53 protein-coding genes and 2 tRNA genes (2 of these 55 only partly in view) are annotated in these 56,805 nt (G+C 70.7%); 35 read left to right on the top strand and 20 right to left on the bottom strand.

The annotated features are described in order from the left end of the window. From M2157_RS17330 to M2157_RS17305, 6 genes are all read left to right on the top strand, one after another. A protein-coding gene (locus tag M2157_RS17330; RefSeq protein WP_280862679.1) for an MGMT family protein crosses the window boundary here: on the top strand, window positions 1-259 show its 3' portion. It extends 128 nt beyond the left edge of the window; 259 of the gene's 387 nt are visible here — the last part of the coding sequence; the start codon falls outside the window, past its left edge; the stop codon is at window positions 257-259. A gap of 266 nt (window positions 260-525) precedes the next feature. Continuing rightward, the gene (locus M2157_RS17325) at window positions 526-4,140 is read left to right on the top strand and encodes an ATP-dependent DNA helicase (RefSeq protein ID WP_280865670.1); all 3,615 of its coding nucleotides are present in this window, start codon (window positions 526-528) and stop codon (window positions 4,138-4,140) included. 111 nt (window positions 4,141-4,251) lie between these two features. Beyond that, complete coding sequence (locus M2157_RS17320; protein ID WP_280865669.1) at window positions 4,252-7,902, top strand: ATP-dependent DNA helicase; 3,651 nt, start codon at window positions 4,252-4,254, stop codon at window positions 7,900-7,902. A gap of 4 nt (window positions 7,903-7,906) precedes the next feature. Continuing rightward, the gene (locus M2157_RS17315; protein ID WP_280865668.1) at window positions 7,907-9,325 is read left to right on the top strand and encodes a dipeptidase; all 1,419 of its coding nucleotides are present in this window, start codon (window positions 7,907-7,909) and stop codon (window positions 9,323-9,325) included. A gap of 154 nt (window positions 9,326-9,479) precedes the next feature. Further along, on the top strand, window positions 9,480-10,424 hold the full coding sequence (gene nudC / locus M2157_RS17310) for an NAD(+) diphosphatase (RefSeq protein ID WP_266389315.1): 945 nt from the start codon (window positions 9,480-9,482) through the stop codon (window positions 10,422-10,424). Window positions 10,425-10,434: 10 nt separating this feature from the next. Further along, the gene (locus M2157_RS17305) at window positions 10,435-11,046 is read left to right on the top strand and encodes a class I SAM-dependent methyltransferase (protein WP_280862674.1); all 612 of its coding nucleotides are present in this window, start codon (window positions 10,435-10,437) and stop codon (window positions 11,044-11,046) included. A 32-nt stretch (window positions 11,047-11,078) separates the two neighbouring features. On the opposite strand, the gene M2157_RS17300 is transcribed toward M2157_RS17305, so the two are convergent. Further along, on the bottom strand, window positions 11,079-11,321 hold the full coding sequence (locus tag M2157_RS17300) for a mycoredoxin (RefSeq protein WP_095750180.1): 243 nt from the start codon (window positions 11,319-11,321) through the stop codon (window positions 11,079-11,081). Between the two features lie 185 nt (window positions 11,322-11,506). On the opposite strand from M2157_RS17300, the gene M2157_RS17295 reads away from it, so the two are divergent. From M2157_RS17295 to M2157_RS17280, 4 genes are all read left to right on the top strand, one after another. Next, on the top strand, window positions 11,507-13,702 hold the full coding sequence (locus tag M2157_RS17295) for an ATP-dependent DNA helicase UvrD2 (protein WP_280862673.1): 2,196 nt from the start codon (window positions 11,507-11,509) through the stop codon (window positions 13,700-13,702). A gap of 169 nt (window positions 13,703-13,871) precedes the next feature. Further along, on the top strand, window positions 13,872-14,195 hold the full coding sequence (locus tag M2157_RS17290) for a hypothetical protein (RefSeq protein ID WP_266522107.1): 324 nt from the start codon (window positions 13,872-13,874) through the stop codon (window positions 14,193-14,195). Window positions 14,196-14,370: 175 nt separating this feature from the next. Further along, window positions 14,371-14,739: a WhiB family transcriptional regulator gene (locus M2157_RS17285; RefSeq protein WP_030784068.1), complete on the top strand. Its 369-nt coding sequence runs from the start codon at window positions 14,371-14,373 to the stop codon at window positions 14,737-14,739. Beyond that, window positions 14,736-15,059 (top strand): hypothetical protein, encoded by a 324-nt coding sequence (locus tag M2157_RS17280; RefSeq protein WP_280862672.1) that lies wholly within the window; start codon window positions 14,736-14,738, stop codon window positions 15,057-15,059. The genes M2157_RS17285 and M2157_RS17280 overlap by 4 nt, the downstream gene beginning before the upstream one ends. A 143-nt stretch (window positions 15,060-15,202) precedes the next feature. Here the strand turns inward: M2157_RS17280 and M2157_RS17275 are convergent, their stop codons facing one another. Both M2157_RS17275 and M2157_RS17270 read right to left on the bottom strand, forming a co-directional pair. Next, window positions 15,203-16,573, bottom strand: coding sequence for an AarF/ABC1/UbiB kinase family protein (locus tag M2157_RS17275; RefSeq protein ID WP_280862671.1), 1,371 nt, complete (start codon window positions 16,571-16,573; stop codon window positions 15,203-15,205). After that, the gene (locus M2157_RS17270) at window positions 16,566-17,783 is read right to left on the bottom strand and encodes a TOMM precursor leader peptide-binding protein (protein WP_280865667.1); all 1,218 of its coding nucleotides are present in this window, start codon (window positions 17,781-17,783) and stop codon (window positions 16,566-16,568) included. Before M2157_RS17270 ends, M2157_RS17275 begins: the two co-directional genes overlap by 8 nt. Window positions 17,784-18,044: 261 nt before the next feature. Here M2157_RS17270 and M2157_RS17265 point away from each other — a divergent pair, with 261 nt between their 5' ends. The 4 genes from M2157_RS17265 to M2157_RS17250 all read left to right on the top strand — a co-directional run bounded on the left by M2157_RS17265 (window position 18,045) and on the right by M2157_RS17250 (window position 21,785). After that, entirely contained in the window at window positions 18,045-18,641 is a 597-nt protein-coding gene (locus M2157_RS17265; protein ID WP_280862669.1) for a M48 family metallopeptidase, read from the top strand. Between the two features lie 115 nt (window positions 18,642-18,756). Continuing rightward, window positions 18,757-20,346, top strand: a complete 1,590-nt coding sequence (locus M2157_RS17260; protein ID WP_280862668.1) for a TerD family protein — start codon at window positions 18,757-18,759, stop codon at window positions 20,344-20,346. Window positions 20,347-20,350: 4 nt separating this feature from the next. Next, window positions 20,351-21,028 carry an AIM24 family protein gene (locus tag M2157_RS17255; RefSeq protein ID WP_280862667.1) on the top strand — a complete coding sequence of 226 codons (678 nt, stop codon included), beginning with the start codon at window positions 20,351-20,353 and terminating at the stop codon, window positions 21,026-21,028. A gap of 19 nt (window positions 21,029-21,047) precedes the next feature. Further along, on the top strand, window positions 21,048-21,785 hold the full coding sequence (locus M2157_RS17250; protein WP_280862666.1) for an AIM24 family protein: 738 nt from the start codon (window positions 21,048-21,050) through the stop codon (window positions 21,783-21,785). Window positions 21,786-21,834: 49 nt separating this feature from the next. Here the strand turns inward: M2157_RS17250 and M2157_RS17245 are convergent, their stop codons facing one another. Both M2157_RS17245 and M2157_RS17240 read right to left on the bottom strand, forming a co-directional pair. Then, window positions 21,835-22,356 (bottom strand): NUDIX hydrolase, encoded by a 522-nt coding sequence (locus M2157_RS17245; protein ID WP_280865666.1) that lies wholly within the window; start codon window positions 22,354-22,356, stop codon window positions 21,835-21,837. After that, window positions 22,353-23,783, bottom strand: coding sequence for a zinc-dependent metalloprotease (locus tag M2157_RS17240; RefSeq protein WP_280865665.1), 1,431 nt, complete (start codon window positions 23,781-23,783; stop codon window positions 22,353-22,355). The genes M2157_RS17245 and M2157_RS17240 overlap by 4 nt, the downstream gene beginning before the upstream one ends. Window positions 23,784-23,975: 192 nt before the next feature. Here M2157_RS17240 and M2157_RS17235 point away from each other — a divergent pair, with 192 nt between their 5' ends. The 4 genes from M2157_RS17235 (at window position 23,976) to M2157_RS17220 (ending at window position 27,202) form a co-directional block, all read left to right on the top strand. After that, window positions 23,976-25,091 carry an SDR family oxidoreductase gene (locus M2157_RS17235; protein ID WP_280862664.1) on the top strand — a complete coding sequence of 372 codons (1,116 nt, stop codon included), beginning with the start codon at window positions 23,976-23,978 and terminating at the stop codon, window positions 25,089-25,091. Window positions 25,092-25,295: 204 nt separating this feature from the next. Next, on the top strand, window positions 25,296-25,757 hold the full coding sequence (locus M2157_RS17230) for a molybdenum cofactor biosynthesis protein MoaE (RefSeq protein WP_280862663.1): 462 nt from the start codon (window positions 25,296-25,298) through the stop codon (window positions 25,755-25,757). Between the two features lie 122 nt (window positions 25,758-25,879). Next, window positions 25,880-26,068, top strand: coding sequence for a hypothetical protein (locus M2157_RS17225; protein WP_280862662.1), 189 nt, complete (start codon window positions 25,880-25,882; stop codon window positions 26,066-26,068). A 36-nt stretch (window positions 26,069-26,104) separates the two neighbouring features. Beyond that, a complete protein-coding gene (locus M2157_RS17220) occupies window positions 26,105-27,202 on the top strand; it encodes a PDZ domain-containing protein (protein ID WP_280865664.1) in 1,098 nt (365 codons plus the stop codon). Between the two features lie 108 nt (window positions 27,203-27,310). Here the strand turns inward: M2157_RS17220 and M2157_RS17215 are convergent, their stop codons facing one another. After that, complete coding sequence (locus M2157_RS17215) at window positions 27,311-27,853, bottom strand: PPA1309 family protein (RefSeq protein ID WP_280862660.1); 543 nt, start codon at window positions 27,851-27,853, stop codon at window positions 27,311-27,313. A 200-nt stretch (window positions 27,854-28,053) separates the two neighbouring features. On the opposite strand from M2157_RS17215, the gene M2157_RS17210 reads away from it, so the two are divergent. The 4 genes from M2157_RS17210 (at window position 28,054) to M2157_RS17195 (ending at window position 33,297) form a co-directional block, all read left to right on the top strand. After that, window positions 28,054-30,981 carry a UPF0182 family protein gene (locus tag M2157_RS17210; protein ID WP_280865663.1) on the top strand — a complete coding sequence of 976 codons (2,928 nt, stop codon included), beginning with the start codon at window positions 28,054-28,056 and terminating at the stop codon, window positions 30,979-30,981. Window positions 30,982-31,036: 55 nt separating this feature from the next. Beyond that, window positions 31,037-31,110 (top strand) — tRNA-Met (locus M2157_RS17205). Window positions 31,111-31,317: 207 nt separating this feature from the next. Further along, window positions 31,318-33,153 (top strand): tetratricopeptide repeat protein, encoded by a 1,836-nt coding sequence (locus M2157_RS17200; protein ID WP_280862658.1) that lies wholly within the window; start codon window positions 31,318-31,320, stop codon window positions 33,151-33,153. 70 nt (window positions 33,154-33,223) lie between these two features. Next, window positions 33,224-33,297 (top strand) — tRNA-Met (locus tag M2157_RS17195). 49 nt (window positions 33,298-33,346) lie between these two features. Here the strand turns inward: M2157_RS17195 and M2157_RS17190 are convergent. The 6 genes from M2157_RS17190 to hisN all read right to left on the bottom strand — a co-directional run bounded on the left by M2157_RS17190 (window position 33,347) and on the right by hisN (window position 38,232). Beyond that, on the bottom strand, window positions 33,347-34,492 hold the full coding sequence (locus M2157_RS17190) for an ABC transporter substrate-binding protein (protein WP_280862657.1): 1,146 nt from the start codon (window positions 34,490-34,492) through the stop codon (window positions 33,347-33,349). Further along, window positions 34,489-35,349 (bottom strand): ABC transporter permease, encoded by an 861-nt coding sequence (locus M2157_RS17185; RefSeq protein ID WP_280865662.1) that lies wholly within the window; start codon window positions 35,347-35,349, stop codon window positions 34,489-34,491. Before M2157_RS17185 ends, M2157_RS17190 begins: the two co-directional genes overlap by 4 nt. After that, window positions 35,346-36,113: an ABC transporter ATP-binding protein gene (locus M2157_RS17180; protein WP_280868217.1), complete on the bottom strand. Its 768-nt coding sequence runs from the start codon at window positions 36,111-36,113 to the stop codon at window positions 35,346-35,348. The genes M2157_RS17185 and M2157_RS17180 overlap by 4 nt, the downstream gene beginning before the upstream one ends. A gap of 223 nt (window positions 36,114-36,336) precedes the next feature. Beyond that, window positions 36,337-36,753 (bottom strand): Fur family transcriptional regulator, encoded by a 417-nt coding sequence (locus M2157_RS17175; RefSeq protein ID WP_007384586.1) that lies wholly within the window; start codon window positions 36,751-36,753, stop codon window positions 36,337-36,339. 55 nt (window positions 36,754-36,808) lie between these two features. Continuing rightward, window positions 36,809-37,234: a CBS domain-containing protein gene (locus M2157_RS17170; protein ID WP_280865661.1), complete on the bottom strand. Its 426-nt coding sequence runs from the start codon at window positions 37,232-37,234 to the stop codon at window positions 36,809-36,811. A gap of 197 nt (window positions 37,235-37,431) precedes the next feature. Then, window positions 37,432-38,232, bottom strand: a complete 801-nt coding sequence (gene hisN / locus M2157_RS17165; RefSeq protein WP_280862655.1) for a histidinol-phosphatase — start codon at window positions 38,230-38,232, stop codon at window positions 37,432-37,434. Between the two features lie 212 nt (window positions 38,233-38,444). On the opposite strand from hisN, the gene M2157_RS17160 reads away from it, so the two are divergent. Beyond that, window positions 38,445-39,050, top strand: coding sequence for a TetR/AcrR family transcriptional regulator (locus tag M2157_RS17160; RefSeq protein ID WP_280862654.1), 606 nt, complete (start codon window positions 38,445-38,447; stop codon window positions 39,048-39,050). A gap of 26 nt (window positions 39,051-39,076) precedes the next feature. Here the strand turns inward: M2157_RS17160 and M2157_RS17155 are convergent, their stop codons facing one another. The 4 genes from M2157_RS17155 to M2157_RS17140 all read right to left on the bottom strand — a co-directional run bounded on the left by M2157_RS17155 (window position 39,077) and on the right by M2157_RS17140 (window position 42,666). Beyond that, entirely contained in the window at window positions 39,077-39,400 is a 324-nt protein-coding gene (locus M2157_RS17155) for a multidrug efflux SMR transporter (RefSeq protein WP_280862653.1), read from the bottom strand. 97 nt (window positions 39,401-39,497) lie between these two features. After that, the gene (gene rsgA / locus M2157_RS17150) at window positions 39,498-40,508 is read right to left on the bottom strand and encodes a ribosome small subunit-dependent GTPase A (RefSeq protein WP_280862652.1); all 1,011 of its coding nucleotides are present in this window, start codon (window positions 40,506-40,508) and stop codon (window positions 39,498-39,500) included. Window positions 40,509-40,520: 12 nt separating this feature from the next. Continuing rightward, entirely contained in the window at window positions 40,521-41,846 is a 1,326-nt protein-coding gene (gene aroA / locus M2157_RS17145) for a 3-phosphoshikimate 1-carboxyvinyltransferase (protein ID WP_280865660.1), read from the bottom strand. Between the two features lie 97 nt (window positions 41,847-41,943). Continuing rightward, window positions 41,944-42,666, bottom strand: coding sequence for a M50 family metallopeptidase (locus tag M2157_RS17140; protein ID WP_266522155.1), 723 nt, complete (start codon window positions 42,664-42,666; stop codon window positions 41,944-41,946). Window positions 42,667-42,716: 50 nt separating this feature from the next. Here M2157_RS17140 and M2157_RS17135 point away from each other — a divergent pair, with 50 nt between their 5' ends. From M2157_RS17135 to M2157_RS17090, 10 genes are all read left to right on the top strand, one after another. After that, a complete protein-coding gene (locus M2157_RS17135; RefSeq protein WP_280862650.1) occupies window positions 42,717-43,532 on the top strand; it encodes an SOS response-associated peptidase in 816 nt (271 codons plus the stop codon). 9 nt (window positions 43,533-43,541) lie between these two features. Next, a complete protein-coding gene (locus M2157_RS17130) occupies window positions 43,542-44,171 on the top strand; it encodes an alpha/beta family hydrolase (protein WP_280862649.1) in 630 nt (209 codons plus the stop codon). A 257-nt stretch (window positions 44,172-44,428) separates the two neighbouring features. After that, window positions 44,429-45,112: an RNA polymerase sigma factor SigR gene (gene sigR / locus M2157_RS17125; protein ID WP_007384596.1), complete on the top strand. Its 684-nt coding sequence runs from the start codon at window positions 44,429-44,431 to the stop codon at window positions 45,110-45,112. After that, a complete protein-coding gene (gene rsrA / locus M2157_RS17120; RefSeq protein WP_062046121.1) occupies window positions 45,109-45,420 on the top strand; it encodes a mycothiol system anti-sigma-R factor in 312 nt (103 codons plus the stop codon). Before sigR ends, rsrA begins: the two co-directional genes overlap by 4 nt. Window positions 45,421-45,533: 113 nt before the next feature. After that, on the top strand, window positions 45,534-46,874 hold the full coding sequence (locus tag M2157_RS17115; protein ID WP_280862648.1) for an HD-GYP domain-containing protein: 1,341 nt from the start codon (window positions 45,534-45,536) through the stop codon (window positions 46,872-46,874). Next, on the top strand, window positions 46,871-48,139 hold the full coding sequence (locus M2157_RS17110) for an HD domain-containing protein (protein ID WP_280865659.1): 1,269 nt from the start codon (window positions 46,871-46,873) through the stop codon (window positions 48,137-48,139). The genes M2157_RS17115 and M2157_RS17110 overlap by 4 nt, the downstream gene beginning before the upstream one ends. Before the next feature lie 104 nt (window positions 48,140-48,243). Then, window positions 48,244-49,224 carry a hypothetical protein gene (locus tag M2157_RS17105; RefSeq protein ID WP_280862646.1) on the top strand — a complete coding sequence of 327 codons (981 nt, stop codon included), beginning with the start codon at window positions 48,244-48,246 and terminating at the stop codon, window positions 49,222-49,224. Between the two features lie 73 nt (window positions 49,225-49,297). After that, a complete protein-coding gene (gene def, locus M2157_RS17100) occupies window positions 49,298-49,948 on the top strand; it encodes a peptide deformylase (protein WP_280862645.1) in 651 nt (216 codons plus the stop codon). A gap of 281 nt (window positions 49,949-50,229) precedes the next feature. Further along, the gene (gene cyc1, locus M2157_RS17095; protein ID WP_280865658.1) at window positions 50,230-51,315 is read left to right on the top strand and encodes an epi-isozizaene synthase; all 1,086 of its coding nucleotides are present in this window, start codon (window positions 50,230-50,232) and stop codon (window positions 51,313-51,315) included. After that, window positions 51,312-52,685 (top strand): cytochrome P450, encoded by a 1,374-nt coding sequence (locus M2157_RS17090; RefSeq protein ID WP_280862643.1) that lies wholly within the window; start codon window positions 51,312-51,314, stop codon window positions 52,683-52,685. Before cyc1 ends, M2157_RS17090 begins: the two co-directional genes overlap by 4 nt. Before the next feature lies 1 nt (window position 52,686). On the opposite strand, the gene M2157_RS17085 is transcribed toward M2157_RS17090, so the two are convergent. Continuing rightward, window positions 52,687-53,652, bottom strand: a complete 966-nt coding sequence (locus M2157_RS17085) for a helix-turn-helix domain-containing protein (RefSeq protein ID WP_280862642.1) — start codon at window positions 53,650-53,652, stop codon at window positions 52,687-52,689. 92 nt (window positions 53,653-53,744) lie between these two features. Here M2157_RS17085 and M2157_RS17080 point away from each other — a divergent pair, with 92 nt between their 5' ends. Continuing rightward, a complete protein-coding gene (locus M2157_RS17080) occupies window positions 53,745-53,915 on the top strand; it encodes a hypothetical protein (RefSeq protein WP_280862641.1) in 171 nt (56 codons plus the stop codon). 30 nt (window positions 53,916-53,945) lie between these two features. Next, complete coding sequence (locus M2157_RS17075) at window positions 53,946-54,722, top strand: hypothetical protein (RefSeq protein ID WP_280862640.1); 777 nt, start codon at window positions 53,946-53,948, stop codon at window positions 54,720-54,722. Here M2157_RS17075 and M2157_RS17070 read toward each other — a convergent pair. The 3 genes from M2157_RS17070 to M2157_RS17060 form a co-directional block, all read right to left on the bottom strand. Further along, on the bottom strand, window positions 54,715-55,200 hold the full coding sequence (locus tag M2157_RS17070) for a hypothetical protein (protein WP_280865657.1): 486 nt from the start codon (window positions 55,198-55,200) through the stop codon (window positions 54,715-54,717). The two genes, M2157_RS17075 and M2157_RS17070, sit on opposite strands and share 8 nt — an antisense overlap. 70 nt (window positions 55,201-55,270) lie before the next feature. Further along, window positions 55,271-56,278 (bottom strand): ribonucleotide-diphosphate reductase subunit beta, encoded by a 1,008-nt coding sequence (locus M2157_RS17065; protein WP_280865656.1) that lies wholly within the window; start codon window positions 56,276-56,278, stop codon window positions 55,271-55,273. A gap of 56 nt (window positions 56,279-56,334) precedes the next feature. Next, a protein-coding gene (locus M2157_RS17060; RefSeq protein WP_280865655.1) for a ribonucleoside-diphosphate reductase subunit alpha crosses the window boundary here: on the bottom strand, window positions 56,335-56,805 show its 3' end. It continues 1,890 nt past the right edge of the window; the window shows 471 of its 2,361 coding nt (coding positions 1,891-2,361); its start codon lies off the right edge, out of view; its stop codon occupies window positions 56,335-56,337.

The raw sequence follows: 56,805 nt of genomic DNA, 5'->3' as shown, positions 1-56,805 counted from the left end.
CGCCGAGTGGCTGGAGGAGGGCGGCCCCCGGCAGGTGGGCCGGGTCATGGCCCTGTACGGCGGAGCCGTGCCGTGGTGGCGTGTCGTCCGCTCGGACGGCGTCCTGCTTCCCGGGCACGAACTGCGGGCCCTCGGCCACTACCGCGCCGAGGGCACGCCCCTGAAGGAGGCGAGCAGGGCCGCCGAGAACCATCTGCCACGCCTCGACATGAGACGAGCGCGCTGGGACGGCGGCGATCGTGCGGAGGGTCACACCTGACAGCTTCCGCCATCCCGCGGGCCCCGGGACACCCTGAGGCCCGTACGGGGGAAACAGGGCACGTCCGTGGCATGCCGTACGTTCGTGGGGTGAGGGACGTACGTGTCGCGTGGGCCGCATGGGTCCCGCGGGAAGAAGCGGAAGTCCTGCTTCCGCACTCGGCGTCGGCGTAGCGTCGCCTGCACGCGTCCCCCTCACCCCCCGTCCACCGCCCTCCACGCGCGGCGGGCCGCCCAACAGCACACCCACCAGGACCGGCGAACCACGTGAGCTCCTCTTCCTCCACCAGGCGTCTGTCGCACTCCCCGGTGCGACAGGGGACCCGTGGCGCTTACCGACTGGTGCGTACCCCGCCGGCCCGGGTGGATCCCCCTCGTCTGGACGCCGCGCAGCGCGCCGTGGTTGAGTACGGAAGCGGCCCTTTGCTCGTTCTTGCAGGTCCGGGCACCGGGAAGACGACCACGCTCGTCGAGTCGGTGGCCTCACGAATCGCTCGTGGAGGGGACCCCGCGCGCGTGCTCGTGCTGACGTTCAGCCGCAAGGCGGCCGTCGAGCTGCGCGACCGCATGGCGCTGCGCATAGGAGCGGCGCGCGCGCCGCAGGCGACCACCTTCCACTCGTTCTGCTACGCCCTGGTCCGCGCCCACCAGGACAGCGACCTGTTCGTGGAACCGCTGCGGCTGCTGTCGGGACCCGAGCAGGACGTGGCAGTACGCGAACTGCTCGCCGGTCAGCCCGACCTGGAGCGGCTCGGCCTCGCGCACGTGCGCTGGCCGGACGAACTGCGCGCCTGTCTGACCACCCGCGGCTTCGCCGACGAAGTCCGCGCGGTCCTCGCCCGCAGCCGCGAACTGGGCCTCGGACCGGGCGCCCTGGACGCCTTCGCCCGCCGCATCGGCCGCCCCGACTGGCGGGCCGCGGCCGCTTTCCTCGCCGAGTACCTCGACGTCCTCGACCTGCAGGGCGTCCTCGACTACGCCGAACTCGTCCACCGCGCGGTGCTCCTCGCTCGCCGCCCCGAGGTCGCCGAGCGACTCGCCGCCCAGTACGACGCCGTGTTCGTCGACGAATACCAGGACACCGACCCGGCCCAGGTACGGCTGCTGCAGGTGCTCGCCGGGGGTGGCCGCACCCTCGTCGCCTTCGGCGATCCCGACCAGTCGATCTACGCGTTCCGAGGCGCGGACGTCAACGGCATCCTCGACTTCCCGTACGCCTTCCCGCGCGCGGACGGCCGGACGGCCCCCGTCGAGGTCCTGCGCACCTCCCGCCGCTCCGGGGCCGCCCTGCTGGCCGCGACCCGCCTGGTGACCCAGCGCATGCCGCTGACCCGGCTGCCGGCGGAGAAGGTCCGCGCCCACCGCGAGCTCGCCCCGGTCCGGGACGGGGGACGCGTGGAGGTGTACACATACCCGACGTCCGGCACCGAACTGGACAACATCGCGGACATCCTGCGCCGGGCGCATCTGGAGGACGGCGTCCCTTGGGGCGAGATGGCGGTGCTGGTGCGCGCGGGATCCCGCACCATTCCGACGGTCCGGCGCGCTCTCACAGCGGCCGGAGTCCCCCTCGACATCGACGGCGACGACCTGGCCCTGCGACACGAACCGGCGGTGGCGCCGCTGCTGACGGCGCTGCGGGCAGTGGCCACGGCGGAGGCGGCGGAGGGCGTCGTACGGCTTGAGGAGGGCGACGCTTCCGGCGAGGCGCGGTCGGTGCCCGAGGAGGCGGCGCGGCAGGACTCGGCCGGTGAGCCGCGGTCGGTGTCAAGCGAGGAGCCGCAGCAGGACTCGGCCGACGAGTCGCAGTCGGTGTCCGACGACGAGTCGCAGTCGGTGTCCGACGATGAGCCGCAGCAGGACTCGGCCGACGAGCCGCAGTCGGTGTCCGACGACGAGCCGCAGTCGGTGTCCGACGACGAGCCGCAGTCCGTGTCAGACGATGAGCCGCAGCAGGACTCGGCCGACGAGCCGCAGCCCCCCTCCGCGGAACCGCCGTCGGACACCTCGTGGCTCGACACCGAGACCGCCCTCACCCTGCTCGCCTCCCCCCTCGCCGGGATGGACGCCGCCGACCTTCGCCGCCTCGGGCGTGCCCTGCGGGACGAGGAGCGGGCCGCGGGCAACGCCCTGCCGCCGCCGTCCGACGTGCTGCTCGCGCGGGCGCTCGCCGAGCCCGAACGGCTGGCCGTGCACGACCCCGCGTACGCGCGCGGAGCCCAGCGGCTCGGCGCGCTGCTCGGCAAGGCCCGCGAGCGCCTCGCGAACGGCGGCAGCGCCGAGGAGGCGCTGTGGGACCTGTGGGAGGGCACACCGTGGCCCGGGCGCCTCGAGCGGGCCGCGCGGCGCGGCGGCGCCGCGGGGCGCAACGCCGACCGTGATCTCGACGCCGTGTGCGCGCTGTTCGCGACCGCCGCGCGCGCGGAGGAGCGCACCGGAGGCCGCGGCGCCCTGAACTTCCTGGAGGAGATCGACGCCGAGGACATCGCCGCCGACACCCTCACCCGGCGTGCCGTACGCCCCGACGCCGTCCGTCTGATGACCGCGCACCGGTCCAAGGGGCTGGAGTGGCGCCTGGTCGTCGTCGCGGGCGTCCAGGAGGGACTGTGGCCGGACCTGCGCCGCCGCGGCTCCCTCCTGGAGGCCGACCGCATCGGCCGCGACGGACTCGCCGAACCGCTCACCCCCGGCGCCCTGCTGGCCGAGGAGCGCCGCCTGTTCTACGTGGCCGCCACGCGTGCGCGTGAGCGACTCGTGGTCACGGCGGTGAAGGCACCGGCGGACGACGGCGACCAGCCCTCCCGTTTCCTGACCGAACTCGGCGTCGAACCCAAAGACGTGACGGGGCGTCCCCGCCGCCCGCTGTCCGTCGCCGCCCTGGTCGCCGAACTCCGCGCCACCACCGTCGACCCACGCGTCTCCGACACCCTGAGGGAGGCCGCCGCCCGCCGACTGGCCCGGCTCGCCGCCCTCGCCGACGAGGACGGCCGCCCGCTCGTCCCCTCCGCCCATCCCTATCGCTGGTGGGGGATGTTCGAGCCGACCGAGTCCAAGGTGCCGCTGCGCAACCGCGACGAGCCCGTCGTGCTCTCCGGCAGCGCCCTCGACCAGCTCGCCAACACCTGCGCCCTCCAGTGGTTCCTGGGCCGCGAGGTGAAGGCCGACGCGCCCGCGACGGTCGCCCAGGGCTTCGGCAACGTCGTGCACGTCCTCGCCGACGAGGTCGCCTCCGGACACACCCCCGCCGACCTCGACGTCCTCATGGAGCGTCTCGACTCCGTGTGGAACGCGCTCGCCTTCGACGCGCCCTGGAAGTCGGCGCAGGAGAAGGAGAACGCGCGCGTGGCGCTCGAACGCTTCCTGAAGTGGCACGTCATGGACCGCACCGGTCGCACGCCGGTGACCAGCGAGCACGACTTCGACGTCACCCTGGAGGCGGGCGAGGTCGAGGTCCGCATCCGCGGCCAGATGGACCGTGTGGAGGCCGACGGCGAGGGCCGCGCGTATGTCGTCGACTTCAAGACCGGCAAGCAGCCGGTGAGTTCCGCCGAGGTCGAACGCCACCCCCAGCTCGCCGTCTACCAGCTCGCCGTCCGCGAGGGCGCCGTCGACGAGGCCTTCGACGGCGTACGGCCGGAGCCGGGCGGCGCCGAGCTCGTCCAGCTGCGCCAGGGCGCACCCAAGCGGGACGGCGGCGAGACCCTCCCCAAGGTGCAGGCGCAGGAACCGCTGGAGGGGGAGTGGGTCGGAGATCTGCTCGCCACGGCTGCGGGGAAGGTCCTCGACGAACGGTTCACACCGAACGCGGGGCAGCACTGCTCCCATTGCGCCTTCCGGGCCTCGTGCAGCGCTCAACCGGAAGGACGGCAGATCGTGGAGTGAGTCGGGCACGCCGGTGTGATCAGTCGCACCACGTGTGCTGACCTGCGCTTCTTCCGGCCCGTAGGGGTGATTCGTCCTCCGTTGTCAGTGCGCGCCGCTAGCCTCTGCGACATGCCCGCTCGTATCACCGATCCCGATCAGCTCAAGGAGCTCCTCGGCATCCCGTTCACCCCGGAGCAGACGGCCTGCATCACCGCGCCGCCCGCCCCGCAGGTGATCGTGGCCGGAGCCGGCTCGGGCAAGACGACGGTGATGGCGGCGCGCGTGGTCTGGCTGGTCGGCACCGGCCAGGTCGCCCCCGAACAGGTCCTCGGCCTCACCTTCACCAACAAGGCCGCCGGAGAACTCGCCGAGCGCGTCCGCAAGGCGCTCATCAAGGCGGGCGTCACCGACCCCGACATCATCGATCCGGACAACCCGCCGGGCGAACCCGTGATCTCCACCTACCACGCCTTCGCGGGCCGCCTGCTGACCGACCACGGCCTGCGCATCGGGCTCGAACCCACCTCCAGGCTGCTCGCCGACGCCACCCGCTACCAGCTCGCCGCGCGCGTACTGCGCGAGGCCCCCGGCCCCTACCCGGCACTGACCCGCTCCTTCGCCGACCTCGTCAGCGACCTCCTCACCCTCGACGCAGAACTCGCCGAGCACCTCGTACACCCCGAGCGCCTGCGCGCGTACGACGCCGAACTGCTGCGCGCCCTGCAAGGCGCCAAGCTCACCAACGACGCTCTGCGCAAAGTCCCCGAGACGGCTGCCGCCCGCCGTGAACTCGCCGAGCTGGTCGCCCGCTACCGCGCCGCCAAACGCGAACGCGACCTGCTCGACTTCGGCGACCAGATCGCCCTGTCCGCACGCCTCGCGGGGGCCCCGGAGGTGGGCCGCATCCTGCGCGACGAGTTCAAGGTGGTGCTGCTCGACGAGTACCAGGACACCTCGGTCGCCCAGCGGGTCCTGCTGGCAGGCCTGTTCGGCGGCGGCACCGGCCATCCGGTCACCGCCGTCGGCGACCCCTGCCAGGCCATCTACGGCTGGCGCGGCGCCTCCGTCGCCAACCTCGACGACTTCCCCGAGCACTTCGCCCATCCCGACGGCCGGCCCGCCACGCGTCAGGCGCTCAGCGAGAACCGCCGCAGCGGCGGCCGGCTCCTCGATCTCGCCAACGGCCTCGCCGAGCCGCTGCGCGCCATGCACGCGGGCGTGGAGGCCCTCCGCCCCGCCCCCGGCGCCGAGCGCGACGGCATGGTGCGCTGCGCCCTCCTGCCCACCCACGCCGAGGAGATCGACTGGCTAGGGGACTCGATCGCCCATCTCGTACGGACCGGGAAGGAGCCCGGTGAGATCGCCGTCCTGTGCCGCACGGCGACCGACTTCGCCGAGATCCAGCGCGCCCTCGTCGAACGGGACGTCCCCGTGGAGGTGGTGGGACTCTCGGGCCTGCTGCACCTGCCCGAGGTCGCCGACCTGGTCGCCGTCTGCGAGGTCCTCCAGGACCCCGGTGCCAACGCCGCCCTGGTCCGCCTGCTGACCGGCCCGCGCTGGCGCATCGGCCCGCGCGACCTCGCCCTCCTCGGCCGGCGTGCCCGGCGGCTCGTGTCGCACGCGCGCGCGGACGGCGACGACGACCCCGACCGCCGGCTCGCCGAGGCCGTCGAGGGGGTCGACCCCGCCGAGGTGATATCGCTCGCCGACGCCCTGGAAACCTTCCTGGAGACGCCCCTCTACAGCGACGACGAGGACGACGACGGGCTGCCCTTCTCGCCGGACGCGCGCGTGCGGTTCGCGCGCCTGGCCGCCGAACTGCGCGACCTCCGCCGCTCGCTCGCCGATCCCCTGATGGACGTCCTGCACCGCGTCCTGGCCGTCACCGGCCTGGAGGTCGAACTGTCGGCTTCCCCGCACGCGTTGGCCGCCCGCCGCCGCGAGACCCTGTCCAACTTCCTCGACATCGCCGCCTCGTTCGCGGCCGGCGACAACGAGGCGACCCTCCTCGCCTTCCTCGGCTTCCTGCGCACCGCCGCCCAGTACGAGAAGGGCCTCGACAACGCCCTGCCCGGCGGCGAGAACACCGTCAAGGTGCTCACCGCGCACAAGTCCAAGGGCCTGGAGTGGGATGTCGTCGCTGTCCCCGGCCTGGTCACCGGGACCTTCCCGAGCACCCAGGGCCGTGAGAAGTGGACCGCCCAGGGCAAGGTGCTGCCACACGCGCTGCGTGGCGACACCGACACCCTGCCCGACGTCGACTCCTGGGACTCACGCGGCATGAAGGCCTTCCACGAGGCCATGAAGGACCACCAGCACACCGAGGAACTCCGCCTCGGCTACGTCACCTTCACCCGCCCCCGCTCCCTCCTCCTCGGCTCCGGCCACTGGTGGGGACCGACACAGAAGAAGCCCCGAGGACCGTCCGACTTCCTCAAGGCCCTGTCCGACCACTGCACGGCCGGCCACGGCGAGATCGAGGCCTGGGCCGACGAACCCGCCGAGGATGCGGAGAACCCGGCCCTGCACGGACAGAGCGCCGACCAGGTCTGGCCACTGCCCCTCGACGACACCGCCCTCGCGCGCCGCCGCGCCGCCGCCGAGACGGTGCTGGCCCATCTGGAGAACCTCGCCTCCCACCCGGACGGCCATCCCGCGGTCGCTCACGACCCGGACACCTACGACGACCCGGACTGGCCCCCGCCACCGGATGACGGGGAGCCGGACTTCGACGACCGGGACTTCGCGGACCGGGACTTCGCAGAACCGGACCTGGAAGACTTCACGGACGCCGAGGACGAGCCCCTCCCGGAGGACCCCGCCGACTGGGACACCTGGACGACGATCCGCGCGGCCGTCCCGCACCAGGCCACGGCCCCGGACGGCGACGAGCCCCCCGGCCCCGGCGAGGGCCCGCGCAGCCATCCCGAGGAGCGTGAGCCTCAAGAGCCGCGCGCCCACGCTCCGGAGCGCCCGCCCAAGCGTCCACGCGCCCAGCAGACTCCCACGCACCCCCGGCTCACCCCCGAGGAAGCCCGCACCATCGCCTCCTGGGACCGCGATCTCGACGCCCTGGCCGGGGAGCTCCTGCGCACACGGCAAGCCGTCACCGACGTGCCCCTGCCCGCGTCACTCACCGCGTCCCAGGTCCTGCGTCTGGCCGGCGACCCGGACGGGCTCGCACAGGAGCTCGCGCGCCCCATGCCGCGCCCCCCGCAACCCGCCGCCCGCCAGGGCACCCGGTTCCACGCCTGGGTCGAAGCCCGCTTCGAAGCCCTGACCCTGCCCATGCTGGAGCCGGACGACCTGCCCGGCAGCGACGCCGAGATCGCCGACGAACGCGACCTGGAAGCCCTCAAGGACGCCTTCGAGCGCAGCGAGTACGCCCACCGCACCCCCTACCGGATCGAGACGCCCTTCCAGCTCGCCCTCGCGGGCCGCGTGATCCGGGGCCGTATCGACGCCGTCTACCGACACAGCCACGGGGACACGACGACGTACGAGATCGTCGACTGGAAGACCGGCCGCACCCGCACCGCCGACCCCCTCCAGCTCGCCGTGTACCGGTTGGCCTGGGCCGAGCGGCAGGGCGTCCCTGTGGAATCGGTCACGGCCGCGTTCCTCTACGTCCGTACCGGAGACGTCGTACGCCCCAAGGACCTGCCCGGCCGGGCAGCACTGGAGCGGCTGCTCACCCAGGGACCGGGAGGGCAGTCGAACGGTTCCGCGCGAGCACACTGTGAGGAACCGCCCACCGAGGATGTCGGTGCGGGCCGATAGGCTCATGACCATGAGCCAACCCGTTGACAGTGCCGTCAGCGCCGTCCGTACGTACATCGAGCAGCACCGCGCCGCCTTCCTCGACGACCTCGCCGAATGGCTGCGCATCCCGTCCGTCTCGGCGCAGCCCGACCACGGCCCCGATGTACGCCGCAGTGCCGACTGGCTCGCTGCCAAGCTCAAGGAGACCGGGTTCCCCACGGCCGAGGTCTGGGAGACCCCGGGCGCGCCCGCCGTCTTCGCCGAGTGGCCCGCCGAGGACCCGACGGCGCCCACGGTCCTCGTCTACGGCCACCACGACGTACAGCCCGCCGCCCGCGAGGACGGCTGGAACAGCGACCCGTTCGAGCCGGTCGTCCGCGACAACCGCCTCTACGCGCGCGGGGCCGCCGACGACAAGGGCCAGGTCCTCTTCCACGCCCTCGGCGTCCGCGCCCACCTCGCCGCCACCGGCCGCACCGCCCCCGCGGTGAACCTGAAGCTGCTGATCGAGGGCGAGGAGGAGTCCGGCTCACCCCACTTCCGTGCCCTCGTCGAGGAGCACACGCACCGGCTCGCCGCCGACGCCGTGATCGTCTCCGACACCAGCATGTGGGATGAGAACACCCCCACCGTGTGCACCGGCATGCGCGGCCTCGCCGAGTGCGAGATCCGGCTGTACGGCCCCGACCAGGACATCCACTCGGGCGCCTTCGGCGGCGCTGTGCCCAACCCGGCCACGGCGGTCGCCCGTCTGGTCGCCGCCCTGCACGACGAGCACGCACGCGTGACCGTCCCCGGCTTCTACGACGGCATCGTCGAACTGACCGGTCGTGAGCGTGAACTCTTCGCCGAGCTGCCCTTCGACGAGGAGCAGTGGCTGCACACGGCCAAGTCGCACGCCACCCACGGCGAGTCAGGACACACCACCCTGGAGCGGATCTGGACCCGTCCCACCGCCGAGGTCAACGGCATCGGCGGCGGCTACCAGGGGCCCGGGAGCAAGACGATCATCCCGTCGTCGGCCATGGTGAAGCTGTCGTTCCGTCTGGTCGCCGGCCAGGACCCCGATCACATCGAGAAGGCCGTCCGCACCTGGGCCACCGAGCAGGTGCCGGCCGGGATCCGGCACGAGATCACCTTCTCGCCCGCCACGCGCCCGTGCCTGACCCCGCTCGACCACCCTGCGCTGCAGTCCGTGGTCCGCGCCCTGAGTCGCGCCTTCGAGAGCTCGGTCCGCTTCACCCGCGAGGGTGGCTCCGGCCCCGCCGCCGACCTCCAGGACGTCCTCGGCGCACCCGTGCTGTTCCTCGGCATCTCCGTCCCCTCCGACGGCTGGCACGCGCCGAACGAGAAAGTCGAGCTCGAACTGCTGCTCAAGGGCGTCGAGGCCTCCGCCTACCTGTGGGGTGATCTCGCCGAGCACTGGAGCCACGCGCCCTGACTGTCCCGCGCCCGTCGGCCCGGCAGCGCATGGGGCACCCTGAAAGGGCCGCCCCGTACCGCGAAGCCCCGCCGGACCCGGTCGCCCTCCGACGTACGTCCCGCCGAACCGTTCGCCGAAACAATCCGCTGCACCGGGGGAGTTGGAAGCACCCGTGACCACCTGGACCGACCACACCGCCGACCGTCCCGTCTCGCTCACCGCCCCCAGCGGCATCGACCGCGCCGCGCACCACCGGCTCGACGAGGCCTGGCTCGCGGCAGCGTGGAGCCACCCCACAACCCGCTGCTTCGTGGTGTCCGGCGGTCAGGTCCTGATCGACGAGACGGCTGACGGCCGTACCGAACTCGTCATGACCCCGTCCTTCGAGGCCCCGCTCACCGAGGCGCACCGCTACTTCCTCGGCATCGACGAGGAAGGCGTGCGCTACTTCGCCCTCCAGAAGGACGCCCTGCCGGGCCGCATCGACCAGTCCGCGCGTGCGGCCGGTCTGCGCGAGGCCGGCCTGCTGCTGTCCGCGCGCGAGGCGGGCCTGATGGTGCACGCGGTCGGCCTGGAGAACTGGCAGCGGACCCACCGCTTCTGCTCCCGCTGCGGCGAGCGCACCGTCATCGCCGCGGCCGGCCACATCCGCCGCTGCCAGGCCTGCGGAGCCGAGCACTACCCGCGCACCGACCCTGCCGTGATCATGGCCGTGACGGACGACGAGGACCGCATCCTGCTCGGCCGCCAGGTGCACTGGCCGGAGGGCCGCTTCTCGACCCTCGCCGGATTCGTCGAGCCGGGCGAGTCCATCGAGCAGTCGGTGCGCCGCGAGGTCTTCGAAGAGGCCGGGATCACCGTCGGCCCGGTCGAGTACGTGGCCAGCCAGCCCTGGCCGTTCCCCTCCAGCCTCATGCTCGGCTTCATGGCCCGTGCCACCTCCACCGAGATCAATGTCGACGGGGACGAGATCCATGAGGCCCGCTGGTTCTCCCGCGACGAACTGGGCGCCGCCTTCGAGACCGGAGAGGTCCTCCCGCCGTACGGCATCTCGATCGCGGCCCGTCTGATCGAGCTCTGGTACGGCAAGCCGCTGCCGACGAGGAGTTTCGTCTGAGAGGACGGGCGTGCCCGACCCGTACTGGAACCACAACGTCCACTACCACCGACTGGTGCTCGACGCCGTACCGGACGGCTGTCGCGAGGCCCTGGACGTGGGGTGCGGTGACGGGCTGCTCGCCCGCAAGCTGGCCGGGAAGGCCGCGTTCGTCACGGGCGTGGACCGCTCACCGGAGATGATCCGGCAGGCGCGCGCGACCGCCTCCGGGAACATCACGTTCCTGGAGGCGGACTACCTGGACGGCGCCGCCCTGCCCGAGGGCAAGTACGACTTCATCAGCGCGGTCGCCGTGCTGCACCACGCGCCCTTCGAGGACGCGGTCGAGGGCCTGGTCCGGCTGCTGGCCCCCGGCGGACGGCTGGTGATCGTCGGGATGGCGTACAACAGAACGGCGCTGGACTGGGTGATCAGCGGCTGTGGCGTACCCGTGTCGCTGCTCCTCAGACGGCGACGGGGCGGCAAGCGGGCGCCGGCCGGCATGCCCATGGAGGACTCGACCTTGAACTGGGGCGAGGCCCGCAGGGCTGCCCGCCGCCTTCTGCCCGGCTGCCGCTACCGGCGCCGACTGCTGTGGCGCTACACGGCGGTGTGGGACAAACCACAAAAAGGCGGTTCCTGAGCTGCCTCAGGAACCGCCGATCTCCCACAGTGTTACGCGCCGACCTTCTGCTTCACCTGCGCCAGCGACGGGTTCGTCAGCGTCGAGCCGTCGGCGAAGAGCACGGTCGGAACCGTCTGATTCCCGCCGTTCGCCTTCTCCACGAAAGCCGCGGACGCCGGGTCCTGCTCGATGTTGATCTCGGTGTACGCGATGCCTTCGCGGTCCAGCTGCTTCTTCAGCCGCTGGCAGTAACCGCACCAAGTGGTGCTGTACATCGTCACAGTGCCCTGCATGTCTCGCGCGCTCCTTCGGTGGCTCGGGGGAAGAGCTCGTCCGTTGAGGGAACGTATGCGACCGGTGCGCCATTCCCGGCCCGCGGGTCCCCGGCCAGGTGACACCTGCCGCATTAGTACGACTGCGGCTACCTGCCTGTGGACAACCGGCTCACCCGTCACCGCCGACCTGGCAGCATGGCCGTGTGACAGCAGCAACGCACTCCACGCTCTTCCCGCGCACACCGGACTCGGCCGACGCGGTGCTCGAAGGGCTTGATCCCGAGCAGCGCGAGGTGGCCACCGCCCTGCACGGGCCGGTGTGCGTGCTGGCGGGCGCCGGTACCGGCAAGACCCGGGCGATCACCCACCGCATCGCCTACGGGGTGCGGGCCGGAATCCTCCAGCCCTCCAGCGTGCTCGCCGTCACCTTCACCAACCGCGCCGCCGGAGAGATGCGGGGGCGACTGCGCCAGCTCGGCGCCGCGGGCGTCCAGGCGCGTACGTTCCACTCGGCGGCCCTGCGCCAGCTCCAGTACTTCTGGCCGAAAGCCGTCGGTGGGTCCATGCCCCGGCTCGTCGACCGCAAGATCCAGCTCGTCGCCGACGCGGCCGCCGCCTGCCGCATCCGCCTCGACCGGGGCGAGCTGAGGGACGTCACCGGCGAGATCGAATGGTCCAAGGTCACCCAGACCGTTCCGTCCGACTACGCCCTCGCGGCAGCGAAGGCCGGCCGCGAGACCCCGCGCGCCGCGGCCGAGATCGCACAGCTCTACTCCGCCTACGAGGACCTCAAGCGCGATCGCGCCGTCATCGACTTCGAGGACGTCCTGCTGCTGACCGTCGCCATCCTCCAGGACCGGCACGACATCGCCGAACAGGTCCGTTCCCAGTACCAGCACTTCGTCGTCGACGAGTACCAGGACGTCAGCCCCCTTCAGCAGCGCCTGCTCGATCTGTGGCTCGGGCGCCGCGACAGCCTGTGCGTCGTCGGCGACGCCAGCCAGACGATCTACTCCTTCACTGGCGCAACTCCCGACCATCTCCTCGACTTCCGTGTCCGCCACCCCGGCGCCACCGTCGTCAAGCTGGTCCGCGACTACCGCTCCACGCCCCAGGTCGTCCATCTCGCCAACGGCCTGCTCGCCCAGGCCCGCGGCCGCGCCGCCGACCACCGGCTGGAACTGATCTCCCAGCGCCGGGCCGGCCCCGAGCCCGTCTACACCGAGTACACCGACGAGCCCGCCGAGGCCGAGGGAGCCGCCCGCCGCATCCGGGAGCTCATGGACGCGGGCGTCCGGGCCAGCGAGATCGCCATCCTGTTTCGCACCAACTCGCAGTCCGAGACCTATGAGCAGGCCCTCGCCGACGCCGGAGTGCCCTACCAGCTGCGCGGCGCCGAGCGGTTCTTCGACCGTCCCGAGGTTCGCAGGGCCATCGTCAACCTCCGGGGTGCGGCCCGCTTCGGCGGCAACGACTCGCGGTTGGACGACGCCGTCGACCTGCCCTCGCAGGTGCGTGCCGTCTTGTCGGGCGAGGGCTGGACCACCGTGCCGCCGGCCGGCTCCGGGGCCGTCAGGGAGCGCTGGGAATCGCTGGCCGCCCTGGTGAACCTCGCCCAGGACTTCGCCGCCGCGGGAGCCGGCGCCACTCTGAACGACCTCGTGGCCGAACTCGACGAGCGGGCCACTGCCCAGCACGCCCCGACCGTCGAGGGCGTCACCCTCGCCTCCCTGCACTCGGCCAAGGGTCTGGAGTGGGACGCCGTGTTCCTGGTCGGTGTCGCCGAGGGCATGATGCCGATCAGCTACGCGAAGACGGACGAGCAGATCGAGGAGGAGCGCCGGCTCCTCTATGTCGGCGTCACCCGCGCCCGCGAGCGCCTTCACGTCTCCTGGTCGCTGTCCCGCTCGCCCGGCGGCCGCCCAAACCGCCGCCCCAGCCGCTTCCTCGACGGACTGCGCCCCGGCTCCACCGCCACCGCGGGGCGGACTGCGGGTGGCGGTTCCGGAGGCGTCGAGCGCGGCTTCACGCGCCCCGTCGGCGCCGCTCCCCGACGCACCCAGCGCACCCCGGCGCGCTGCCGGGTGTGCGGGCGCACGCTCACCGACGCGGGCGAGATGAAGCTCATGCGCTGCGAGGACTGTCCCTCCGACATGGACGAGGGACTCTACGAGCGCTTGCGCGAATGGCGTGCGGTGCAGGCGCAACGCAGCGGACAGCCTGCCTTCTGCGTCTTCACGGACAAGACCCTGATGGCGATCGCCGAGGCCGTGCCCGACGACGAGCACGAGCTCGCGCGGATCCCTGGCGTCGGCATGCGCAAGCTCAACCGGTACGGAGCCGATGTGCTGACCATCTGTGCAGGCCAGGACGTTTCGGAGGAAGAAGACGAGGACTGATCCCAACTCGTCGGAAAAATAGTTTGCGCATGCCCCAGCAATCCCCATAGGTTCTTAGCCACGGGGACGGAGGCCTTCTCGGAGGCCCCGATTCCGTGTTCTACTTGCATTTCCGTCGGACAGCGGCTCGCGCCGCCGTCCCCAGAGACGCCGAGAGGAGGCGATTGAAGTGATCAGCATCAACAGCAGCACGGCCATCAGCTCGGCCAAAATGACCGATCGCTCGGTCGTCTCCGCGTGCATGCTCGGCGTTTCGAACCTGGGCACCGGTCTGTCCGGCATTCCTGCCGCGCGTCCGGCGTCCTCCGTGTCTCTCTCGGTCCTTCCGGTCCGTGAGCGCAATGAGCGACCGACCAAGGCACTGGAAGCAGTAGTGGCACAGGCGCATGTCTATGCCTTTGCCGCGGCCGGTGCCGGATTCCGGAAGCAGACGACCCAGCACCACCTGATGTGGGCCTTCCGTGGGCCAGAACCCTGGAGTGATCCAGCCTGATCGTCGATCAGGCCGGCGCCTTCAGGGCCGCGGAACCCCATCCGGGATCCGCGGCCCTTCTGTTTTCCCCGAACGGGGAGAGCGGAGCGAAGGGGCCTCGGGACAAGAAAAGAACCCGGTACCTAGCGACTACCGGTCCAACAGGGCCGGACCGAACAGACGAGGAAGACAACCCGTGCAACTCGAAGCGCACGCCCCGTCCGTACCGCCTTCCGAAACGATCCCCCCGCCCGGCCTCACGGAGGACTCCGCCTTGACTCCGCTCACCGCGCTCACCGCGCTCGACGACGCCATCGAGAACCTCGGCGTACCCGTCCCCTGCCGTTCCTACGACCCGGAGGTCTTCTTCGCCGAGTCGCCGGCCGACGTCGAGTACGCCAAGTCCCTCTGCCGCACCTGCCCGCTGATGGAGGCCTGCCTCGCCGGCGCCAAGGAGCGGCGTGAGCCCTGGGGCGTCTGGGGTGGCGAGCTGTTCGTCCAGGGTGTCGTCGTCGCCCGGAAGCGGCCGCGTGGCCGCCCGCGCAAGAACCCGGTCACGGCATGAACACCACAGGAACGATCGACCGTCCCCTCACGAACGACCCCACGAAGCAGGCCCCGATGAAGCCGTCCACCAGCGAGCCCGCCGGCTCCGCGATCCCGGATTTCACCACCACCGACGCGTCCGACTCGCGTCAGAACAGGACCCGAGAGATGCAACTCATCCCAGAAGCCCTGGCTCGTGCGCATATGCACGACCGACTGCATGAGGCCGAGCAGGAACGCCGGGCGATCCGCCTGGCGACCGCCCGCCGGATGCAGCGCCGGGCCGAGCGCGCCTCCCTGCGTGCTCGCCGTGCGCTCGCCATCGCCGTCATGCAGTAGATCCCGACCCACACCTGAAGCGGTGGTCTCCCGAAGCGAGCAGAACTGAGCTCACCGGGAGGCGAAAGCTCTCCCCCGCGGGGGCCGGTCCGTCCGAACGGACCGGCCCCCGCGCTGCGTTGTGCGTGGTGACGAAGACCCGTTCACGCCTCCGCCGCGGAACCCTCCTCGTCCAGGTACTCCTCCGGCACGAACCCGGGCAGCCACTCCTCCAGTTCCTCGCGCAGCCGGACGGCCGCGCCCAGCTGGCACAGGACGCCGATGGTGCTCAGGGTGACCCTGTGTATCAGGAGGTACGCCGGGGGGAGGTTGAGCTGCTTGCCCAGTTGGTGGGCGGGGGAGCGGGGGTCTGCGATCCGGGCGGCCTGGCTGCGCATCCAGCCGCGGGTGAAAGTGAACTCGTCGACCTCGGCCGGTTCGATGATCGGCAGCAGGTAGTCGAGGACCGCGTCGGGGTCCAGCTCTATCGACTCCTTGACGAAGCCCTCCACGCGGAGGAGTTCGTAGACCGCTTCCGCCTCGCCGTCCAGCGTCATGCGCAGGGAGGTGCCGATGGTGTCCGGCAGCCCGCCCGGGAGCCGGTCGACCGTGCCGAAGTCCAGGACGCCCAGGCGCCAGTCCTCCTCGCCGCCCGGACCGCCTGGCAGGAGCCGGAAGTTGCCCGGGTGCGGGTCGGCGTGCAACAGGCCGGTGCGGGCGGGGCCGGAGAAGAGGAAACGGGCCAGGAGTTGTCCGGCGCGGTCGCGCTGCTCCTGGGTGCCGTCGGAGATCACCTCCGACAGGGGCACACCGTCGATCCACTCCGTGATCAGGACCTGGTCGCTCTGGTGGACCACGGCCGGGACCACGACGTCCGGATCGCCCGCGAACTCCTCCGCATGGGCCTGCTGGGCCTGTGCCTCCAGGCCGTAGTCGAGTTCCTCCGAGACCCGGTCGCGCAGCTCGGCGATGAGCGGCTTGATGTCGATCCCCGGGACCAGGGGCCCCAGCAGACGGGCGAAGCGGCCCAGTTGGTTCAGGTCGGACAGCAAGGCCTCGCCGGCTCCCGGGTACTGGACCTTGACCGCCACCTCGCGCCCGTCGTGCCACACGGCCCGGTGCACCTGGCCGATGGACGCCGCCGCGGAGGGCTTGTCGTCGAACTCGGCGAACAGCTCCCGCCAGTCCTCGCCCAGCCGCTCCTCGAGCACGGTGTGCACGGTGCGGGTCGGCATCGGGGGCGCCGCCTCCTGCAGCTTCGTCAGGGCCGCGCGATAGGGGCCGGCGACCTCCTCGGGGAGCGCCGACTCGAAGACGGACAGGGCCTGGCCGAACTTCATGGCACCGCCCTTGAGCTCCCCGAGCACCTTGAACAACTGGTCGGCGGTGCGCTGTTGCAGCTCGCGGCCGACGATCTCCGCGGACTCGCCCACGATCCGCTTGCCGAGTCCCCAGGTGGCCCGCCCGGCGAAGCCGAGCGGGAGCGCGGCGAGCTTGGCGGTCCGGGTGACCGCCTTCCGGGGAAGATCAGACATGCGCCCTCCAGGTCCCAGCAGGCCGTGGCGCGGTTGCCTTCCGGCACAACTCCTCCGACGACCCTTGCTCCGTCATTGTCTCGTGCGCAGCCTCCTCCTTGGAGGTGTGTTCTCCCTTACCTTTCTCCGCGGCCCCGCACGGACATGCGGGATGCGGCCACACCGGCCGCGCGTGCCAGCTCAGACCGGGCAGCGAGACCTCCCAGCGGGCGCCCGCGCTCGACGGGAGGCGGCCGTCCAGGAAAGCGAGCGCGTGCGCGGCCGCAAGTCCGGCGACTGTAGTGGCCAGTGCCAGGTCACAGGGCCGCGCCGAAATCCGTCTGCTGCCCGAACGCCACTGGGCGACCAGCCGGGGCCAGGCCTGGTCGCGGTCGGTCCGTGTCTCGTGCAGACAGCCCGCGCAGCCCGTCTCGCCCGGCAGGACGAGAGGGCCGACCACTCCTGTGGCCTCGACCACACCGGCGTACAGATGAGGTGTGCCGGACCGGACGAGGGGCTCGCCGGTGGCCGGGGCGGGCGCGTGCACGTCGATGTCGTCCCGCGGGGCCAGGACCACCAGGGAGAACCCGGGGTCGTCCGCCCCGGCCGAGGCCCGGGAGCCACTGCGGGGCGGGCGCCCCGGCGCCGCCGCGGACACCGCCCGGCGTGCGGCCGTGTCCCTGCGGTCGCCGACGGAGCCGGCGGGCAGCCCACCCGGCGCCACGTCCCAGGGCTCGACCTGCCCGCTGTCCCGCACGTCGACCTCCCCGACGCCGGCGCCCGAGAGCAGCGCGGCCAGCACCACACCCACCCGGCCGGCACCTCTGACCTGCACACGCAGTGAACGGCGGGCGGCCAGGAGTCTCATCGCGTCACCCGGCTCCGACGTGGTCAGCGAGAGGGACGCCAGGTCGGGCGCCAGCCGGTCGAGGACCTCCTTCTTCCCTCGCAGCGCGTCCGCGTCCGGCCCGCCGCCCCTCGCGTCGTCGACGAGCCCGGCTCGCGCGAGCCGCCCCACGAGCGTGTCGACACGGCCCTCGGGCAGATCCATACGGCGTCCCTCCTCGCGCAGCAGCGCGAGACCGCGTGTGCCGTTGAGCAGGTCGAGGAAGCTGCCCGTCGCCGTGTCCATCGGACCCAGCGTCAGCGCGTGCGCCGGGGTCATCCCGAACTGCACGGTGTTGAGATCGCGCCAGCCCCGCCGGAGCGCGGGTTTCATCTGCGGAACCATTGTTTGCTCGAGCGGAACCACTGCTTGCATGACAGGCCCCCGTAGCCCTCGTAGAACGTCCCCGTCCGTCGCCGGAGCCCGGGCGACGGTCGGTCGCGGCTCAGGCGGCGGTGCCAGCATGCCCGGACCCGGCCGTCACGTGCCGAAAGTTGTCCACAGGTGAGGGCCATTCGTCGTACAAATCAGACGCATGGCGGGCGATCGGAACCGAACCGTCCCGGAGTCGGGACTTCACCCGTGTGCAGCGGGTAACGTCAGGGCGTGCCCGCCGACCCACTGCACAGCGCCGGAAAGCCACAGCGCAGTACGACGAGCCAGCCGCCGAGCGGCTCGGGGGCGAGCGCGATCGAGGTGCGCAGGAGCAGCCGTCGCCGCCGGACGGTCTCCGCGTACCGCGAGGGCGATCGCACCGTCGTGCTCATCCCTGCCCGGATGTCCGAGGCGGAGGAGCAGCGCTGGGTGAGCGTCATGCTCGACAAGCTGGCCGCTCAGGAGAGCAAACGGGTCCTCGGCGACACCGAGCTCTCCGAGCGCGCCCAGCGGCTTTCGGCCCAGTACTTCGATGGCCGGGCACGGCCCGCGTCGGTCCGCTGGGTCACCAACCAGAACACCCGCTGGGGCTCGTGCACCCCGTCAGAGGGCAGCATCCGGCTCTCGCACCGCCTCCAGGGCATGCCGGAGTACGTCGTCGACTACGTCCTGCTCCATGAGCTCGCGCATCTGCTGGTGCCCGGACACGGGCCCCGTTTCTGGCGGTTGCTGGAGGCCTATCCGCGCACCGAGCGGGCCAAGGGCTATCTCGAAGGCGTGGTCGCCGCGGACCGGTTGCCGCACCTTCCGGACGTCCGCGGAGAGTGACCGCCGGCCCGAACGGGTTTTTGTACCGGATCTGTACCGACCTGCACCGGTGTCCGAGTTTGCCGTTAGCCTGTCGCGACGCACTCGTATTCGGGATGGGGGACGGTCGTTACGCATGGCCAGGGAATTCCAACGCGGCCACAAGGCCAAGATCAGTGACCTGACCGCGGGCACGGATCTGTACGTAGGTGTGCAGATCTCCGGCCCCGGACTGACCTTCGACATCAGCTGCTTCGGCCTCGACGCCGATGAACGGCTCTCGGACGACCGGTACTTCATCTTCTTCAACCAGCCGAAGTCTCCCGAGGACTCCATCCAGCTCCTGGGCGCGCAGTCGGGCGACACGGAGTCGTTCCGGGTCACGCTCGATCAGATTCCGTCGCAGATCCAGAAGCTGTCGTTCACGGCGACGATCGACGGCGACGGCCAGATGTCGCAGATCGCCCCCGGCTATCTCCGGATCGTCGCCGGTGGCGAGGAAGTGGCCCGGTACTCCTTCGACGGCAGCGAGTTCTCCACCGAGCGTGCCGTGATGGTGGGCGACCTGTACCTGAAGGACGTCTGGCGGTTCGCCGCGGTCGGCCAGGGCTTCGACGGCGGCCTCGACGCGCTGCTGAAGAACTTCGGCGGCGAGGTCGCCGAGGAGGAGCCCGAGGCCGCGCCCCAGCAGCCCGCCGTCCCGGCCCAGTCCCAGGCGCCGGCCTTCGCCCCGCCCCCGCAGGCCGCCGCGCCGGCACCTTCGTTCGGCGCGCCGCCGGCCCCCGCTCAGGCGCCGCCCGCGCCCGCCGCTCCGCCGGCCGCCGGGGCCACTCCGCCCGCGCCCGCCGCGCCGACGAGCCCGCAGACGTTCACTCCGCCGGGGCAGACCTTCACGCCGCCCGGCGCACCTCCGGCGGGACAGTACGCGCCCCCCGGCGCACCGGCGGGCCAGTTCACGCCTCCGGGCGCCGTCGCCGGCCAGTTCGCACCCCCCGGTGCCCCCGGAGCCTTCCCCGGCCAGGCGCAGCCCTTCGGCGGCGGCACCCAGCTCGCCCCCGTGCCGCCCGAGGCCAACGTCCGGGTCGTCCTGACGAAGTACGCGGAAGCCCCCGTCGGTGACCGCTGGACCGAGCAGAACACGAACCTGGTGCGGGCCACCCTCACCAAGGACGCCCCCATCCTCGCCAAGCAGGGCAGCATGGTCGCCTACCAGGGCGACATCGACTTCGCCCACAAGGGCTCGGGCCTGCTCGGCAAGCTCACCGGGGCGCTCACCGGCCAGGGCATGTCCCTGATGCGCTGTACGGGCAACGGCGAGGTGTTCCTCGCCGACGAGGCCAGCCGCGTCTTCGTCATCCGTCTCCAGGGCGAGCAGATCTACACCAGCGCCCAGGGTGTGCTCGCCTTCGACGAGTCCCTGGAGACCGAGGTCCGCCGCATCGAGGGCGCGGGACTGCCCGGCGGGGGCTTCTTCAGCATGCTCTTCTCCGGCACGGGAGCGGTTGTCGTCAAGACACGCGGCGTGCCCGTCGTCCTTCCCGTCGGCGCGGCCACCTACGTCGACGGCAACGCCGTCATCGCCTGGTCCGCCGGTGCGCAGGCGGTCACCACGACCTCGCTCAGGCTGCGCCGCTCCGGGTACGCCCGGCAGACCACCGAGGCCGTGAACCTCCAGTTCCGCGGCGCCCCCGGCAACTTCGTCGTCGTACAGCCCTTCGAGGTGTGAGGCCATGGACTCCCAGACTCTGACCGCGCACCGCGTCGCCGCGACCGGCGTCCGCATGAGTGTGCACAGCTCCAAGACGCTCAAGGTCACCATGGTCACCGGGCAGGACCTGATCGCCAAGGCCGGCTCGATGATCGCGTACGACGGTTATGTGCAGTTCGACGGGGCGCCCGCGAGCCTGCGCCGCTCGGCGGAGGAGATGGTCACCGGCGAGGGCGGCAAGCTGATGCTGGCGCGCGGCGACGGCGATCTCTACCTGGCCGACTACGGCGGCGACATCCTCGTCCTGCACCTCAACGGCGAGGCCCTGTCGGTCAACGGCGCCACGCTGCTGGCCTGCGACGCCTCGCTGGAACTGGCCATCGAGCCGGTCAAGGGACTCGCCAAGCTGTCCGGCTCGGGCCTGACCAACCTCGTCATCAAGGGCACCGGCTGGGTCGCCCTGGTCAGCCGGGGCATCCCGATGGCCCTGGACTGCGCCGAACGTGAGACGTACGTCGACCCGGACGCCCTCGTCGCCTGGACGACCGGCCTGGAGATGAAGGCCCGCCGCACCATCAAGGCGAGTGCCCTCATCGGCCGCGGCAGCGGCGAGGCCTTCCAGATCGGCTTCAAGGGGCAGGGCTTCGTCGTCGTCCAGCCGAGCGAGGACACCGGCGACCGATTCAAGATCCGGGGCTGAGGGGAGCACCAGGCACATCATGCACAGCACACTCTTCGCACATGTCCCGGTCGAGTCGACCGGGCGCTACACCCTGCAGAACCCGCAGCTCCTGAAGACCGACGTCACCCAGGGCAGCAGCGCCGTTCTCGCCCGGCAGGGCGCAATGGTGGCCTTCGAGGGCCAGGTCGAGTTCGACAGCCAGTACCGCAACCGCAGTTGGCGCAACGTCGAGCGGATGACCGGCGAGCGCCTCGAACTCATGCGCTGCAAGGGCAACGGCGTCGTCTACCTGGCCAACCTCGCCCAGCACCTGCACATCATGGAGGTCGGCAGGGGCATCACGGTCGACAGCTCCTCCGTCCTGGCCTTCGACGGCTCCCTCGGTGTCGGCATCGTCGCGGTGGACAGCGCCGTCGAGGTGGCCGCCGCGGGCGCCTACAACCTGGAGCTGTCCGGCTCCGGCCAGGTCGTCCTCATGACCTCCGGCGAGCCCCTGGTGCTGGAGGTGGGACCGGACAAGAACGTCTGCGTCGACTCCGACGCCGTCATCGCCTGGTCCACGTCCCTGCGCACCCAGCTCCAGGCGCCCACCTCCACCTCCGGAGTGTGGCGCCGCCGGGGGACCACCGGCGAAGGCTGGGAGATGCACTTCGGCGGCACGGGCCACGTCCTGGTCCAGCCCAGCGAACTGCTGCCGCCGCAGGGCCTGCGCAACGGCGGGATGCTCGGTCAGTTCGGCATGCGCGGCAACTCCCTCGGGGGCAGCAACAGCTAGCCATGCGTAAGGGGCGCCTGCCATTGCCTGGCGCCCCTTACCCGTGGGCTCACAGCCTCGCGCGGGTCGCTTCCAGCAGTCGTACGACCGAATCGTCCGCCACGGCCGCCACCTCGTCGTAGGCGAACCACCGCACGTCGAGCGATTCGTCGCTGACCGTCTCCACGGCCCCCGACGGAGCGAGCGCCGCGTACTGGACGTCGAAGTGGCAGTGGCACGGCGGCGGAATCGGATGCCGGTCCAGGCGCACCGGGCCGCCCGGCAGCAGTGCCAGGCCGGGGATGCCCGACTCCTCCGTCGCCTCGCGCAGGGCCGCCGCCTCCAGGGAGGTGTCGGCCGGTTCGCAGTGGCCGCCCATCTGCAGCCACATGCCCAGCTTCTTGTGGAGGGTCAGCAGAGCCCGTCCGCGCTCCGGGTCGACGATCAGGGCACTCGCCGTGATGTGGCCCTCCTCGCAAGCCTTCCACATGCCGTCCGGGTGTACCGCCAGATGGTCCAGGTAGGCCTGGCGAAGATCCGCCTGGTCCTCGTAACCCTTGAGGACCAGGGCGGCGTCGTCATGGAGGGTCACTCTGCGCTGCCGTCCTCGGCGGAGTCGTCCTTCTTCTTGAGGTCGGGCTTCTCCGCGGCCTCGCCGAGCATCTTGTCCAGCTCGGAGAAGTCCAGCTGCTCGCGGTGCACGAAGCCGTCCGGGTCGTCCAGGTCGGACGCGGTCGGCAGCATGTCCGGGTGGGACCACAGGCCGTCACGGCCGTCGACACCGCGCGCGTCGGTGAGCGAGGCCCACAGACGGGAGGCGTCCCGCAGGCGGCGCGGACGCAGCTCCAGCCCGATCAGCGTGGCGAACGTCTGCTCGGCCGGACCGCCCGAGGCGCGGCGGCGGCGCAGGGTCTCGCGCAGCGCGTCGGCGGACGACAGACGCGGCTTCGCGGCCGCGTGGACCACCGCGTCCACCCAGCCCTCCACGAGAGCCAGAGCGGTCTCCAGACGGGCCAGGGCCGCCTTCTGCTCCGGGGTGTCCTCCGGCTGGAACATCCCCTGCTGGAGGGCGTCCTGGAGCTGCTCGGGGTTCTGCGGGTCGAACTGGCCGACCACGTCCTCCAGCTTGGCGGTGTCGACCTTGATCCCGCGCGCGTAGCCGTCGACCGCGCCGTACAGGTGCGAGCGCAGCCACGGCACGTGTGCGAAGAGGCGCTGGTGGGCGGCCTCGCGCAGGGCGAGATACAGTCGCACCTCGTCCTTGGGCACGCCGAGGTCCTTGCCGAAGGCCTCGATGTTCGCCGGCAGCAGCGCGGCCTTGCCGGCCGGGCCGAGCGGCAGGCCGATGTCGGTGGAGCCGACGACCTCGCCCGCGAGCACGCCGACGGCCTGCCCGATCTGGGTGCCGAACATGGCCCCGCCCATCGAGCGCATCATGCCGATCAGCGGGCCCGCCATGGCCTGCATCTCCTCCGGCAGGACATCACCCATGGCGTTGCCCACGCGCTCGGCGACCGGGTCGACGAGCTCCTTCCACGCGGGCAGGGTCGCCTCGACCCACTCCGCGCGGGACCACGCCACGGCGGAGCCCGCGCCGGACGGCAGCGACGTCGCGTCGTCGAGCCACAGGTCCGCCAGGCGTACGGCCTCCTGAACCGCGGTGCGCTCGGCCGGGCCGATGCTCGCGTCCTTGGTGCCGTCCGCGGTGCCCTGGGACACCGTCTGGCGGGCGATCTGCTTGGCCATGTCCCAGTTCACGGGGCCGCCCTCGTACGAGAGCATCTGGCCCAGCTGCTGGAAGGCGGCGCCCAGGTCGTTGGGATTCAGTGAACCGAACATGGCTGCGAGCGGATTGTCCGCACCGGGGCCGCCAAAGCCTCCGGCTCCGGGCAGACCGCCGAAACCGAACGGGTTGGCCGGTCCCTGACCACCACCGCTCTCCTGGTCCTTCTTCTTGCCCTCGTCGCCGTCGTCCGGCTCCTCCGGCGGAAGGCCGAATCCGAATGGGGTGTCACTCACGGGATTCCTCGGCTGGTAAGGCCACCGGTTGCCTCCGGCGGCGCGGCTGCCCGATAACACCACCCAGCGTAGACACCGACGGCCGTTCGGGCCTCGGTGCTCCGCCGACTCTCCGCCTGCGGCAGGATGGATGCCACCTGGTACGTACGCGTCACTCGCGTTCCTACTGAAGACAACCGCTGGAGACGCCCGGTGAGTTCCCCTGATCCGCAGGTTCGCGCAGCGCGAAACCAGTCAACCAACCCCGCCGCGCGCCGGCCAGTCGTCGCGGTCACCGGCGCCGCGTCCGGCGTCGGAGCGCTGCTGACCGAGCGGCTGGCCGCCTCGGAGGAGATCAAGCAGGTCATCGCGCTGGACGAGCGGCGTGGTGAGTGCGCCGCGGCGCAGTGGCACATCCTGGATGTGCGGGATCCGGCCATCGCCGAGAAGCTGCGCGGGGCCGACGTCGTGGTGCATCTGGCGCTCGACCTCGATCTGGAGACGGACCCGGCCGCGCGTACGGCGTACAACGTCCGGGGGACGCAGACCGTGCTGACCGCCGCGGCGGCCGCCGGCGTCCACCGGGTCGTGCTGTGCACCTCCGCCATGGTCTACGGGGCGCTTCCGGACAACGAACTGCCCCTCTCGGAGGACGCCGAGCTACGGGCCACCGCGGAGGCGACCGGGGTCGGGGACCTGCTGGAGATCGAGCGGCTCGCGCGGCGCGCCCCTCGGGCGCATCCCGGGCTCAATGTCACCGTCGTGCGGCCCGCCGTGCTGGTCGGCGGAGGCACCGACACCGCTCTGACCCGGTACTTCGAGTCCCCGCGGCTGCTGGTCGTGGCCGGGTCCCGGCCCGCCTGGCAGTTCTGCCATGTCGAGGATCTGTGCAGCGCTCTGGAACACGCCGTCCTGGAGAAGGTCGACGGGGAGCTGGCCGTCGGGTGTGACGGGTGGCTGGAGCAGGAGGAGATCGAGGAGCTCAGCGGGATCCGCCGGATGGAGTTGCCGTCGGCGGTCGCGCTCGGGGCGGCGGCCCGGCTGCACCGGATCGGGCTGACACCGTCTCCCGCGGGCGATCTCGCGTACACGATGTACCCCTGGGTGGTGAGCGGGAGCCGGCTGCATGACGCCGGGTGGCGGCCGCAGTGGACCAACGAGGAGGTGCTCGCGGAGCTGCTGGAGGAGGTCGCCGGGCGGCACACGGTCGCCGGGCGGCGGCTGGGGCGGAAGGACGCGACGGCTGCGGGGGCCGCGGGGGCGACGGTGGCGCTGCTCGGTGCGGCGGCTGTGGTGCGACGGGCCAGGAAGGCGCGGCGGCGGATCTGACCGGAGCGCCCCGGTGCCGCGCGAGGTTGACCGGCGGCCGCGGGTTCGCTGCGGCTGGTCGCGCCCACGCGGCGGAGCCGCAGATCGATACAGCCCCGCGCCCCTGCGGGGCGCGCCCCCTGTACGAGCCTCCAAACGCACACACGCGTGTGCCGGGTGATAGCGCTATTTCCCGTGGTCTCAGGAGTGCGGCACGATGGACGCATGGCACCCACTTACGACCACCCCGGTGAGCAGGCCGCCGATGAGCCGATCAAGCTGATCGCGATCCGTGAGACCCCGCTCTCCCTCGACGAGGTCTTCCGGGCCGTCGGGGACGACTCCGCCGGGGGGACCGCCCTGTTCGTCGGGACCGTCAGGAATCACGACGGGGGAGCCGACGTCGACAAGCTCGGGTATTCGTGTCACCCCAGTGCCGAGGCCGAGATGCGGCGCATCGCCGAAAAGGTCGTCGCCGAGTTTCCGGTGCGGGCCCTTGCCGCCGTGCATCGGGTCGGGGACCTCGGGGTCGGGGATCTCGCCGTCGTCGTCGCCGTTTCCTGCCCTCACAGGGGAGAGGCCTTCGAGGCCTGCAGGAAGCTGATCGACGATCTCAAGCACGAAGTGCCCATCTGGAAGCACCAGACGTTCTCCGACGGTACGGAGGAATGGGTCGGCGCCTGCTGAACCCTTCCTTCACCCCTCCGGTTGCGTAACCGCACCCCTGGCGTGAGCGTTGTCAGTGCGGATGGTTAATCTGCTGATCAGTCAGTTTTCGCGGTCGCTCAGCGTGGGGTCGGGAGGTCGGCATGGGGGCGCTCATCTGGTTGTTGATTCCGTTCGTGGCCGCGGTCGCCGCCGGGTTGTGGGGCAGCTGGGCCAACCGGACCCGGAGGATGCGCAGCGACGGCCCCGAGCTCGACGGTTACGCCCGTTTCCGCGCCGCGATGGAGAAGTCCACTCCGGCACCTGACGACCGGGTGACGACGGCGCCCTGACGATGGTCTGACAGGAGCGTCCCGTACTGTCGTGCCATGCCACGCCGCACCGCGACGATGCTCGCCTCCACCCTGATGCTGATCGCGCTCCTGTGCGCGGGAGTCTTCATCAAAGTGCCCTACGCCGAGATGTCACCGGGCCCCACGGTGAACACCCTCGGTGACCACGGCGGCGAGCCGGTGCTGCAGATCTCCGGGCGCAAGACGTATCCGACGAGCGGTCACCTGAACATGACCACCGTCCGGGTCACCAGCGCCGACTACAAGATGAACCTCGTCGAGGCCGTCTACGGCTGGCTCGCGCACGACAACAAGGTCGTACCGCACGACACCCTCTATCCGGACGGCAAGACCGAGGAGCAGTCCACCCAGGAGAACGCCGAGGAGTTCAGCCAGTCCCAGGAGAGCGCCAAGGTCGCCGCCCTGAAGGAACTGGACGTCCCGGTGCAGGCCTGGGTGATCGTCTCCACCGTCGTGAAGGACTCCCCGGCCGAGGGCAGACTGCACGCCGGTGACGTGATCAAGGCCGTCGACGGTACGACGGTGAAGGAGCCGGACGACGTCGCCAAGCTGGTGACCAAGCACAAGCCCGGCGAGGACGTCGTGTTCACGATCGTCCCGGCGAAGGAGCAGGCCGCCGCCGAGAAGGCGCACCGGACGGCGACGAAGACCGAGAAGATCACGATCACGACCAGGACGTCCGACGACGAGGGCGAGAAGCGCGCCATCGTCGGGATCGCCGCCGGGACCGACCACACCTTCCCGTTCACCGTCGACATCAAGCTCGCCGACGTCGGCGGCCCGAGCGCCGGTCTGATGTTCGCGCTCGGCATCTACGACAAGCTCACCCCGGGCAGCCTGACCGGCGGCAAGTTCGTCGCCGGCACCGGGACGATCGACGACGACGGCAAGGTCGGCCCGATCGGCGGCATCGAGATGAAGACGGTCGGCGCGCGCGACAAGGGCGCCCAGTACTTCCTGACCCCCGCCGACAACTGCGCGGCCGCCGCCAAGGACACCCCCGGCGGACTCACCCTGGTCAAGGTGAACACCATCGACGACGCCCTCGGCGCCCTCAAGGACATCCGCGAGGGCAGGACGTCCGACCTGCCGAAGTGCACGACCAAGAGCTGACCGGCACGCGCGTGTACGACGACGGGGGCGCCCCTCACACCGAGGGCGCCCCCGTCGTCGTACCGGAAGAACTTGCAGACCTGGAAGAACTTGAAGACCTGGAAGACCTCAGTCCGCGAACGTCGCCGACAGGGCCTCCGCCAGGCCGGGAACCAGGTCGCGGCCCGTGAGGACCTCCGTCGGGGTGTCCTTCTCGCGCAGGCGCAGGGCCGAGTCGCGGGTGCCGTCGCGCAGGACCGCGACCGTCATACGGACCTCCTGGCGTGCCGGGTGCTCGGCGACCCACTTCGCCAACCGGGCCTCGCTCAGCCCCTGCGGGACGGACGCCTCGGCGGACGGCGGCAGCATCAGGCGCTCCACGGTGAGCGCGCAGCCGACGACCGCGCCGGGCCAGGCGATGGTGCCGAGGAACTCGTCGAGCGGCTTGCCCGCGGGAATCTCGTCCTGCTCGATGGGGGTCAGACCCGAGGACTCCTGCGCGTCCTCCAGACCGAGCTGGCTCGCGAGAGCGGGTTCCTGAGCTCGCAGCTGTGCGGTGTCTACGAGGGCGAAGAGGCGAGCGGGCTGGTCCCAGCCGAGGCCGGAGGCGTACTCGTCGATCTCGAGTACGGCCCGGGTGAGCGGGCTCGCTGCCATGGGAGTGTTGGACATGGTCACAATCCTGCCTCGTTCGTGACCGGAATCGGGAACCGAGTAAACGGTGAGTAAGTTGCATAGGTGTGGGCCCGCGATCACGGGGGCTCTGGAGGGGCTCGCGAACACGGGGGCCTGACGGATCGACAGCGAACTTCGAGGTGCGCACCTTGGCTTTCCAGATGCCGGACCGCGGCGGAGGCCCGACGGGGCCGCGGATGAGAGTGGGCCGCCCGTCCCGGCGCGCCCGGACCCTGCTCATGACGCTGGGCGTCCTTGCCGTTCTCGGCATGGCGTTCACCATGTTCGCGGGCTTCTGGACGGACTGGCTCTGGTACCGCTCGGTGAACTACTCGTCCGTGTTCACCACCACGCTGTGGACCAAGATCGGGCTGTTCTTCGTCTTCGGTCTGCTGATGGCCCTCGCGGTCGGCTTCAACATCTGGCTGGCCCACCGGCTGCGCCCGCCGCTGAGCGCCATGTCCATGGAGCAGCAGAACCTCGATCGCTACCGGATGGGCATCGCGCCCTACAAGAGGTGGCTGCTGCTGGGGATCGTCTCCCTGGTCGGCCTGATCGCCGGCGCCTCCGCCTCCAGTCAGTGGCGGACCTGGCTGATGTGGGTCAACGGCGTCTCCTTCGGCCAGAAGGACCCGCAGTTCCACCTCGACATCTCCTTCTACACCTTCGACCTGCCCTGGTACCGGTTCCTGCTCGGCTTCGGCTTCGCCGCAGCGATCCTCTCGGTGATCGCCGCCGCGCTCACTCACTACCTGTACGGCGGTCTCAGGATCACCTCCCCGGGCGCGCGGGCCACGGCCGCCGCGACCGGGCACCTGTCGGTGCTGCTCGGCCTCTTCGTCGCCCTGAAGGCGGTCGCGTACTGGCTGGACCGGTACGGCCTCGCGGTCAAGTCCAGCGACTTCAAGGCGACCGACAGCTGGACGGGCCTCAGGTACGTCGACGCGAACGCCTATCTGCCGGCCAAGACGATCCTGTTCTGCATCGCCGTGATCTGCGCCCTGCTGTTCTTCGCCACCCTGTGGCGGCGCACCTGGCAGCTGCCCGTGATCGGCTTCGGTCTGATGGTGCTCTCGGCGATCCTGATCGGCGGGCTCTACCCCGCGATCGTCCAGAAGTTCCAGGTCCAGCCGAACGAGCAGGCCAAGGAAGCGCCGTACGTCGAGAAGAACCTCAAGGCGACGCGTGAGGCGTACGGCATCGACGACGCCTCCGTGAAGGAGTACGACGGCAAGCCCACCACCACGGACAAGACCAAGCTGCGCGACGACGTCGACGCCACGGCGAGCATCCGGGTCGTGGACCCCAACGTGGTCTCGCCGACGTTCCAGCAGCTCCAGCAGATGCGGAACTACTACGCGTTCCCGACCAACCTGGACGTCGACCGGTACAGCAAGGACGGCAAGGACCAGGACACGGTCATCGGTCTGCGCGAGCTGAACCTCGCCGGTATCCCGAAGAACAACTGGATCAACGACCACTTCCGCTACACCCACGGTTACGGCGTGGTCGCCGCGAAGGGCACCGAGGCCGACGCCGAGGGCCGCCCGGTCTTCACCGAGTCCAACCTGCCGTCCCAGGGCGACCTCGGGACGTACCAGCAGCGCGTCTACTACGGCGAGAAGACCACCGAGTACTCGATCGTCGGCGGTCCCCAGAAGGAGATCGACTACTCCGACGACAACGGCGAGAAGACCTACAGCTACAAGGACAAGAGCGGGGTCAACCTCTCCAACCCGGTCAACCGGGCCGCGTACGCGGTGGCGTTCAGCGAGCCGCAGATCCTCTACTCCGGAGCGATCGGCGAGGGCTCGAGGATCCTGTACAACCGCACGCCCAAGCAGCGCGTCGAGGCGGTCGCCCCCTGGCTGACCATCGACGGCGACGCCTATCCGGCGGTGGTGAACGGCAAGATCCAGTGGATCGTCGACGCGTACACGACGACGAACGGCTACCCGTACGCCTCCCGTACGACCCTGGGCGACACGACGGCCGACTCGCTGACCGCGACCAACAACTCCCGCGCGGTGGTGGCCCAGCAGAACCAGGTCAACTACATCCGCAACTCGGTGAAGGCGACCGTCGACGCGTACACCGGCGAGGTCAAGCTCTACCAGTGGGACACCAAGGACCCGGTCCTCAAGACCTGGATGAAGGCGTTCCCGGGCACGGTGGAGCCGAAGAAGGACATCTCCACCGACCTGATGGCTCATCTGCGGTATCCGCAGGACCTGTTCAAGGTCCAGCGTGAGCTGCTGGCCCGCTACCACGTCGAGGACGCGGACACCTTCCTCAGCGGCAGCGAGGTGTGGCAGGTGCCGGACGACCCGACCAACAAGTCGGGCGACGCGGTGCCGCCGTACTACCTGAGCATGAAGATGCCCGACCAGTCGGCACAGGCGTTCTCGCTCACGACGACGTTCACACCCAACGGCCGGGACAACCTCAGTGCGTTCATGTCGGTCGACGCCGAGGCGGGCACCAGCGACTACGGCAAGATCAGAATCCTGAAACTGCCGACCAACACCACGGTCAACGGGCCCAAACAGGTGCAGAGCCAGTTCAACTCCGAACAGGACATCGCCGAGACCATCAGCCTCCTCAACAGAGGCGACTCCAATGTGGAGTACGGCAATCTCCTGACGGTGCCGCTCGACGGAGGACTGCTCTATGTGGAGCCGGTCTACGTACGCGGTGGTGGACTCAAGTACCCACTGCTGCGGAAGGTGCTGGTGACCTACGGCGGCAACACCGCCTTCGAGGACACCCTCGACGAAGCCCTGAACAAGGTCTTCGGAGCGGACGCTTCGACGACTCCGCCACCGGACGACGACGGCGGGACCACCAAGCCGCCGCCGACCTCCAGCAACCCGACGGTCCAACAGGCGCTGGACGACGCCCAGAAGGCCTTCGACGCCGGCCAGGAAGCCCTGAAGAAGGGCGACTGGGAGGCGTACGGCCGGGCCCAGGAGGATCTGGAGGACGCGCTCAAGCGGGCCGAGGACGCGCAGGCCGCGGCGGACAAGAGCGGCGGCAGCAGCGCGAAGCCCAGTAGCAGCCCGAGTCCCAGGAGCAGTCCCAGCAGCAGTCCCCGAAGTAGTCCGAGCAGCAGTCCCAGCGGCTGAGCAGCCGCTGGTCAAATGCCCACCCCCGTACCGTGATACGGTTGCGACACAACGGCGCGGGGTGGAGCAGCTCGGTAGCTCGCTGGGCTCATAACCCAGAGGTCGCAGGTTCAAATCCTGTCCCCGCTACTGAAAGCGAAGGCCCGGATCCTCTTGAGGATCCGGGCCTTCGTGGTGTGCGAACGCATGTGCCGACCGATGGGACGGCCGTGCCGCCTCGGGGAGTTGGGGACGACTGTGTTTGACTTGTCTCTCTGTGGGCATGTCGACAAAACGCTGAAGTGACCTCAATGGCTGCGGTATACCAGGTGTACCCAGGTTGCAGGTGGTGCGACGATGGACGTTATGGGGGACAAGGCAACTCTGTTGGAGACAGGGCGTTTTGTGCAGCCTGCCGATTTTTCGGAGTCGACGGGCGACTTGTCGCAGCCCATGGACCGGGACGAAACCGGGGAGGCTGCGGAGGAGGCACGTCAGCGTCTTGCCGCGCAGAGCGGTGACGTCGAGGCGATGAGCGTCCTCGGCGCCCTCCTGCTGCGCCGCGGTGACCTCGACGGAGCCGAGCCCCATCTGCGTGCCGCCACCGCCGCGGGCGACCGGGCCGCCGCCAACAACCTGGGCGTCCTGCTGCACCAGCGCGGCTACGCCGAGGACGCCGCCGGCTGGTGGCGGATCGCCGCCGTCGCCGGATCCGCCGCGGCCGCGCACGCACTGGGACGCCACCACCGTGAGCGGGGCGACGAGCCCGCCGCCGAGTACTGGCTGCGCCAGTCCGCCGAGCAGGGGCACGCGCTGGGCGCCTACGCGCTCGCCGACCTGCTGGAGCACCGCGGGGACACGGGCGCCGAGCAGTGGATGCGGATCGCCGCCGAGCGGGGGCACCGGGAGGCTGCCTACCGGCTGGCCCGCGCGCTCGACCGCCGGCTGGGCCCCGAGGGGGACGTCGGGGACGACCACGGTGCCGGGGCCGAGGCCGAGCAGTGGTACCGGCAGGCCGCCGCGCGGGGACACCGCCGGGCGGCGCTGCATCTCGGGGCGATACTGGAGAGGCGCGGTGCGCTCAAGGAGGCCGGGCGCTGGTATCTGACCTCCGCCAAGGACGGGGAGGCGCGGGCCGCCTGCGCCCTCGGGTTCCTGCTGCGGGACGCCGGTGACACCGAGAGCGCCGCCGTGTGGTGGCTGCGCGCGGCCCAGGACGGGGACGGCAACGCGGCCAACGCGCTGGGCGCCCTGCACGCCGAGCGTGGCGAGTCGCAGACGGCCGAGCGCTGGTACCGGGCGGCGATGGACGCCGGCGACGACAACGGCGCCTACAACCTGGGGCTGCTCTGCGCCGAGCAGGGGCGGACCGCACAGGCCGAGCAGTGGTACCGGCGGGCCGCGTACGCGGGGCACCGGGAGGCGGCCAACGCGCTCGCCATTCTGCTGCTCCAGGGCGGGGACACGGCCGGGGCGGAGCCCTGGTTCTCCAAGGCCGCGGAGGCCGGGAGCGTGGACGCCGCGTTCAACCTCGGGATCCTGTTCGCCGGGCGGGACGAGGAGGCCGTCGCTCTGCGGTGGTACGAGCGGGCGGCCGCCGCCGGACACACCGAGGCCGCACTTCAGGTGGGCATCGCCCGGCTGCGGGACGGGGACGAGGCCGAGGCAGAGCGGCATCTCCGGTGTGCGGCGGGGGGCGGCAGCGCGGAGGCCGCGTACCGGCTGGCGACCGTGCTGGACGCCCGGCGGCCGCCGGTGCCCGCGCACTCGCTCGGCGAGCCGGTGCACACGGAGAAGAGCGAGTGCGAGGAGTGGTACGAGCGGGCGGCCTCCCAGGGGCACCGGCGCGCTCAGGTGCGGGTGGGCATGCTCGCCGCCGCTCGGGGTGATGTCGTGGAGGCGGCCCGGTGGTACCGGGAGGCCGCGGAGGCGGGGTCCCGGAACGGAGCCTTCAATCTGGGGCTGCTGCTCGCCAGGGAGGGGAGCGACCCGGAGGCCGCCGTGTGGTGGACCCGGGCGGCCGACGCGGGGCACGGGCGGGCGGCGTTGCGGCTGGCCCTGGTCTACGCGCGTCGGGGAGAGCTGGCCGAGGGACAGCGGTGGGCCGACAGAGCGGTGGCCCTGGGACCGGCCGAGGTGGCCGAGCGGGCTGCTCGGCTGCGGGACGCGTTGCGTGAGGAGCTGTCGGCGTAGCGATCCGCGGCGGAGCGCTGGAAGCGATTTGCCTCTGGCCTCCTCCTTCACGTAACGTTGCATTCATCGCCGCGGGGTGGAGCAGCTCGGTAGCTCGCTGGGCTCATAACCCAGAGGTCGCAGGTTCAAATCCTGTCCCCGCTACTGACGATCGAGGGCCGGAATCCGAAAGGGTTCCGGCCCTCGGTGTTTCTCAGGGGCGGTGGCCCACCGCCTCCTCGTACAGGGTTCTGTTCACCGTCTTCGATTCCGGCAGCGGCTCGCCCTCCGCCACGCCCTGTGACGTGTACGCCGCCTGCAGCCGGTCCGTCGTGCCGGACCTGATTTCCCAGTCCATGCGCAGGGACGGGGTGGACCTGAGGATCGCCTCGTCGGTCTTCAGGAGTTTCGCCAGGTAGGTGACGAAGGTCGCATCCGACTTGTAGTCGGCCGCGAAGTAGGTGTTCACCGTGCGGATGTACGCCCGCAGCAGGGCGACCCCGGCGTCCACGTCGTCGTTCAGCAGGCCGGGACCGTAGAGCATGCCGCCCAGGGGCTCGCCGAGCGGCTGGCCGCCGAGGAAGGCGTAGCCGGGCTCCCCGTCGACCCTGCGCCAGACCGGGTCCAGGAGCCAGGCCGAGTCGACGCCGCCGTTCTGCAGGGCCGTGAGGACGTCGGCCGAACCGAGTTGCTGGTACTGGATCTCGTCGAGGCCGCCGCCGTGCTTCTCGAGGGCCTTCTCCATCGGGTACGCGATCACCGAGCCCTTGCCGATCATCGTGCCCATCCTGCGGCCGGCCATCTTCACCTGGTCGCCGGTCTCGCCGTCCTTCAGCCGTACCCACAGGCCGCTCTTCGACTTCGGGTCGGGCGAGAAGTTCGCGGCGACCCAGCGGATGTCGAAACCGCCCCGGACGCCGTTCATGACCGCCGCCTCGGGGGCCGCCCACAGCGCGTCGATGTCGCCCTTGGCGAGGAGAGGGAGCGAGTCGGGGGTCGGCAGCACCTTCAGGGTGACGTCCAGGCCCTCCTTCTTGAACTCACCCTTGTCCAGCGCCACTTGGAGCGGGGCCACGTACTCCGCGCTCAGTGTGCCCGTCGCGATCGTGAGCCTGTGGGGCTCGGGGAGAGGTGCGGGGGCGGGGGTGCCGGGCTCGCAGCGGGCCGGGGTACGGGTCGGGGCGAGGTCGGCGGGGTCCGTCCAGGAGTTCGCGCCGCAGCCCGTCACCGGGCGGACGGTCCGTGTCCCACCCCCGCCCGGCTTCGACTCCGAGCTCGTCGAATCATGTGACGCCGTGCAGGCCGGGGACGTCAGCAGGACGGCTGCGGTCAGTAGTGCGCCGTAGAACCGTGTTTTCACGACTGGCCCCTTCCGCGGTCCCTGGGTGCCCACGGGGTGAGCAGGCGGCCCACGATGCGGACCAGTTCGGAGAAGAGGACTCCCAGGGCGGCCACGCAGACGATGCCGACGAACATCAAGTCGTTCTGGAACAGGGCGCGCGAGTCGAAGATCAGGTGGCCCAGGCCGTTCGTCGCGGCGATCTGTTCCGAGGCGACGATCACCAGGACCGCCACGCCCGCCGCGATCCTGGCGCCGACCAGGACGGACGGGAGGGAGGCGGGGAGCAGGACGTGGCGGAACATCTGCCACGGTGAGGCGCCGAAGACCTGGCCCGCGTCGCGGTGGCCGGAGGGGATCGAGATCACCGCCGACATCGTCTGGATCCATACGAAGAAGAAGACCGTCGCCGCCACCAGGGCGATCTGGGGGCCCTCGCCCAGGCCGAACATGTTCAGGAAGACGGGCAGCAGGGCCAGTTTCGGGACGACGTACAGGGCGTCCAGCAGGGGTTCCAGGGCCGCCCTCACCAGGGACAGCGAGCCCATCAGAAGGCCCAGCGCGTAGCCCGTGGCCGTGCCGATCGCGTAGCCCGCCAGGACGCGCTTCGTGGTCGCCCACACGTCCGGCCACAGGTCGCCGGCCGCCGCGCGGTCCCAGCCGTCCGCGAGGATCGTGGAAGGGGCGGGGTAGACGCGGTCGTCCAGCCAGGCCTGGGTGGCGGCCAGCTGCCACAGCAGGACCAGGAGCAGGGGGACCGCTGTCGCCAGGGTCAGTTCCAGGGCTCGTCTGCGGCGGTGGGTGCGTACCGGGTGCAGCTCTTCCGGGCCCGGGCGGCGTACGAGTACGGAGACCTTCTCGGGAGCCACGGTCGTCATGCCGGTATCGCCTCCTTGCGCAGCAGGTCCCACAACTCGCTCTTGAGGGACGTGAATTGGGGCGCCGAGCGGATGTCGCCGGTGCGCGGGCGCGGGAAGGGCGGGCGGCGTTCGGCGATCAGACGGCCCGGGCGGGCGGACATCACCAGGACGCGGTCGCCGAGGACGATCGCCTCCTCCAGGCTGTGGGTGATGAAGAGGGTGGTGGTGCGCAGGGTCTGCGTGATCTCCAGCAACTCGTCCTGAAGGATCATGCGGAGTTGGGCGTCCAGGGCCGCGAACGGCTCGTCCATCAGGAGCAGTTCGGGTCCTACGGCGAGGGCGCGCGCTATCGCGACACGCTGGCGCATGCCTCCCGAGAGGGTCGCCGGGTACGCGTCGGCGAAGTCCGACAGGCCCATGCGGGCCAGCCACTCGTCGGCACGCGTGTTCGCCTCGCGGCGTGGGACGCGCTGGATGTCCAGGCCGAAGCGGACGTTGGCGCGGACGGACTTCCAGTCGTAGATGCCGTAGTCCTGGAAGATCATGGCGGCCGGGCGCGGTGCGGTCGTGCGGATCTCCAGGGTGCCCGTGCTCGGGCGGAGCAGGCCCGCCGCGATGCGCAGCAGCGTCGACTTGCCGCAGCCCGAGGGGCCGACCAGGCAGACGAACTCGCCCGCGTCGACGGTGAGGTCGAGCGGGCCGAGGGCCTCGACGGAGCGGGGCGGGCGGCCGAAGGTGCGGGTCAGGGCGGTGGCGTGGAGTTTGGGGCGCGGACGGTCCAGGATGGGCTGTGGTGGCGGTTCTCCCGCGGTGGGTTGGGGGTGCGGTTCTCCCGCGGTGGGTTCAGGGTGCGGATCTCCCACGGTTGCTCCTTGCGGAGTTCGGTACGGAGAGGGGGTGGCCGCACGACGATATGACGGTCCGTCAGATTCAGGAACCCCGTGGGCAGCACAAAGCCCCGGCGTCCGCGAGGGATGCCGGGGCTTCGTGCTGCGGTGAAGGCTGTTACGCCGCCGCGCAGTTCGGGCAGACGCCCCGGTACGTCACCTCGACGCCCGAGACGGTGAAGCCGAAGCGCTCCGAGTCGGGAAGCTCCGTCAGCGGGTCGCCCGTGGGGTGGACGTCCCGGATGGCGCCGCACTGGGCGCAGACCAGGTGGTGGTGCGGTCGGTGGGCGTTCGGGTCGTACCTCTTGGCGCGCTTGTCGGTGGCGACCTCGAGCACCTCGCCGAGGCTGACCAGCTCGCCCAGCGTGTTGTAGACGGTCGCCCGGGAGATCTCCGGGAGCTTGGCCACGGCGCGCGCGTGGACCTCGTCGGCCGTCAGGTGGACGTGTTCGCCGTCGAGGACCTCGGCCACGACGCGCCGCTGCGCGGTCATCCGCCAGCCGCGGCCGCGCAGTCGTTCCAAAAGGTCGCTCATGCGTCCCAGCCTAACAGCCGGGGACCAGAATCCGAATGGGTGTGAGTTTGGATGGCTACTGGACTTGGATCGAGTCCAGATCAGGAGCGGGCCGGTACGCGCGCTGTCGGACAGGGGCCCAGCAGCGGATGATGTCGCGGACCGAGACGATGCCCGCGGGCTCCCCGTGGTCCAGGACGATGAGGTGCCGGAAGCCGCCGTGGGTCATCGCGTGCGCCGCCTCCTCGAGGGTCCAGGTCGGGGCGGCGAAGACGACGTCGGTGGTGGTGTGGGCGTGGGCGTACTCCGCGTCCGGGCTCTGGCCGAGGCCCACGGAGTTGAGAATGTCGCGCTCGGTCAGTATGCCGATACCGGTGCCGTCGGGATCGAGGACCACGGCCGCGCCCACCCGGCGGGCGGACATCAGGGCGGCGGCCTGGCGGAGAGTGTGGGCGGGGCCGATGGTGAGGACCACCGTGCTCATGGCGTCGCGGACGAGCATGGGTTCGCAGTCACCTCCTGGGGACCGGTGCGTTAGTTCACCGGTTCACAAGTTCACAAATGAGGGTCCTCTCAGAGTCGCAGGTAAAGCGAGGGTCAACAAGAGGGCGCACGTCGCCGATTGAGGGCGTGCGTGCTCAGATGTGCTCCTCGGAAGCGTTCCTCGGTCCCTGCCAGCGGATCGCCGGCAGTGGGTCTCTAGTAGCGCTCGTTGAGATAGCCCAGGAACTCGTCGTGGAGCAGGCCGTTGGAAGCGGCCGCGTTGCCGCTGTGCGGGCCGGGACGGCCGTCGAGTCCGGTGAAGGTGCCGCCGGCCTCCGTGACGACGATCGCGTTCGCGGCCATGTCCCAGAGGGAGAGCTCCGGCTCCGCGCAGAGGTCGATCGAGCCCTCGGCGACCATCATGTACGGCCAGAAGTCGCCGTACGCGCGCGTACGCCACACCTCGCGGGTCAGGTCCAGGAAGCCGCCGAGGCGCCCCTGGTCCTCCCAGCCGGTGAGGGAGGAGTACGCGAACGAGGCGTCCGAGAGCTTGCCGATCTGGGAGACGCGCAGGCGGGTGGCGGCGGAGAGGCTGCGGCCGGTGTAGGCGCCGTGCCCCTTCGCGGCCCACCAGCGGCGGCCGAGGGCGGGGGCGGAGACCACCCCGACGACCGGCTGGTAGCCGCCCTCCGCCGCCTCCATCAGGGAGATCAGGGTGGCCCAGACGGGAACGCCCCGCACATAGTTCTTGGTGCCGTCGATGGGGTCGATGACCCAGCGGCGGGGGCCGGTGCCCTCGATGCCGAACTCCTCGCCGAGGATGGCGTCGCGGGGACGGGCGCGCTTGAGGTGGCCGCGGATGAGTTCTTCCGCCGCCTTGTCCGCCTCACTGACCGGGGTCATGTCCGGCTTTGTCTCGACCTTGAGGTCCAGTGCCTTGAAGCGGGCCATGGTGGTCGCGTCGGCCGCGTCCGCGAGGACATGGGCGAGGCTGAGGTCGTCGAGGTAGTCGGGCATGTGGCGAACGCTATCTGTCGGTGTCGGTACGGGGCCAGCGGGACCGGTGTGTGGACAGTGCGGGGGTTCGGGCCGGACAGGGGCCGGGTTCCGCTCGCCCCCGCTCGTGAGGCGCCGCCGCGCGCGCCCCTTCGTGTCCCCGCGAACCCTTGACAGTGCTCCCGTGCGCGTCAAATCTGGGCGCAGAGCTGCTTGCTCCCTGGGAGGCGCTGATGCCTGCTGCGCGGGAATCGCTGCTGGATGCCGCTTATACGGCGTTGGCGCGTCGGCCGTGGTCCGCCGTGAGGATGGTGGATGTCGCGGCGACGGCCGGGGTGTCCCGGCAGACGCTGTACAACGAGTTCGGGAGCAAGGAAGGGCTGGCCCGCGCGCTGGTCAGACGAGAGGCCGACGGGTATCTCGTCGGCGTCGACCGGGCACTCACCGTGCACGGCGACGTCCGGGAGCGGCTGACCGCGACCGCCGAGTGGACCACCGCCTCCGCCCGGGAGAACGCGCTGGTACGGGCCATGCTCACCGGCTGCTGGAGCGAGCGGCTCCCCTCGCCGACGCTCTCCCCGGTGCCGTCCTCCTCCGCGGTGCCGGCGCAGCGCCGGGCCGACGGACCACTTCCGTCCCCCGGTGACTTCGTGGCACTGGTGCGTGACCGTGCCGTGTCCGTCCTCTCCGGACCCGGTGTGCACAAGTCGGACGTCCCCGACCTCGCCCGCTCCTGCGAACTGGCCGTCCGGCTCGCCCTGTCCTGCGTGGCGGCCCCGCCGGGCGAGGGCGGCGTCGGGGACCTGGTCCGCAGCGCGCTGCACCGGCAGCCGGTGTGAAGAGCTCCAGTGGGGGGTGAAGGGTCCTAGTGCGAGGACCCCGACAGCTGGAGTCCGATCACGCCGATGATCACCATGCTGATCGAGACGATCTTCAGGGTCGAGACGATGTCGTCGAAGAAGATCATTCCGTAGATCGCGGTGCCCGCCGCGCCGATGCCGGTCCACACCGCGTACGCGGGGCCGACGTCCAGCTTCTTCAGGGACAGGGTCAGCAGGCCGAAGCTGCCGAGGGCGAAGATGCAGAACGCGATCGTCGGCCACAGCCGGGTGAAACCGTGAGAGAGCTTCAGGCACACGGCGAAACCGGTCTCGAGCAACCCGGCCACCACCACCAGCAGCCACGCCATGTGCTGTCCTCCCGTATGTCCAGCTCGGTGCGAGTATGCACTTACCGAACTCGCGTACACCCAAACAATGCGGAGGTCAGTCCCCCGGCCCTCTCCGTCAGTCCCCTTCGGTCCGCTCCCGCGTCGAGAGCAGCCGCCGCAGGGAGTACAGCCGGGCCGGATCGGCGTGACCCTCGGCCACCCACGCGTCCAGCGCGCAGTCCGGCTCATCATGACTGCACGCGCGCGGACAGCCCTCGGTTCCCGGTACCAGGTCGGGAAACGCGAGGATCACGCGGGAGGGGTCCACGTGGTGGAGGCCGAACGACCGTACGCCCGGGGTGTCGACCACCCAGCCCGCGTCGCCCGCCAGGGGAAGCGCCAGCGCCGAGGTCGTGGTGTGGCGGCCCCGCCCGGTCACCGCGTTCACATGGCCCGTCACACGGCGCTGCTCCACCGGGACCAGCGTGTTGACCAGTGTCGTCTTGCCCACGCCCGAGTGGCCGACGAAGGCCGTGATCTTGCCGTCGAGATGCTCGCGCACCACGTCCGCCGCACCGCCGTTCTCCAGCTCCTCGCGGCTGGTGACGACGTACGGGATGTCCAGGTGGCCGTACAGCTCCAGCAGCTTGTCGGGCTGGGCCAGGTCCGACTTCGTCAGGACCAGGAGGGGGGTCAGGCCGCCGTCGAAGGCAGCCACCAGGCAGCGGTCGATCAGACGCGGGCGGGGTTCCGGGTCGGCGAGGGCCGTGACGATGGCGAGCTGGTCGGCGTTGGCGACGACCACACGCTCGTAGGGATCGTCGTCGTCCGCCGTGCGCCGCAGGACCGAGGTGCGCGGCGCGATGCGGACGATGCGGGCCAGGGTGTCCTTCTCGCCGGAGAGGTCGCCGACGATGGCCACCCGGTCTCCGACGACCGCGGCCTTGCGGCCCAGTTCGCGGGCCTTCATCGCCATGACGACCGTGCCGTCGACCAGACAGGTCAGCCGGCCCCGGTCGACGGTGAGGACCATGCCCTCGACCGCTTCCTCGTGCTTGGGGCGGATGTTCGTACGCGGACGGTTGCCCTTGCGGTTCGGGCGGCTGCGGATGTCGTCCTCGTCGGTGTGCTTGCCGTAGCGGCGCATGGCGTGAGTCCCCTACGCCTTCTGGCTCCCGAGCATCCCGCTCCACATCTCCGGGAAGTCCGGCAGCGTCTTGGCCGTCGTCGCGACGTTCTCGATCTGTACGCCCTCGACCGCGAGGCCGATGATCGCTCCGGCCGTGGCCATGCGGTGGTCCTCGTAGGTGTGGAAGATCCCGCCGTGCAGCCGGCGCGGGCGGATGTGCAGCCCGTCGGCCGTCTCGGTGACGTCACCGCCGAGTTCGTTGATCTCCTTGGTGAGCGCGGCCAGCCGGTCCGTCTCGTGCAGGCGCAGATGGGACACCCCGCGCAGGGCGGAGGGGGAGTCCGCGAGGGCCGCCACGGCTGCGATGCCGGGGGTCAGCTCGCCGACCTCGCCGAGGTCGACATCGATGCCGTGGATCGCACCCGAACCGGTGAACACCAGGCCGTACTCGGTGAGTTCGCAGGAACCGCCCATCTCGGTGAAGATCTCGCGCAGCCGGTCACCCGGCTGGGTGGTGTGATGCGGCCAGTCCGGGACGACGACCTTGCCGCCGGTCACCAGCGCCGCCGCCAGGAACGGCTGGGCATTGGAGAGGTCGGGTTCGACGGTGAGGTCCCGGCCCAGCAGGGCCCCCGGCGTGACCCGCCAGACGTTCGGCTCGCCGCCCGACTCCGGGGTGTCCACCTGGGCGCCCACCGCGCGCAGCATGTCCACGGTCATCCGGATGTGCGGCATCGACGGGAGGGCGGAGCCGACGTGGCGGACCTCGACGCCCTGGTTGAAGCGCGGACCGGACAGCAGGAGCGCCGACACGAACTGGGACGACGAGGACGCGTCGATCTCGACCGGGCCGCCGTCCAGTGCGCCCCCGCCGTGCACCGTGAGCGGCAGTGCGCCGCGGCCGTCGTCGTCGATCCGGGCGCCGAGTACGCGCAGGGCGTCGATCACACCGTTCAGAGGGCGTTCGTACGACCTCGGGTCGCCGTCGAAGCGGATCGGGCCGTCGGCGAGCGCGGCGACCGGTGGCAGGAAGCGCATCACCGTGCCGGCGTTGCCGACATCGACCGTGGCCGGCCCGGCGAGGCCCGTCGGAAGCACCCGCCAGGCCTCGCCCGAGCCGTCCGGGCCCACGCCCTCCTCGATCGCCACGCCCATCGCCCGCAGGGCGCCCGCCATCAGCAGGGTGTCCCGGGAACGCAGCGGGCGGCGCAGCCAGCCGGGCTCGGAGGCGAGGGCGGCCAGCACGAGGGCTCGGTTGGTGACTGACTTCGACCCCGGCACGTGGACCGTCGCGTCGACGGCTGCGCTCGCGTGGGGGGCGGGCCAGAGGGCGGTGTCTGCGGGGTTCGAGGCCATGGGGTCCACTTTAGTGGGGGGCCGTCCGTTGGGGCCGCGCCATCGTGGCTGGTCGCGCCCCGCGGCGGAGCCGGCCCCGCACACCTGAGCCGGCTGGTCACACCTCCAGCAACCACCTTCCGCCGCCTATCAGGGAGCACAGGCTCACCGCGTGGAACAGGAACAGCCACAGCCCCGCCGGGACGTTCGTGAGGCGGGAGAGCTGGTCCGCGTCCGAGTCGCCCGCCCCGCCGCGCGCCCGCTTCGCCTGGAGCTCGAAGGCCGGACGCACCCCGCCGAGCAGCAGGAACCACACCACCGCGTACGCGAAAGCCGCCTGCACCTGGGGCCCGGCGAGCCAGGACACCACCACGAAGGTGCCGCCCGTGAGCACCACCGTCAGCGCCCCGTACGCGTTGCGGATCATCACCAGCATCACGACCAGCAGGGCCGTCGCCGCCCACAGCAGCAGGGTGATCCGGCCGGCGGCCAGCAGGGCGGCGCCGCCGAGGCCGAGCAGCGGGGGAGCGGTGTAACCGGCCGCCGCCGTGAGGATCATGCCGATCCCGTGCGGCTTGCCCCGGCTGACCGTCAGTCCGCTGGTGTCGGAGTGCAGTCGTATCCCGGTGAGCTGACGTCCCGTGAGCAGGGCGACCAGGCCGTGGCCGCCCTCGTGGGCGATGGTGATGGCATTGCGCGAGAGCCGCCACAGCGTGTGCGGGACGACTATGGCGAGCGCCGCCACCATGGTGGCCAGCACCACCCACAGGTCGGGGTCGGGCTGCAGGCCGACGAGGCGGTCCCAGAGGTCGGGCAGCGCGGTCGATGCGGTGCTGTCCATGTTTCCCGGTGGCTCCCTCTCCTCGTACGGAGTCTGGCAGTGTGGCACGTATGTGCGGACGGTATGCAGCGAGTCGTAGGCCCGAGGATCTCGCAGGAATCTTTGAGATCGAGAAGTGGGAGCCCGAGGAGACCCTGGAGCCCGACTACAACGTGGCCCCGACCAAGGAGGTTTACGCCGTCCTCGACCGCCCTCTCAAGGACGTCGAGGACCCGCGACCGGTTCGGCAGCTGCGGAAGCTGAAGTGGGGGCTGGTCCCGAGCTGGTCCAAGACCCCCGAGGGTTCTGCCCGGATGATCAACGCGCGAGCGGAGACCGTGCACGAGAAGCCGTCGTACAAGAGGGCCTTCGCCACCCGCCGTTGCATCATCCCGGCCGACGGCTACTACGAGTGGGTCACCGGGTCCGGCGAGCGGGAGCTGGAGGTCGAGGGGAAGAAGAAGCGGCCGCGCAAGCAGCCCTACTTCGTGCTGCCCGCCGACGGTTCGGTGTTCGCGATGGCCGGACTGTACGAGTTCTGGCGCGACAAGACCCTGCCCGACGACCATCCGCAGGCCTGGTGGACGACCTGCTCCGTGATCACCACCGAGGCGGAGACGGGCCCGCTGGCCGTCTCCCCGGCCGACGGCCCGCGCTCGCTCGTCGACATCCACCCCCGGATGCCGCTGATGCTGACCCCGGACCGCTGGGACACCTGGCTCGACCCGTCCCGCACCGACCTCGACGACCTGCGCTCCCTGCTCGCGCCGCCGCCCGAGGGGCTGATGCGGGCCTATCCGGTGAGCACGGCCGTCAGCAACGTCCGCAACAACGGGCCGGAGCTGCTCAAGGAGCTGGAGGGGCCGGAAGAGGGCACTCTCTTCTAACCTTCTGGTGTGAAGACCGAGATCATCAGCACCGAGGCCGGGGACGCCCGCATCACCTGGCACCCGGCGCGGAAGGCGCGGCTCCTGCTGGCCGTGAGCCATGGCGCCGGCGGCGGCATCGAGGCACGGGACCTGCAGGCGCTCGCCCAGGTGCTCCCCGGCCATGGCGTGAGCGTCGCTCTGGTCGAGCAGCCCTGGCGGGTGGCCGGAAAGAAGGTCGCGCCCGCGCCGAAGACGCTGGACGTGGGATGGCGGGGCGTCTGGCCCTCCCTCGTGACGCCCGGCCTGCCGGTGATCTCCGGCGGGCGCAGTGCCGGGGCCCGGGTCGCCTGCCGTACGGCCGTCGAGCTGGGCGCCGCCGCCGTCCTCGCCCTGAGCTTCCCGCTGCACCCGCCCGGCAAGCCGGAGAAGTCCCGTGCCGGGGAGCTGCTCGGATCCGGGGTGCCCACCCTGGTCGTACAGGGCGGCAACGACCCGTTCGGGAAGCCGGAGGAGTTCCCGGACGGATCCTTCGAACTGGCCGAGGTGCCCTACGGCGATCATGGCTTCGCCGTGCCGAAGCGGGCGCCGATCACTCCGGAGGAGGCCGTGACGGTCATCACGGACGCGGTGGTGAAGTGGGTCGGGTCACTGCGGTGAAAGCCCGGGAATGCTGAGCCGCAGACCTCTGTTGAGGCGGACAGAAGCGCTGAAGAGCAGCGCAGACCGTCGTAGGAGAGGAAGTCCGCCGCATGGGTTCGACCTTCTGCCCGAGCCGCAGCAGCCGCGCTGACCTGGACTGGACGGTGCTGCATGCGGCCAAGACCACTCCCATTCGAGGGGCGGCCGGGACGGGTAGTCGTCTATCCTCCAATTCCGGTGGTACCGGTTTCGGTGCTGCCCGGAATCTTGAGGAGGTGGGTCCGGTCACTGGGATCGACGCAGGGACCGACAACGGTCAGGCGGAGCAGCCCGAGGGCCAGGGCGCGAGCACGGAGTCGACTGCGGAGCGCACCGCGCGCTTCGAGCGGGACGCGCTCGAATTCCTCGACCAGATGTACTCGGCCGCTCTGCGCATGACGCGCAACCCGGCCGACGCCGAAGACCTGGTGCAGGAGACGTACGCCAAGGCGTACGCGTCCTTCCACCAGTTCCGTGAGGGGACCAACCTCAAGGCGTGGCTGTACCGGATCCTCACCAACACGTTCATCAACTCGTACCGCAAGAAGCAGCGCGAACCCCAGCGCTCCGCGGCCGAGGAGATCGAGGACTGGCAGCTCGCCCGCGCCGAGTCGCACATGTCGACCGGTCTGCGCTCCGCCGAGTCGCAGGCGCTCGACCACCTGCCCGACTCGGACGTGAAGGAAGCGCTCCAGGCGATCCCCGAGGAATTCCGCATCGCCGTCTACCTCGCTGACGTAGAGGGCTTTGCGTACAAGGAGATCGCGGACATCATGGGGACACCCATCGGAACGGTGATGTCCCGACTGCACCGGGGCCGCCGTCAACTGCGCGGCATGCTCGAGGACTACGCCCGTGAGCGCGGGCTCGTCCCGGCCGGTGCCGGAGAGTCGAACGAAGCGAAAGGCTCGGGCTCATGAGCTGCGGAGAGCCGCACGAGACGGACTGCAGTGAGGTCCTCGATCATCTCTACGAGTTCCTCGACAGTGAGATGCCGGACGTCGATCGCGTCAAGTTCAAGCAGCACTTCAACGAGTGCTCTCCGTGCCTGGAGAAGTACGGTCTCGAAGAGGCCGTGAAGAAGCTCGTCAAGCGGTGCTGCGGCCATGACGACGTGCCGACCGACCTGCGCTCCAAGGTGCTGGGGCGGCTCGACCTGATCCGCTCCGGACAGGCCGTGCCCGAGCACGACGTGACGGCCTCGCCGGCGACACCGCAGGAGTCCTGAGCAGTCCGGTCGTTCACTCGAACGTGCTAATCGGCAGGTGATCAGCCCACGCCGCCTCCCCTCGCCGTCCTAGGCTCCTCGCAACTGTGCGGACCTGGGGCTGGAGGGGCGAGATGGAGGCGGTGCCGGCACGCGCGCGTGCGTACGTCGCCTGTGTCGCCGTAGCCGCACTGCTCTGTCTGCTGCCGCTGCCGGCCGTACGCACCCCCTGGTGGGAGGTCGCGCTGCTCGCCGCGCTCTCCGCCGGATGTGAGCAGGTCGCCGCCCGCCGGCGGTTCGCCGGCACCTTCTATCCCGTCCTGCTCGCCGGCGCCTTTCTGCTGCCGCCCCCTGCCGCCGCCCTCGTGGCCCTGCCGGGGGCGCTGCTGTCCCCGGCCGAGCAGCGCCCGCGGGGGCTGCGCCGCCTCTGGCGGGCCGCGCAGCTCATGGTGGGTGTGTGGGCGGCCGCACGGGTGCACGGGGCGACGGGCGGCCGGGACGCGGTCGTGGCCTCCGACTTCCCGTACGCGCTGGTCCCGGCCGGGGCCGCGGTGCTCGTCTTCTGCCTGGTGCTGAGCCTGCTGGACGGGGGGATCCTGGCGCTCGCCGTGGGGGCACCTCCCACGCCTTTCGGGCAGTGGGGGAGGATTCCCGTACGGCGGGCCTGGCGCGGTCTGTTCCTCCGCTCCCTCGCTCCCGTCGCCGTACACGGGCTGGCCGGGCTCATGATGGCCGTCCTGTGGCGTAGTCCCTACGGTCCCGTCGCCGCGTTGCTCGTGCTGCTGCCGATGTGTGTGTCGTGGTGGGTGTTCGCGCAGTACCACCGGGAGCGCGCCGCCCACCAGGCCACCATCCGGGCGCTGGTGCAGGCCGTCGACATCAAGGATGAGTACACGCGCGGGCACAGCGAGCGGGTCGGGCAGGCGTCGATGATGATCGCGCGGGAGCTCGGCATGGACGACGCCCGCATCGAGGTGCTGCGGTTCGCCGGGATCCTGCACGACGTCGGGAAGCTCGGGGTGCCGACGCGGTTGCTCAGGAAGGACGGCCCGCTGACGCCGGAGGAGCGCCGGATCATCGAGCTGCATCCCGAGTACGGGCACGAGATGGTCCGGGGCATCTCCTTCCTCGGGGAGGCCCGGGCCGCCGTACTGCACCACCACGAGCGGCTGGACGGGAGCGGATACCCCTACGGGCTGATGGGGGGTCAGATCCCGGAGTCCGCGCGGGTGGTGGCCGTGGCCGACGCCTTCGACGCCATGACGTCCACCCGGTCCTACCGGCGGGCCCGGCCCGTCGGCGCCGCGCTGGAGGAGCTGGAGCGGTGCGCGGGCAGCCAGTTCGACCCACGGATGGTGACCGCCCTCGTCCGCGCCCTGTCCCGGCACGGCTGGCATCCGGCGGTCACGGCCGACGAGCCGGGTGTGCCGCGTCCTCGTCCGGAGGTCACCGGGCGGTCGGGGGTGCGCCGGTGAGCGCCCGGAGCGCGCCGAAGACGCCCTGCCGGGTGCCGCCCCTCCTCATCCTGGTCCACACCTCCGCCGCTCTCCTCGCCACCGGCTCGCTCGCCTTCGTCCTCTGGACCGGGCTCGAGGAGCGCGGCACCGCCCTCGCCTTCGGGGTGCTGATCACGGTCGGCAAGCTCAACCGGCGCAGCGGACCCCATGTCAGGGAGGCCGCGCCCCTCGGTGCCGCCGGGGCGCTGTCCTACGCCCTGCTCGGCGAGAACGCCGGTGCGCCCACGCAGCACGGCGCCGCCCAGGTCGTCACCGTCGTCCTCGCCGCCTCACTCGTCGGCAGCGTGCCGCACGTCGGACGCGGACAGGGCCCCACCGCCGACCAGCTCGCCCGCCGCGTCCTGACCGTCGGATTCGCCGCCGTGTGCTTCCAACCCCTGTACAACCAGGGGACCTTCGCGCAGTGGAGCGGTCCCGCGTACGCCCTGCTCCTGCTCGCCCTGCTCTCGCTCACCGCGCTGTGCGACGCCGTGCTCGCGGCCGCCCTGGCGCACTCCCGCACCCGCTGGCCCTTCGGCCCGCTGCTCAGGGACGAGCTGCGGGCCCTGCTCGGCATCGGGTCCGCCGTCGTGGCCACCGGCGCCGTGATGGCGCTCGCGGTCGCCGTCGCGGGACTGTGGGCACTGCCCGTCTTCTCCGTGCCCCTGCTGCTCACCCAGCTCTCCGTCCGCCGGTACGCCGCCGTCCGCTCCACCTATCGGCAGACCATCGCCTCCCTCGCCCGTGCCACCGAGATAGCCGGGTACACGCCCGCCGGGCACGCCCGCAGGGTCGCCGCGCTCAGCCGGGAGGTCGGGCGGGACCTGGGACTGTCCCGGCCCGAGCTCACCGTCCTGGAGTACGCCGCCCTCATGCACGACATCGGCCAGCTGAGCCTCGTCGACCCGGTGCCCGCGGGTGCCACCGCGGGCCTGCCCCTGGCCGAACAGCGCCGTATCGCGCTCCTCGGCGGGGCCGTCGTACGTCAGACGGGTGTGGACGCGGCCGTCGCCGTGGTCGTGGAGCGGCAGGCCGACCCCTGCCGGGAGCAGCCGCTGGCCGCGCGGATCGTGCGGGCCGTGAACGCGTACGAGGAGAAGGCGCGTGACGCCGGACCGGGCGGGCCACTGACCGCGCTCGAGGAGCTGCGCCTGGGCACCGCGGGGGACTACGCTCCGGAGGTCGTGGAGGCGCTGGCCAGGGTGCTGTCGAGAGACTGTCTGACCTCCCCCGTGACGGGGTAACCCATGGGTAATGAGCGCCCTTCCAAGCACACGTGGTTGGATGCGAGAGAGAGGGTGTCCGGGGGCACAGCCAGCCCAATCGACGGAACTGGCAGGCGGGAATCGTGAGGATCTTCGGCAAGGGACGGCACCGGCCCTCCGCCTCCTGGCGGCAGGCCACGGACCGCGCGTTCACGCTGATCGGCGACGGTCGGTACGAGGACGCGGGCGCGCTGCTGACACGTGCCGCGGACCTGGAGCCGTGGCTGTCCGAGTCCTGGTTCAACCTCGCCCTGCTCCACAAGTTCCGGCACGACTGGGAGCAGGCGCGGGCCGCGGGCCTCAGGGCCGTGGCGCTGCTCGACCGGGAGACCGGGGCGCCCGACTGGTGGAACGTCGGCATCGCCGCGACCGCGCTCCAGGACTGGTCGCTGGCGCGGCGGGCCTGGCAGGCGTACGGGCTGCGGGTGCCCGGTGGGGCGACCGCGGCCGGTGAGCCGCTCGGCATGGACCTCGGCAGCGCGGCCGTACGGCTGTCTCCCGAGGGGGAGGCCGAGGTGGTCTGGGGGCGGCGGCTCGACCCGGCCCGGATCGAGGTGCTGTCCATTCCGCTGCCGTCCTCCGGGCGGCGCTGGGGCGAGGTCGCGCTGCACGACGGGGTCCCGCACGGCGAGCGGACCACGGCGTCCGGGCATGCCTATCCCGTGTTCGACGAGATCGAGCTGTGGGCTCCCTCACCCGTCCCCACCTGGGTGGTCCTCCTGGAGGCGGCCACCGAGGCGGACCGGGACGCGCTGGAGCAGCTCGCGGCGGACGCCGGGTTCGCGGCGGAGGACTGGTCGTCGTCGGTGCGGTTGCTGTGCCGGATGTGCTCCGAGTCGCGGATGCCGTCGGACGAGGGCGACGGGGAGCACCTGGACCCCCATGACCACAGCGAACCGGGACACCCCGGGCCGCTGGGGCACCGCACGGACGGTCAGCTGTGGGTGCCGGAGCGGGAGTGCGGGGTGGCTGCGCCGGCCTCGCTGGTTCGGGGACTGCTCGACGGGTGGGTCGCGGACAGCCCGGACTCCAGGGACTGGCGGGATCTCGAAGAGGTCTGCTGACCGTTCGCCGTACCCTGTATCAGCGTCACACCCTCTTTGTTCTTTGTTTGTGCAGGAAGGCGATCCGTAGGTCATGGCCCAGCAGGACACCGATCAGCAGCACGCGGGCGTGCTCCCCGTCGACGACGACGGGTTCGTCATCGACACCGAGGACACGGAGGAGCGGGAGAACGCCTGGCGTGAGCGCGGCACCTCGCGGCCCATCACCGTCGTCGGGAACCCCGTGCTGCACAAGGAGTGCAAGGACGTCACCGAGTTCGGTGAGGAGCTCGACCAGCTGGTCGCGGACATGTTCGCCAGCCAGCGCACCGCCGAGGGTGTCGGCCTCGCCGCCAACCAGATCGGCGTCGACCTGAAGGTCTTCGTGTACGACTGCCAGGACGACGAGGGGCGGCGGCACGTGGGTGTCGTGTGCAACCCGAAGCTCGTGGACCTGCCCGCGGACAAGCGCCGCCTCGACGACAGCAACGAGGGCTGTCTGTCGGTGCCCACCGCGTACGCGCCGCTCGCCCGCCCCGACTACGCCGAGGTCACCGGGCAGGACGAGAAGGGCAACCCGGTCAAGGTCCGTGGCACCGGCTACTTCGCCCGGTGTCTGCAGCACGAGACCGACCATCTGTACGGCTACCTCTACATCGACCGGCTCTCCAAGCGCGAACGCAAGGACGCGCTGCGGCAGATGGCCGAGAGCGAGCCCCGCTACCCCGTGGTCGCGAACGACTGACGTCCCACGACTCCCGCCCGCACGGCGCCTGTTCAGGAATCACTCCCCGAACAGGCGCCGTTCGCATGTGCGTCGCACGTTCGATCGGATGTGCTCACATAGTGATCCAATTCGAGTCACACATAGGGAGAATCCCGACACTGCGGGGTAGTGAATGAAGCAAATCCGTTCCCAGAATGGTCAGTTGTGGTGCTGAATGGGAAGTGCGGGGATACGCAACGGCGCACGCCCGGTTCAGCGGCAGGGGCATGCGTCAACTGGCGGCTGGAAGGGGTTTGTTCGTGCCTGCTTTCCCACACAGCACCACATCGACGCCGACGGCGATCGCGGTTCCACCGTCGCTCTCTCTCCCGGTGATCGAGGCAGCGTTTCCCAGGCAACTGCATCCGTATTGGCCCAGGCTCCAGGAGAACACCCGTGCCTGGCTTCTGGAAAATCGGCTCATGCCGGCGGACAAGGTGGCGGAATATGCCGACGGACTGTGCTACACGGACCTCATGGCGGGGTACTACCTCGGCGCCCCGGACGCGGTCCTCCAGGCGATAGCGGACTTCAGTGCGTGGTTCTTCGTCTGGGACGACCGGCACGACCGCGACATCGTCCACCGCCGTCCGCGCGCGTGGCGGCGGCTGAGGTTCCGGTTGCACGCGGCGCTCGACTCCCCACGGCGTCATCTGCACCACGAGGACCCGCTGGTCGCCGCCTTCGCCGACAGCATGGTGCGGCTGTACTCGTTCCTGCCGAGGGCATGGAACACCAGGTTCGCCGGGCACTTCCACGAGGTGATCGAGGCCTACGACCGGGAATTCCACAATCGCACCAGAGGAATCATCCCCCCGGTCGGTGAATACCTGGCACTGCGCCGCCTCACCTTCGCGCACTGGATCTGGACGGATCTGCTGGAGCCGTGCGCGGGACGTGAACTGCCGGACGGGATAAGGAAACACCCGGCGTACCGGCGGGCGGCGCTGTTGAGCCAGGAATTCGCCGCCTGGTACAACGACCTCTGTTCGCTGCCCAAGGAAATCGCGGGAGACGAGGTCCACAATCTCGGCATCAGTCTCATCAAACACGAGGGGCTGACCCTCGAAGAGGCGATCCGGGAAATGCGGCGGCTGGTCGAGAAATGCGTGGACGCATTCCTCGTCGCCGAGGCCGACGCCCTCCGTTTCGCCGACGGCCTCGACGACGGCACCGTGCGGGGAAAGGAACTGAGCGCCGCCGTCCGGGCCTGCGTCCGCAATATGCGCAACTGGTTCAGCACCGTCTACTGGTTCCACCACGAGTCCGGCCGTTACATGGTCGACAGCTGGGACGACCGGTCCACGCCCCCGTACGTCAACAACGAAGCGGCAGGTGAGAAATGACCGTCGAATCCGTGAAACCCGAAGCCACGGTGGCTCCCGAGTTGCGTGAGCCGCCGTTCGCGGGCGGGCGCGTCCCCGTCCTCGGCCACGGCTGGCGGATGGTCCGCGATCCGCTGAGCTTCATGTCCGGGCTCCGGCGGCACGGCGATGTCGTACGCCTCAGGCTCGGCCCCAAGACGGTGTACGCGCCCACCACCCCGGAACTGACCGGAGCGGTGGCGCTCAACCCGGACTTCATCATCGCCGGGCCGCTGTGGGAGTCCCTGGAGGGACTGGTCGGCAAGGAGGGCGTGGCCACCGCCAACGGCCCCCAGCACCGGCGGCAGCGGCGCGTCATCCAGCCCGCCTTCCGGCTCGACGCCATCCCGGCGTACGGGCCGATCATGGAAGAGGAGGCGCATGCGCTCGCCGAGCGCTGGCGGCCCGGTGAGACCGTCGACTGCACCTCCGAGGCCTTCCGGGTCGCCGTGCGGGTCGCGGCCCGCTGTCTGCTGCGCGGGGACTTCATGGACGAGCGCGCCGAACGGCTGTGCGTCGCGCTCGCCACCGTCTTCCGGGGCATGTACCGGCGGATGGTGATACCCGCGGGGCCGCTGTACCGGCTGCCCCTGCCGCCCAACCGAAAATTCAATCGAGCGCTGGCCGATTTGCATCTCCTCGTCGACGAGATCGTCGCCGAGCGCAGGGCATCCGGTCAAAAGCCGGACGATTTGCTGACGGCATTGCTGGAGGCGAAGGACGAGAATGGCGAGCCCATCGGGGAACAGGAGGTGCACGACCAGGTCGTCGCGATACTCACCCCCGGCAGCGAAACCGTCGCGGCCACGGTCATGTGGTTGCTCCAGGCTCTCGCCGCACACCCGGAACATGCGGACAAGATCTGCGCGGAAGTCGAATCGGTCACCGGCGGACGTCCCGTGGCATTCGAGGACGTCCGGGCGCTCACGTACACGAACTATCTGGTGATCGAGGTCATGCGTTTACGGCCCGCCGTGTGGATATTGACGCGGCGGGCGGTGCGGGACACGGAACTCGGTGGCTGTCGCATTCCGGCCGGGGCCGACATCGTGTACAGCCCGTATGCGATCCAGCGCGATCCGAAGTCGTACGACGACAGCGAGGAGTTCGATCCCCTGCGCTGGAGTCCCGAGCGGGCCAAGTCCGTGCCGAAACACGCCATGAGTCCGTTCAGCACGGGTAACCGGAAGTGCCCGAGCGACCATTTCTCGATGGCCCAGCTGACGCTGATCACGGCGTCGCTGGCCCGGAAGTACCGCTTCGAGCAGGTGCCCGGATCCGACGACACGCCACGGGTGGGCATCACACTGAAGCCGGCCGGGCTGTTGCTGAAACCCGTGCCGCGGAGGTAGGTCAGGCGGCCGCCTCCGGGCCCTGGAAGGTGCGCCGGTAGGCGTTCGGGGTGGTGCCCACCGCGCGCAGGAACTGGTGACGCAGCGCGGCCGCGGTGCCGAAACCCGCCCGGCCGGCGATCGCGTCCACCGTCTCGTCCGTCGCCTCCAGCAGCCGCTGGGCCAGCAGCACCCGCTGGCGCAGGATCCAGCGGTAGGGAGTCGTACCCGTCTCCTGCTGGAAGCGGCGGGCGAAGGTGCGCGGGGACATGTGCGCGCGCTCGGCGAGCTGCTCGACGGTGACCTCCTCGTCGAGATGCCGCTCCATCCACACGAGCACCTCACCCACGGTGTCGCACTGCGACCGGGGCAGCGGCCGCTCGATGTACTGCGCCTGCCCGCCGTCCCGGTGCGGTGGTACGACCATGCGCCGGGCGATCTTGTTGGCGACCTCGGTGCCCTGCTCCTTGCGCACGATGTGCAGACAGGCGTCGATACCGGCGGCGGTGCCCGCGGAGGTGATCACCGGGTCCTCGTCGACGTACAGGACGTCCGGCTCGACCGTCAGCCGCGGATACGCGAGCGCGAGCTCCTCCGCGTGGTGCCAGTGCACGGCGCAGCGCCGGCCGTCGAGCAGTCCGGCCGCGGCGAGCACGAAGACACCGGAGCACACGCTGAGCACCCGTGCCCCGCGGTCGACCGCGTTGCGCAGGGCCTCGAGCAGCTCGGGCGGGAAGTCCCGCGTCTCGTAGCGGGCGCAGGCCGGCACGGCGATCAGGTCGGCCGACTCCAGCCGCTCCAGGCCATGCTCGACGTGTACGGCGAAGCCCGCCCGCGAGGTCAGCGTCGGGCCCTCGGCCGAGGCGACCGCGAAGTCGTACACGGGCAGTCCGTCGTCGCTGCGGTCAGTGCCGAAGACCTCGCAGACGACACCGAGTTCGAAGGGATTCACACCGTCCAGGACGACGGCGGCCACGTTCTTCAGCATGCTGCCAGTGTGCCTCAGAAGTGGCAGTAAATCGAGGGTCCACGGCAGTCCTGCCACTGTTCGTAAGGAGTCTGCGGCGCGACAGTAGTGACATGACTTCAGCGCAGACAGAAGGACTGATCGCCATGTTGACCGTGTTCGCCATCTTCGTCCTCCTGGTCCTCCCGTCGGTGATCGGGATCCTGCACGACAAGCGGGTCGACCGTCAGATCAGGCAGGCGCACGAGTACCGGACCGCACACGGGGCGACCCGAACGGTCTAATCTCTCCTGGATCAACAACAGGGGAGGAACATGAGACACAGACTGTGGGCCGTGGCAGGCGGGGCGGCAGCCCTGACCCTGCTCACGGCCACCGCGGCCCATGCCGAGGGCGAGGGTGACATCAGGGTCACCAAGACCGTCGTCAACAAGGGCAACAACGTCATCGTCGGTACGGCGCAGACCATCACGTTCCCGATAGCCGTCACCATCAAGGACGACTCGGGCGCCAAGAAGATCACGCATCTCAGTACGTTCAACAAGTCCACCCCCTACGGCTTCTTCAGTTGGAACGGCGACTCTTCCTGTGTGAGGCAGAGCTCGACGACGTCGGTGTGCACCGGCACGATGACGGTCGACCCCGCATGGATCGCCGACAGCGACGACATCGACAGCAACAAGCTCGCCGGTGTCTGGGCGGTCGCCGCCATCGTCAAGGCCAACGACGGCGACTACTGGATCTACGACGACATCGCCCAGTACAAGGTCAAGCGCGCCGCCAAGCTCACCACGGACGCGACCCCCGAACCCGTCGCCAAGGGCTCCCAGCTCACCGTCAAGGGCAAGCTCTCCCGGGCCAACTGGGAGGACCTGAAGTACCACGGCTACCCGGGCCAGACGGTCAAGCTGCAGTTCCGCGCGGCCGGCGCCGCCCACTACAGCACCGTCAAGACCGTGAAGACGGACAACGTGGGGCGGCTCAGCACCAAGGTGACCGCCACGTCGGCGGGCAACTGGCGCTGGTACTTCCCCGGCACCACGACGACCTCGTTGAAGGTGTCGGCCGGGGACGCGGTCACACTCAGGTGACCAGCACGGCGACCCACCACTCCTGAATTCCCTTGCACGAGACCCGGCCGGTCTCGGTGGCGCACAGGGGGCGCTGTGAACTCAGCCGCACCTGTCCCGCCGAGACCGCCTTGTACGCGGAACTCGCGTCGCCGGGCAGCAGGACGATGCCGCTGTTGGTGGCCTCCAGGCCACTGCCGTCGACGGCGACCGGCTTCCAGGGGCGGCTCTTCGTCCCGTCCAGTGAGATCCGGATCGTGTCGCCCACCGCGAGGCAGACCGTACTGCCGCTGTCGGCCGCGTCGAGCTCCGAGGCGGACGTGCAGTCCGGCGACGAGGGCGACGGCGACGAGGGCGACGGCGACGAGGGTGACGACGAGGGCGGCGGCGACACGGTGTCGCTGCCGCCCCCTTCGTTTCCGGCCTGGGTCCCGCACCCCGCGAGCAGCAGTGTCAGTGCCGCCGAGGCGAGGGCGGTGCGGTGGGTCGTAGGGCGCATGGGGTGGCCTCCTCGTCGATGAGACGTGCCGCACGCGTACCCGGATCCACTGATTCTTGAAGGTGTCCCGTCAGAAGTCCTCGTCCAGGTCGACCGTGCCCTCCACCGCCACCTGATACGCGGACGGACGCCGCTCGAAGAAGTTGGTCAGCTCCTGGACGCCCTGGAGCTCCATGAAGGAGAACGGGTTCTCCGAGCCGTACACCGGGGCGAAGCCGAGGCGCGTCAGGCGCTGGTCGGCGACGCACTCCAGGTACTGCCGCATCGACTCGGTGTTCATGCCCGGCAGCCCGTCGCCGCACAGGTCGCGCGCGAACTGCAGCTCCGCCTCGACGGCCTCCGCCAGCATGTCGGTCACCTGCTGCCGGAGCCGGTCGTCGAACAGCTCCGGCTCCTCCTTGCGGACGGTGTCGACCACGTCGAAGGCGAAGGACATGTGCATGGTCTCGTCGCGGAACACCCAGTTGGTGCCGGTGGCGAGACCGTGCAGCAGGCCCCGGCTGCGGAACCAGTAGACGTACGCGAAGGCGCCGTAGAAGAACAGGCCCTCGATGCACGCGGCGAAGCAGATCAGGTTGAGAAGGAAGCGGCGGCGGTCGGACTGGGTCTGCAGACTGTCCAGCTTCTCGACCTCGTTGATCCACCTGAAGCAGAACTCCGCCTTCTCGCGGATCGAGGGGATGCTCTCGACGGCGTCGAAGGCCGCGGCCCGGTCCTCCGGGTCGGGGAGGTAGGTGTCGAGGAGCGTCAAGTAGAACTGGACGTGGACGGCCTCCTCGAAGAGCTGGCGGCTCAGATAGAGCCGCGCCTCGGGGGAGTTGATGTGCTTGTACAGCGTCAGCACCAGGTTGTTCGCGACGATCGAGTCGCCCGTCGCGAAGAAGGCCACCAGGCGGCCGATGAGGTGCTGTTCGGTGGGGCTGAGCTTCGCCAGGTCGGAGACGTCCGAGTGGAGGTCGACCTCCTCGACGGTCCAGGTGTTCTTGATGGCATCCCGGTAGCGCTCGTAGAAGTCGGGGTAGCGCATGGGGCGCAGAGTCAGCTCGAAGCCGGGGTCGAGCAGGTTCTGGGCAGTCATAACAGTCGGCGCGAAGCGCCGTCCTCCAGGGGTGGTGGTCGGGTGGCGGGTGGGAATTACTGGCAGGCCTCGCAGGACTCGGGGTTCTCAAGGGAGCAGGCGACCGCTTCTTCGGGGGCCGGCTGCTGTACGGGGACCGTCGCCTGTGCGGCACGGGCGATACGGGTCGCCGGGCGCGAGCGCAGGTAGTACGTCGTCTTCAGCCCGGACTTCCAGGCGTACGCGTACATCGAGGAGAGCTTGCCGATGGTCGGCGTCTCCAGGAACAGGTTCAGGGACTGGGACTGGTCGAGGAACGGGGTCCGCGCCGCGGCCATGTCGATCAGACCGCGCTGCGGGATCTCCCACGCCGTGCGGTACAGCGCCCGTACGTCCTCGGGGATCCACGCGAAGCCCTGCACCGAGCCGTTCGCGTCGCGCAGCGCCTCACGGGTGCGGGCGTCCCAGACACCGAGCTGCTTCAACTCGGCCACCAGGTACGAGTTGACCTGGAGGAACTCCCCGGACAGCGTCTCGCGCTTGAACAG

The sequence above is a fragment of the Streptomyces sp. SAI-127 genome (genome assembly GCF_029894425.1).
In the GTDB taxonomy this organism is placed as follows: Bacteria; Actinomycetota; Actinomycetes; order Streptomycetales; family Streptomycetaceae; genus Streptomyces.
This window is presented reverse-complemented; position numbering and strand designations above follow the sequence as displayed.

Bases quoted from the DNA above. Each gene is read 5' to 3' on its own strand.
- def (WP_280862645.1), top strand. From the start codon at position 49,298: ATGGCCCAGCAGGACACCGATCAGCAGCACGCGGGCGTGCTCCCCGTC.
- M2157_RS17320 (WP_280865669.1), top strand. From the start codon at position 4,252: ATGCCCGCTCGTATCACCGATCCCGATCAGCTCAAGGAGCTCCTCGGC.
- M2157_RS17315 (WP_280865668.1), top strand. From the start codon at position 7,907: ATGACCATGAGCCAACCCGTTGACAGTGCCGTCAGCGCCGTCCGTACG.
- M2157_RS17090 (WP_280862643.1), top strand. From the start codon at position 51,312: ATGACCGTCGAATCCGTGAAACCCGAAGCCACGGTGGCTCCCGAGTTG.
- M2157_RS17070 (WP_280865657.1), bottom strand. From the start codon at position 55,200: ATGCGCCCTACGACCCACCGCACCGCCCTCGCCTCGGCGGCACTGACA.
- M2157_RS17215 (WP_280862660.1), bottom strand. From the start codon at position 27,853: ATGTCCAACACTCCCATGGCAGCGAGCCCGCTCACCCGGGCCGTACTC.
- M2157_RS17260 (WP_280862668.1), top strand. From the start codon at position 18,757: ATGGCCAGGGAATTCCAACGCGGCCACAAGGCCAAGATCAGTGACCTG.
- M2157_RS17135 (WP_280862650.1), top strand. From the start codon at position 42,717: ATGTGCGGACGGTATGCAGCGAGTCGTAGGCCCGAGGATCTCGCAGGA.
- M2157_RS17220 (WP_280865664.1), top strand. From the start codon at position 26,105: ATGCCACGCCGCACCGCGACGATGCTCGCCTCCACCCTGATGCTGATC.
- M2157_RS17225 (WP_280862662.1), top strand. From the start codon at position 25,880: ATGGGGGCGCTCATCTGGTTGTTGATTCCGTTCGTGGCCGCGGTCGCC.
- M2157_RS17080 (WP_280862641.1), top strand. From the start codon at position 53,745: ATGACTTCAGCGCAGACAGAAGGACTGATCGCCATGTTGACCGTGTTC.
- M2157_RS17200 (WP_280862658.1), top strand. From the start codon at position 31,318: ATGGACGTTATGGGGGACAAGGCAACTCTGTTGGAGACAGGGCGTTTT.
- M2157_RS17115 (WP_280862648.1), top strand. From the start codon at position 45,534: ATGGAGGCGGTGCCGGCACGCGCGCGTGCGTACGTCGCCTGTGTCGCC.
- M2157_RS17300 (WP_095750180.1), bottom strand. From the start codon at position 11,321: ATGCAGGGCACTGTGACGATGTACAGCACCACTTGGTGCGGTTACTGC.
- M2157_RS17280 (WP_280862672.1), top strand. From the start codon at position 14,736: ATGAACACCACAGGAACGATCGACCGTCCCCTCACGAACGACCCCACG.
- M2157_RS17170 (WP_280865661.1), bottom strand. From the start codon at position 37,234: ATGCTCGTCCGCGACGCCATGAGCACGGTGGTCCTCACCATCGGCCCC.
- M2157_RS17230 (WP_280862663.1), top strand. From the start codon at position 25,296: ATGGCACCCACTTACGACCACCCCGGTGAGCAGGCCGCCGATGAGCCG.
- M2157_RS17255 (WP_280862667.1), top strand. From the start codon at position 20,351: ATGGACTCCCAGACTCTGACCGCGCACCGCGTCGCCGCGACCGGCGTC.
- M2157_RS17175 (WP_007384586.1), bottom strand. From the start codon at position 36,753: ATGAGCGACCTTTTGGAACGACTGCGCGGCCGCGGCTGGCGGATGACC.
- M2157_RS17185 (WP_280865662.1), bottom strand. From the start codon at position 35,349: ATGACGACCGTGGCTCCCGAGAAGGTCTCCGTACTCGTACGCCGCCCG.
- M2157_RS17160 (WP_280862654.1), top strand. From the start codon at position 38,445: ATGCCTGCTGCGCGGGAATCGCTGCTGGATGCCGCTTATACGGCGTTG.
- rsgA (WP_280862652.1), bottom strand. From the start codon at position 40,508: ATGCGCCGCTACGGCAAGCACACCGACGAGGACGACATCCGCAGCCGC.
- M2157_RS17270 (WP_280865667.1), bottom strand. From the start codon at position 17,783: ATGGTTCCGCAGATGAAACCCGCGCTCCGGCGGGGCTGGCGCGATCTC.
- rsrA (WP_062046121.1), top strand. From the start codon at position 45,109: ATGAGCTGCGGAGAGCCGCACGAGACGGACTGCAGTGAGGTCCTCGAT.
- M2157_RS17140 (WP_266522155.1), bottom strand. From the start codon at position 42,666: ATGGACAGCACCGCATCGACCGCGCTGCCCGACCTCTGGGACCGCCTC.
- M2157_RS17210 (WP_280865663.1), top strand. From the start codon at position 28,054: ATGAGAGTGGGCCGCCCGTCCCGGCGCGCCCGGACCCTGCTCATGACG.
- M2157_RS17250 (WP_280862666.1), top strand. From the start codon at position 21,048: ATGCACAGCACACTCTTCGCACATGTCCCGGTCGAGTCGACCGGGCGC.
- M2157_RS17275 (WP_280862671.1), bottom strand. From the start codon at position 16,573: ATGTCTGATCTTCCCCGGAAGGCGGTCACCCGGACCGCCAAGCTCGCC.
- M2157_RS17075 (WP_280862640.1), top strand. From the start codon at position 53,946: ATGAGACACAGACTGTGGGCCGTGGCAGGCGGGGCGGCAGCCCTGACC.
- M2157_RS17155 (WP_280862653.1), bottom strand. From the start codon at position 39,400: ATGGCGTGGCTGCTGGTGGTGGTGGCCGGGTTGCTCGAGACCGGTTTC.
- aroA (WP_280865660.1), bottom strand. From the start codon at position 41,846: ATGGCCTCGAACCCCGCAGACACCGCCCTCTGGCCCGCCCCCCACGCG.
- hisN (WP_280862655.1), bottom strand. From the start codon at position 38,232: ATGCCCGACTACCTCGACGACCTCAGCCTCGCCCATGTCCTCGCGGAC.
- M2157_RS17065 (WP_280865656.1), bottom strand. From the start codon at position 56,278: ATGACTGCCCAGAACCTGCTCGACCCCGGCTTCGAGCTGACTCTGCGC.
- M2157_RS17085 (WP_280862642.1), bottom strand. From the start codon at position 53,652: ATGCTGAAGAACGTGGCCGCCGTCGTCCTGGACGGTGTGAATCCCTTC.